The 57,671-nt window shown below is 33.0% G+C and carries 48 protein-coding genes (1 of these 48 cut by a window edge); 14 read left to right on the top strand and 34 right to left on the bottom strand.

The features are described 5' to 3' along the window. Both FUA24_RS10285 and FUA24_RS10280 read right to left on the bottom strand, forming a co-directional pair. A protein-coding gene (locus FUA24_RS10285) for an ArnT family glycosyltransferase (RefSeq protein ID WP_148542027.1) crosses the window boundary here: on the bottom strand, positions 1–1,277 show its 5' portion. 121 nt of this gene lie to the left of the window's left edge; 1,277 of the gene's 1,398 nt are visible here — the first part of the coding sequence; its start codon is at positions 1,275–1,277; its stop codon lies beyond the left edge, outside the window. Next, positions 1,204–2,022, bottom strand: a complete 819-nt coding sequence (locus FUA24_RS10280; RefSeq protein ID WP_148542025.1) for a glycosyltransferase — start codon at positions 2,020–2,022, stop codon at positions 1,204–1,206. The genes FUA24_RS10285 and FUA24_RS10280 overlap by 74 nt, the downstream gene beginning before the upstream one ends. A 197-nt stretch (positions 2,023–2,219) precedes the next feature. Between FUA24_RS10280 and FUA24_RS10275 the strand changes: the two genes are divergently transcribed. The 4 genes from FUA24_RS10275 (at position 2,220) to FUA24_RS25140 (ending at position 6,652) form a co-directional block, all read left to right on the top strand. Continuing rightward, the gene (locus FUA24_RS10275) at positions 2,220–2,741 is read left to right on the top strand and encodes an RNA polymerase sigma factor (protein WP_148542023.1); all 522 of its coding nucleotides are present in this window, start codon (positions 2,220–2,222) and stop codon (positions 2,739–2,741) included. A 52-nt stretch (positions 2,742–2,793) separates the two neighbouring features. Beyond that, positions 2,794–3,696, top strand: a complete 903-nt coding sequence (locus tag FUA24_RS10270) for a FecR family protein (RefSeq protein WP_148542021.1) — start codon at positions 2,794–2,796, stop codon at positions 3,694–3,696. 49 nt (positions 3,697–3,745) lie between these two features. Then, complete coding sequence (locus FUA24_RS10265) at positions 3,746–6,307, top strand: FecR domain-containing protein (protein ID WP_148542019.1); 2,562 nt, start codon at positions 3,746–3,748, stop codon at positions 6,305–6,307. Positions 6,308–6,508: 201 nt separating this feature from the next. Further along, positions 6,509–6,652 (top strand): hypothetical protein, encoded by a 144-nt coding sequence (locus FUA24_RS25140; RefSeq protein ID WP_187388238.1) that lies wholly within the window; start codon positions 6,509–6,511, stop codon positions 6,650–6,652. Between the two features lie 310 nt (positions 6,653–6,962). On the opposite strand, the gene FUA24_RS10260 is transcribed toward FUA24_RS25140, so the two are convergent. From FUA24_RS10260 to mnmE, 13 genes are all read right to left on the bottom strand, one after another. After that, complete coding sequence (locus tag FUA24_RS10260) at positions 6,963–8,261, bottom strand: T9SS type A sorting domain-containing protein (protein ID WP_148542017.1); 1,299 nt, start codon at positions 8,259–8,261, stop codon at positions 6,963–6,965. Between the two features lie 97 nt (positions 8,262–8,358). Further along, the gene (locus FUA24_RS10255; RefSeq protein WP_148542015.1) at positions 8,359–9,942 is read right to left on the bottom strand and encodes a hypothetical protein; all 1,584 of its coding nucleotides are present in this window, start codon (positions 9,940–9,942) and stop codon (positions 8,359–8,361) included. 264 nt (positions 9,943–10,206) lie between these two features. Beyond that, positions 10,207–12,153: a PQQ-binding-like beta-propeller repeat protein gene (locus tag FUA24_RS10250; protein ID WP_148542013.1), complete on the bottom strand. Its 1,947-nt coding sequence runs from the start codon at positions 12,151–12,153 to the stop codon at positions 10,207–10,209. Positions 12,154–12,175: 22 nt separating this feature from the next. Beyond that, on the bottom strand, positions 12,176–12,904 hold the full coding sequence (locus tag FUA24_RS10245) for an SRPBCC family protein (RefSeq protein ID WP_148542011.1): 729 nt from the start codon (positions 12,902–12,904) through the stop codon (positions 12,176–12,178). A 22-nt stretch (positions 12,905–12,926) separates the two neighbouring features. Continuing rightward, complete coding sequence (locus tag FUA24_RS10240; protein ID WP_148542009.1) at positions 12,927–13,892, bottom strand: NAD-dependent epimerase/dehydratase family protein; 966 nt, start codon at positions 13,890–13,892, stop codon at positions 12,927–12,929. After that, positions 13,885–14,685 (bottom strand): SDR family NAD(P)-dependent oxidoreductase, encoded by an 801-nt coding sequence (locus FUA24_RS10235; RefSeq protein ID WP_148542007.1) that lies wholly within the window; start codon positions 14,683–14,685, stop codon positions 13,885–13,887. The genes FUA24_RS10240 and FUA24_RS10235 overlap by 8 nt, the downstream gene beginning before the upstream one ends. 252 nt (positions 14,686–14,937) lie before the next feature. Further along, positions 14,938–17,115, bottom strand: a complete 2,178-nt coding sequence (locus tag FUA24_RS10230) for a xanthine dehydrogenase family protein molybdopterin-binding subunit (RefSeq protein WP_148542004.1) — start codon at positions 17,113–17,115, stop codon at positions 14,938–14,940. Positions 17,116–17,125: 10 nt separating this feature from the next. Further along, positions 17,126–17,593, bottom strand: a complete 468-nt coding sequence (locus tag FUA24_RS10225) for a (2Fe-2S)-binding protein (protein ID WP_148542002.1) — start codon at positions 17,591–17,593, stop codon at positions 17,126–17,128. 21 nt (positions 17,594–17,614) lie between these two features. Continuing rightward, positions 17,615–18,706 carry a transglutaminase-like domain-containing protein gene (locus tag FUA24_RS10220; RefSeq protein ID WP_148542000.1) on the bottom strand — a complete coding sequence of 364 codons (1,092 nt, stop codon included), beginning with the start codon at positions 18,704–18,706 and terminating at the stop codon, positions 17,615–17,617. A 58-nt stretch (positions 18,707–18,764) separates the two neighbouring features. After that, the gene (locus FUA24_RS10215; protein ID WP_148541998.1) at positions 18,765–19,853 is read right to left on the bottom strand and encodes a helix-turn-helix domain-containing protein; all 1,089 of its coding nucleotides are present in this window, start codon (positions 19,851–19,853) and stop codon (positions 18,765–18,767) included. Positions 19,854–19,857: 4 nt separating this feature from the next. Then, a complete protein-coding gene (locus FUA24_RS10210) occupies positions 19,858–21,360 on the bottom strand; it encodes a serine hydrolase domain-containing protein (protein ID WP_148541996.1) in 1,503 nt (500 codons plus the stop codon). A gap of 66 nt (positions 21,361–21,426) precedes the next feature. Then, complete coding sequence (locus FUA24_RS10205) at positions 21,427–22,188, bottom strand: helix-turn-helix transcriptional regulator (RefSeq protein WP_148541994.1); 762 nt, start codon at positions 22,186–22,188, stop codon at positions 21,427–21,429. A 150-nt stretch (positions 22,189–22,338) separates the two neighbouring features. Continuing rightward, complete coding sequence (gene mnmE, locus FUA24_RS10200) at positions 22,339–23,733, bottom strand: tRNA uridine-5-carboxymethylaminomethyl(34) synthesis GTPase MnmE (protein ID WP_148541992.1); 1,395 nt, start codon at positions 23,731–23,733, stop codon at positions 22,339–22,341. A gap of 116 nt (positions 23,734–23,849) precedes the next feature. Here mnmE and FUA24_RS10195 point away from each other — a divergent pair, with 116 nt between their 5' ends. Continuing rightward, positions 23,850–25,037: an HYR domain-containing protein gene (locus FUA24_RS10195; protein WP_148541989.1), complete on the top strand. Its 1,188-nt coding sequence runs from the start codon at positions 23,850–23,852 to the stop codon at positions 25,035–25,037. A gap of 1 nt (position 25,038) precedes the next feature. Here FUA24_RS10195 and FUA24_RS10190 read toward each other — a convergent pair whose 3' ends face one another. From FUA24_RS10190 to FUA24_RS10160, 7 genes are all read right to left on the bottom strand, one after another. Continuing rightward, positions 25,039–25,872 carry a CvfB family protein gene (locus tag FUA24_RS10190; RefSeq protein ID WP_148541987.1) on the bottom strand — a complete coding sequence of 278 codons (834 nt, stop codon included), beginning with the start codon at positions 25,870–25,872 and terminating at the stop codon, positions 25,039–25,041. Positions 25,873–26,032: 160 nt separating this feature from the next. Next, positions 26,033–26,374, bottom strand: a complete 342-nt coding sequence (locus FUA24_RS10185) for a DUF2853 family protein (protein WP_148541985.1) — start codon at positions 26,372–26,374, stop codon at positions 26,033–26,035. 97 nt (positions 26,375–26,471) lie between these two features. Next, positions 26,472–28,226: a 2-succinyl-5-enolpyruvyl-6-hydroxy-3-cyclohexene-1-carboxylic-acid synthase gene (gene menD, locus FUA24_RS10180; protein ID WP_148541983.1), complete on the bottom strand. Its 1,755-nt coding sequence runs from the start codon at positions 28,224–28,226 to the stop codon at positions 26,472–26,474. Positions 28,227–28,302: 76 nt separating this feature from the next. Further along, on the bottom strand, positions 28,303–29,415 hold the full coding sequence (locus FUA24_RS10175) for a chorismate-binding protein (RefSeq protein ID WP_148541981.1): 1,113 nt from the start codon (positions 29,413–29,415) through the stop codon (positions 28,303–28,305). 11 nt (positions 29,416–29,426) lie between these two features. Then, the gene (locus FUA24_RS10170; RefSeq protein ID WP_148541980.1) at positions 29,427–29,852 is read right to left on the bottom strand and encodes a PaaI family thioesterase; all 426 of its coding nucleotides are present in this window, start codon (positions 29,850–29,852) and stop codon (positions 29,427–29,429) included. 114 nt (positions 29,853–29,966) lie between these two features. Beyond that, positions 29,967–32,942 carry a T9SS type A sorting domain-containing protein gene (locus FUA24_RS10165; protein WP_148541977.1) on the bottom strand — a complete coding sequence of 992 codons (2,976 nt, stop codon included), beginning with the start codon at positions 32,940–32,942 and terminating at the stop codon, positions 29,967–29,969. Positions 32,943–33,186: 244 nt separating this feature from the next. Further along, positions 33,187–34,398, bottom strand: a complete 1,212-nt coding sequence (locus FUA24_RS10160) for an alpha/beta hydrolase family protein (protein ID WP_148541975.1) — start codon at positions 34,396–34,398, stop codon at positions 33,187–33,189. 188 nt (positions 34,399–34,586) lie between these two features. Here FUA24_RS10160 and FUA24_RS10155 point away from each other — a divergent pair, with 188 nt between their 5' ends. Then, positions 34,587–35,441, top strand: a complete 855-nt coding sequence (locus FUA24_RS10155; protein ID WP_148541973.1) for an AraC family transcriptional regulator — start codon at positions 34,587–34,589, stop codon at positions 35,439–35,441. Between the two features lie 53 nt (positions 35,442–35,494). Here FUA24_RS10155 and FUA24_RS10150 read toward each other — a convergent pair whose 3' ends face one another. Next, positions 35,495–36,442 (bottom strand): NAD(P)H-dependent flavin oxidoreductase, encoded by a 948-nt coding sequence (locus tag FUA24_RS10150; RefSeq protein ID WP_148541971.1) that lies wholly within the window; start codon positions 36,440–36,442, stop codon positions 35,495–35,497. Between the two features lie 154 nt (positions 36,443–36,596). On the opposite strand from FUA24_RS10150, the gene FUA24_RS10145 reads away from it, so the two are divergent. Continuing rightward, entirely contained in the window at positions 36,597–37,094 is a 498-nt protein-coding gene (locus FUA24_RS10145; RefSeq protein ID WP_148541969.1) for a nicotinate-nucleotide adenylyltransferase, read from the top strand. Here FUA24_RS10145 and FUA24_RS10140 read toward each other — a convergent pair. Both FUA24_RS10140 and FUA24_RS10135 read right to left on the bottom strand, forming a co-directional pair. After that, positions 37,091–38,308 carry a class I SAM-dependent rRNA methyltransferase gene (locus FUA24_RS10140; protein ID WP_148542167.1) on the bottom strand — a complete coding sequence of 406 codons (1,218 nt, stop codon included), beginning with the start codon at positions 38,306–38,308 and terminating at the stop codon, positions 37,091–37,093. The two genes, FUA24_RS10145 and FUA24_RS10140, sit on opposite strands and share 4 nt — an antisense overlap. Before the next feature lie 45 nt (positions 38,309–38,353). Then, positions 38,354–41,650, bottom strand: a complete 3,297-nt coding sequence (locus tag FUA24_RS10135) for a VIT domain-containing protein (RefSeq protein WP_148541967.1) — start codon at positions 41,648–41,650, stop codon at positions 38,354–38,356. A gap of 384 nt (positions 41,651–42,034) precedes the next feature. On the opposite strand from FUA24_RS10135, the gene FUA24_RS25135 reads away from it, so the two are divergent. From FUA24_RS25135 to FUA24_RS10125, 3 genes are all read left to right on the top strand, one after another. Then, on the top strand, positions 42,035–42,199 hold the full coding sequence (locus FUA24_RS25135; RefSeq protein WP_187388237.1) for a hypothetical protein: 165 nt from the start codon (positions 42,035–42,037) through the stop codon (positions 42,197–42,199). Between the two features lie 289 nt (positions 42,200–42,488). Then, a complete protein-coding gene (locus FUA24_RS10130) occupies positions 42,489–43,622 on the top strand; it encodes an HlyD family secretion protein (RefSeq protein WP_148541965.1) in 1,134 nt (377 codons plus the stop codon). A 59-nt stretch (positions 43,623–43,681) separates the two neighbouring features. Further along, positions 43,682–45,832 (top strand): peptidase domain-containing ABC transporter, encoded by a 2,151-nt coding sequence (locus FUA24_RS10125; RefSeq protein WP_148541963.1) that lies wholly within the window; start codon positions 43,682–43,684, stop codon positions 45,830–45,832. A gap of 102 nt (positions 45,833–45,934) precedes the next feature. On the opposite strand, the gene FUA24_RS10120 is transcribed toward FUA24_RS10125, so the two are convergent. The 6 genes from FUA24_RS10120 to FUA24_RS10095 are packed head-to-tail and all read right to left on the bottom strand — an operon-like array spanning position 45,935 to position 51,496. Beyond that, positions 45,935–47,011, bottom strand: coding sequence for an AMP-binding protein (locus FUA24_RS10120; RefSeq protein ID WP_148541960.1), 1,077 nt, complete (start codon positions 47,009–47,011; stop codon positions 45,935–45,937). A 28-nt stretch (positions 47,012–47,039) separates the two neighbouring features. Then, on the bottom strand, positions 47,040–47,984 hold the full coding sequence (locus FUA24_RS10115) for a CPBP family intramembrane glutamic endopeptidase (protein WP_148541959.1): 945 nt from the start codon (positions 47,982–47,984) through the stop codon (positions 47,040–47,042). A gap of 2 nt (positions 47,985–47,986) precedes the next feature. Beyond that, on the bottom strand, positions 47,987–49,033 hold the full coding sequence (locus FUA24_RS10110; protein ID WP_148541956.1) for an o-succinylbenzoate synthase: 1,047 nt from the start codon (positions 49,031–49,033) through the stop codon (positions 47,987–47,989). Then, positions 49,034–49,711: a metal-dependent hydrolase gene (locus FUA24_RS10105; protein ID WP_148541953.1), complete on the bottom strand. Its 678-nt coding sequence runs from the start codon at positions 49,709–49,711 to the stop codon at positions 49,034–49,036. Between the two features lie 34 nt (positions 49,712–49,745). Next, complete coding sequence (gene menA, locus FUA24_RS10100; protein ID WP_148541951.1) at positions 49,746–50,669, bottom strand: 1,4-dihydroxy-2-naphthoate octaprenyltransferase; 924 nt, start codon at positions 50,667–50,669, stop codon at positions 49,746–49,748. Then, a complete protein-coding gene (locus tag FUA24_RS10095; RefSeq protein ID WP_148541949.1) occupies positions 50,657–51,496 on the bottom strand; it encodes a 1,4-dihydroxy-2-naphthoyl-CoA synthase in 840 nt (279 codons plus the stop codon). The genes menA and FUA24_RS10095 overlap by 13 nt, the downstream gene beginning before the upstream one ends. A gap of 259 nt (positions 51,497–51,755) precedes the next feature. Between FUA24_RS10095 and FUA24_RS10090 the strand changes: the two genes are divergently transcribed. Beyond that, positions 51,756–51,935: a hypothetical protein gene (locus tag FUA24_RS10090; RefSeq protein ID WP_148541947.1), complete on the top strand. Its 180-nt coding sequence runs from the start codon at positions 51,756–51,758 to the stop codon at positions 51,933–51,935. 12 nt (positions 51,936–51,947) lie between these two features. Here FUA24_RS10090 and FUA24_RS10085 read toward each other — a convergent pair whose 3' ends face one another. Beyond that, the gene (locus FUA24_RS10085) at positions 51,948–52,613 is read right to left on the bottom strand and encodes a uracil-DNA glycosylase (RefSeq protein WP_148541945.1); all 666 of its coding nucleotides are present in this window, start codon (positions 52,611–52,613) and stop codon (positions 51,948–51,950) included. Positions 52,614–52,618: 5 nt separating this feature from the next. Continuing rightward, complete coding sequence (gene holA / locus FUA24_RS10080; protein ID WP_148541943.1) at positions 52,619–53,623, bottom strand: DNA polymerase III subunit delta; 1,005 nt, start codon at positions 53,621–53,623, stop codon at positions 52,619–52,621. Between the two features lie 127 nt (positions 53,624–53,750). Here holA and FUA24_RS10075 point away from each other — a divergent pair, with 127 nt between their 5' ends. The 3 genes from FUA24_RS10075 to FUA24_RS10065 all read left to right on the top strand — a co-directional run bounded on the left by FUA24_RS10075 (position 53,751) and on the right by FUA24_RS10065 (position 56,127). Continuing rightward, entirely contained in the window at positions 53,751–54,197 is a 447-nt protein-coding gene (locus FUA24_RS10075) for a type I restriction enzyme HsdR N-terminal domain-containing protein (protein WP_148541941.1), read from the top strand. Further along, positions 54,194–55,183 carry a glycosyltransferase family 2 protein gene (locus FUA24_RS10070; RefSeq protein ID WP_148541939.1) on the top strand — a complete coding sequence of 330 codons (990 nt, stop codon included), beginning with the start codon at positions 54,194–54,196 and terminating at the stop codon, positions 55,181–55,183. Before FUA24_RS10075 ends, FUA24_RS10070 begins: the two co-directional genes overlap by 4 nt. A 107-nt stretch (positions 55,184–55,290) precedes the next feature. Continuing rightward, positions 55,291–56,127 carry an OmpA/MotB family protein gene (locus FUA24_RS10065; protein WP_148541937.1) on the top strand — a complete coding sequence of 279 codons (837 nt, stop codon included), beginning with the start codon at positions 55,291–55,293 and terminating at the stop codon, positions 56,125–56,127. Positions 56,128–56,414: 287 nt separating this feature from the next. Here FUA24_RS10065 and FUA24_RS10060 read toward each other — a convergent pair whose 3' ends face one another. Further along, entirely contained in the window at positions 56,415–57,416 is a 1,002-nt protein-coding gene (locus tag FUA24_RS10060) for an NAD(P)/FAD-dependent oxidoreductase (protein WP_148541935.1), read from the bottom strand. Positions 57,417–57,671 lie beyond the last annotated feature (255 nt).

Here is a 57,671-nt window from a genome sequence, read left to right as displayed (position 1 = left end):
TCCTTGTCCTCTATTTTTTTGATTAGTTCTTCATTTAGTATGCCTTTAACTTGACCATTACTGTAGAACTGACTAGAATAACTTTTTTCACCAAAATAATAAAGATTGCTATCTGTTTTATTAGTACTAAGAATTAAATATTTATCTGTATTACTATACGTTTCTAAATTTCTATTAAACAGACTCACAATAATGATAACAACTGCCAAAACTGGCAGTATACAACTAGATATTAGTACTGCTTTTTTAATTTTAATAGCCTCCCAATACTGTTTAATGAGTAACGCAACTGGAACCATAACAGGAAGTATATAAGTATGAATGAGACTTTTTGAAGAAGTGAAAAATACTGGCAACCAACACAGCCAAAGCATTAAGAACAAAATCCATTTATCTTTAATTACATTTCGTCTTGAAATCCACAGCCTTTTAATTAATATTTGAATCCAAGGAAATGCAAACCCCAATAGGAATACCCATACCATACCAAAAGGCTGAGATTTAGGGAACCCATATTTATCACCTTTCCAACTAGAATCAAAAAACCTTTTAAAATGTTCTCCAATAACAAAATATTCTAAAAACCCTTCTGTTCTTTGTTCTGCCATAATATACCATGGTACCGCTATAACTAAACTTAAAATAGTTCCTATAAACCAAGGAATTCGCTTAAATACAAGTTTGTATTCTTTAAAATAAATAGTCCAAATGAAAATTGGCGGTATTGTAAGAATTAAAACAATTGGTCCTTTAGCCAAAAGTCCTAGGCCGATAAACGCAAAAATTAAATACCCCCACAACCTAGAACTACTTTCTGTAACAGCTTTCCAGAAACTTAAAAAGATCATTGTAATGCAAAAGGCTAACGTAGTATCTGTAGATACCACACCAGCATGTAGCAAAAATTCTGGAGTGGTCATTAAAATAAACCCTAACAAATAAAATGCAAACTTACTTTTTACAAAGTATTTCATTAGTAAGACCAAGAGTAAACTTAACAATAGAGATGGTAACCTTACTGCAAATTCATTAACCCCAAAAAGTTTCATGCTCAAGGCAGATAGCCAAGTAGATAAAGGTGGTTTTGCCCAAAAAGGTGTATTGTAATCTATTTGTGGGGTTACCCAATTATTGGTTTCGACCATCATTCTAGATATTTCAGCATATCTAGCTTCGGTCTTATCCATTAAGGGTAAATAAGCATTAAGGAAACCTCTTAGAAAAAATAGAAAGATAACGGCTATTAGAAGAAAGTTGTTTCTGTTTATTTTTATCATTATATCTTTTATTTATTCGGTATATGTCTAAACACAGCTTAAAAAAGTAATTCAATTTAACTTTAGAACCATCTGTATCTAACCATGATTTAAGAGGCACTTCTTTTGAGCGTTGTATTAAGATTTCCTTAGAATAGGCTTCTCTTATTCTAAGAAACAACTCGATATCAAAAAGCCACTTCGAAATAAATTTATCCTCAAATACTTCGTATGCCAATTTTTTAGTAAAAACTTTACAGCCACACTGGGTATCGTATACAGGAAACTTAAGAATATTGGAGGTAATGGTTGCTAGTAATCTACCAGTATAATGTCTAAAAGACTTTCGCTGAATTCGGGTATCTATTTTAAGTATTCTTGAGCCAAAGGCTAAAAAATTATCCTTCTTTACTTTTTTAGCAATTTTTAAACACTCTTTAAGTTTAACAGATAAATCGGCATCTATATAGGCTATTTTATTAAACTCTAAGTCTAAGGTTTTACAATGTAACACCGCTTCTCTAATAGCCTCTGCCTTTCCTTTGTTTGACTCTAAATTATAGATTATAACATTATCTGAAAAACAGGTTTTGATTTCGGTTAGAACTTCTAGCGTATTATCTGTAGACCCATCATTAGAGAATACAATAATACATTCCTCATTGTTCCTCAAAAACTCAATAAAGGCATCTTTATGAATTCTTTGAGATTCGTTAAAACACGGAATTATTATTACCAACCTATTCTGCCTATTATAACCTAACATTAAAATTTACAATTGAAATCTATTAAAAATTATCATACTCGAATAGATTTTTAAATGTTCTATTCGTTAAACCGTCAATTATTAAAGCAAGATTGTATACTTCCTTTTAAGTTAATACATTTAAAACGAAGTATACCCTATTTTTTTATGTTTTTTTTAAAACTTGATTATTTTTGACCTAATTATCCAGTAAATACATGACGGAAAAAGAACCTTCTATCTGCGAAGAAAAAATATTTAATGAGTTATTTCGAAAACATTATGAGCCCACTACAAAGTACATTTATTATAAATGCGGCGATTTAAAACAAGCAGAAGATATTGTTCAAAATGTATTTATAAAAATTTGGAGGCTTTGTGCTTCCATAATTTACTCAAAAGTAAAATCATACATATATACCGCATGTAATAATGCTTTTCTAAACGAAGTTGCACATAAAAAAATAGTACTAAAGCATCAAAAATCAACCAAGGAAAGTATAAATTATGAAAGCCCTGATTTTCTGATAGAAATTGAGGAGTTCAGAGTTGAACTGAAACAAGCCATAAACAATCTTAATGCTAAACAAAGAGAAGTTTTTCTGTTAAGTAGAGTTGAGAACAAAACTTACAGGGAAATTGCTGAGATAACTGGACTCACTGTAAAAGGAATAGAACGACGAATGAGTTTAGCTTTAAAGGAATTACATGAGAAACTTGGAAAACATTTTAAATTTTAAGTAGGGTGAAGTTCTTTTTAAATGTCATAGTAATAGAAACTCCTTTTAAATAATGGAAAAGAGCCATAATAATGATACCTTTTTGGGACGCTGGATTTCTGGAGAGCTTTCGAAGGAAGAACTTTCGAAATTCAAAGAAACAAAGGCCTACAAACAATTTGAATTTATAAATAAAGAATCACAATTGTTAAGTGGCCCCGAAATTGATGTGGAAGCGGCGTTACTAGAAGTTAAAAGAAGCACAAAATTAAAACAAAAGCGTTCAAAAGCAATTCGCCTATGGCAGACTGTTGGTATAGCTGCAGTTTTAGTCATTTCGGTTGGCCTTTATTTAAATTCATCAAAAACTTATTCTAATGAGGTTGGGAGTATACAAACAATTGTTTTAGATGATGGCTCTGTTATAGAGTTAAATGCTAATTCCAGCGTTTCTCACAAGCGTTTCTTTTGGTTAAATAACAAACTGGTAAAATTAAAGGGAGAAGCCCTTTTTAAAGTTCAAAAAGGTAATGGCTTTATTGTAGAAGCATCCAATAATATCGTAAAAGTTTTGGGTACCGAGTTTAATATAAAAGACAGAATTAATTTTGAATTAACCTGTTACGAAGGACAAGTTGAACTTTCAAATAAAGATGAAGCTTTTTCTGCTAAAACACTAACAAAAGGAATGCAAGTAAACATCCTAAACAATGTTTTAACGGAAACTACTTTACAAGAGAACTCTCCTTCATGGCTTTCAAGAGTATCAAAATTTAATGCGCAACCTTTATACTTAGTCTTAGAAGAATTATCTCAATATTTCAACATTAGTTTCAATACTAAGAACATTGATACCGACAGACTCTACTCTGGAAGTTTTAAGCATCATGATTTAGATCTAGCTTTAAAATCCACCTTAGTTCCAATGGGTATAAAGTATCAAAAAGAACAAGACACTTACATACTTTCAGATTAATATTACTATCGTTATATTAGGGTCCTACCTCAAAACGTTATTGGTATTTATGAAGAGACTTGTTTTTCTTATTATTCTGTTTGTTTATGCATTAGGGAACACTCAAGAGAAACGTAGTTTTAGTTTTAATAATACAAGTTTAAATACCATTATTAAAGAACTAGAAAAACATTATGCTGTAAGTTTTTCGTATGCAGTAGATCTTATAAAGGATAAAAACGTAACATGCAATACCAAAAAAATTGAATTGGATGCGTTACTTGTAATTCTTGAATCCGAAACAGCCCTTCGTTTTGAGAAAATATCGGAAAATCAAATAATTATCTCACCAAAAGAAAATCAAAGTATTATTTGTGGTTATATTTTAGACAAAGACAATAATAAACCTATACCCAATGCATTAATACAATCCTCAACTGGCAAAGAGGTTCTATCAAATTCTGAAGGGTTCTTTACAATCAGCGGCGAAGAGCAGGAGACATACGAAGTAAGCAGCATTGGTTATGCTACTCAAAAAGTAATAGGTAAAAAAACATGTCCTAACATTTATCTTGTCATTAAAAATGAACAATTAGATGAAGTTATCATTTCGGGGTACGTAACCACGGGAATGGATAGGCAGAAAGATGGGGCCATACAAGTTAATAGTAATTCATTAGGCATACTTCCAGGGCTTGTAAACCCCGATTTGCTCCAAAGCATACAATTAATTCCAGGGATAAATAGTCCAGATGAATCCACATCTGGCATTCAAATTAGAGGGGGTTCTCCAGACCAAAATCTTATTTTATTTGATGATATAAAACTATTTAACACGGGCTTTTTTTATGGTATGTTCTCTACGTTTAACCCATACGCCACAAAAAAGGCTACCATTTTTAAATCAGGGTCTGGTGCAGCCTATGGAGACCGTATTTCTGGGGTAATTGATATCTCTACGGGAGAAGACATTCCACAGAAAACTGAAAGTGGTTTTGGATTGGATGGCATTAGTATTGATGGATATATAAGAGCTCCTCTATCTAAGAAACTTGGAGCACAACTATTTATTAGAAGATCGTACAACGATATACTAAACACACCAACTTCTGATAGTTACGCTGAAAAAGTGTTTAGGAATTTTGGAGTTGTTAGAAATAGCTTGGGACAAATGATTACTGTACCAAGTGATGATGAATTTTCAATTGATACGAGTACTTTCGATTTCTCATTTCACGATATAAACACAAAATTAATTTATACACCCAATGAAAAAAACAAATTTATTTTTAGTGGCATTCTTACTAGAAACGATTTAGACTTTTCCTTTCATAATGATGGTACTATAAAAATAGACGATTTGGCAACAGTAAATAGTGGACTAAGTATAAAATGGAATCATAAGAGTTCAGAACACAGTTATGAGGATATTACATTTTATATATCTGGGTACCGATCTGAATATTTAAATGAAGAAATTGTAGATGCTACTTTAGATGAAACCAATATCAGAAATAATTTTATTACAGAAACTGGTCTTAACCTAAACGCGTTTAGACATATAGGAAAGGGACAAAACTTGGCATTTGGATATCAGATTTCAAATAGTCATGTAGATATAGAGATTGCCCAATTAGAAGAATTAGATGAGGACGACAATATAAATCTTAGAGACAAGAACCATAATCTTAAAAACGCAATGTATTTTGATTACAAGTTTAACTCAAAAAATACAAGTTTAATTAGTTTAGGCTTACGCGCAGTTAACTATCGAGTTTTGAGAGATATCTATCTAGAGCCTAGAATAAACTTAGAATATAAAATAAATAAAGCCGTGAGAATAAAAAGCAGCTTAGAAAGGCGCTACCAGCCTATTTCTCAGATTGTTGAATTTAATCAAGGTGAATTAAGGTTAGAAAACAGTATTTGGCAATTGTCTAATAGGAAAAATAGTCCAATACTAAAAAGTGATCAAGTATCTGCTGGCTTACTTTTTGATAAAAATAACTGGACTATTGATTTTGATGCTTACTACAAAAGAATATCTGGACTAACATCTGCTACCAATGGTTTTAGCACCCCTACGTTAAAACTTGATGAGGGAAAGAGTAATATTAAAGGAATAGATGTTTTAGTTAAGAAACGAATTAATAATTACAGAGTTTGGGCTGGATATACGTATAACGATGTTCAGTTTAATTTCCCTAAAATTCAACCAGAAAATTTCCCTGGAAATAATGATATAACGCACAATTTTAGAATTTCAAATACATTGCGATTAAATACTTGTGAAATATCACTGGGATGGCAATACAGAACTGGTGCCCCTTATACTCCTATTGTAAATTTTGACCCTGAAACTTCTGCAGTTACCTATGGAAAATTAAATAGTGAACGCTTAAAAGATTATCATAAACTAGACGCATCTGTAATTTATAATTTTAAGATTAAAAAGAATAAAAATTGGAAAACGCAATTAGGAATATCGGCTTTAAATATCTATAATAGAAAAACACCACTATCGTACACCTACATATCCGAAAACGAAGATGGCGTTTTAAAATTAGAACAGGTTATTCAGCGCTTCTCATTAGGTTTTACACCGAATATTTCTTTTAGACTGTTTTTTTAATTATGATCATTTATAAGAGTTTATGAAAATAGGTTTATCTTTAGTTTAATGTTTATACTAAGATAACATCTAGTATCTCCTTAGTAATTAAAAAAGTAAAATGCAAGATTGTATTGCTATAGCAGAGAAGAATGGCTTTTTTGTTATGAGGCAAAGAAAATGCCAATTTTGTGGAGCAATTACAACTAGGGGAATTCACCAATGTATAGAGATTTTCAAGATATTGACTTTACTCAAGTTGAAAATCAGTTGTACCGGTTTCTTATTGTAGATGCCCATACATTACAACTCCCTGAAATTCATGCAGATGGAATAGTCATTTTCATCTTTCAAGACTGCATTTAATTTTTGAATATAATGTAAAATGGACATATAAGCTATCACCTAAGCTTAGCGCACGTCTAAATAATATAAAACAGCAAATCAAGGAGAATACCTCGTGCCTCTTCTGTACAAAAAAGAGGCAGTATTACAACCACTGATATATTCACTAAACCAACTAATGCCTCAGAATGTAAAGATTGGGTTCATAAATGAGCTAAAAGCGTCTATGAAGCTTGGCGTAATTATCATGACGTAGTGGATAAAATTGCCAAAAAATTTTTATACTAGTTTTACATCATTAATTACTCGTTATTACTTTGAATAGTCGTTTTTATTGAATGATTAGTTTTTTTATACCAATTCCAAAACCAGTTTTTACTTCCGTAAAATAAATGCCTGGTGTTAGTGTTGTTATATCTATAGTTTCGTCTTTACTGCTGAAAACAGATGTACCCAAACTATTATAAATAGTAACAGAGTATAATTCCATTCTATTTTCCATGTGGATATTAACCTTCGTTTTTGCCGGGTTTGGATAAAGTCTAAAATCAGTCCAAATGTCATCTTCTAAACCTAAAGCTCCACAATTTTCACTATAAACTGCTCCCGGTCCTTTGGCATTGGCCCAATAGGTCTCCATATAACTTTTATTATCAACTTCTATACAGGACAAACTACTATTGCTATTGGCATTAAACGAGGATAGGTTGTCGTTGTTACCATTTTTAATATTTAATTCAGATAAGTTATTGTTATGGCATAGAACTTCGACCAGCGATGAGTTGGCGCTTAAATTAAGATGCGTTATGTCATTTATAAAACATTTTAGATTAGTTAACTGCGTATTTTGGCTCAAATCTAAACTGCTTAATTCATTATTTTCACAGAACAATTCTTCCAGTGATGTAGCATTATTAACATTTAAGCTAGTCATACTATTAGAATAACAGTGCAAAAGCGTTAAAGCAGTATTTTCACTTAAGTCTAAATTTGTTATAGTATTGTTATAACATCTTAAACGAGTTAAAAGCGTATTATTGGTTACATCCAAACTAGTTAAATTATTATTATAGCACCATAACTGGCTAAGTGCTAAATTCTTGCTTACATCTAATCCGGATAAGTCATTATTATCACAAGTAACAATGGTTAGTGCTGTATTATTAGTTAAATCTAAGCTGTTTAAATTATTGTAGTGACACCACAACTGGTTTAGCCCCAAATTATTACTGATGTCTAAGCTTGTTAGGTTATTGTTGTTACAATACAATCTACTTAATGATGTATTTGTGCTAACATCTAAACTATTTAAACTGTTAGAATAGCACCTTACTGTTGTTAAGGCTGTATTATTGCTTAAATCCAGACTATTTAAATTGTTGGAATGACAGTATAAATGAGTTAAGGAAACAAAATCTTCTATTCCAGTTAAGTCAGATATGTTTTTATCGCCAATATTAAGGGTAGTAAGCGTGTTAATGTTGGCTGTAGGAACATAATCATCCAACGCACCGGAATCATAGCCCAAATCTATTAAAGCTTGTTCAAAGTTATCATCAGGGACGTAGGTGTTTTGTGCATTGCACAGATTAATAAAAACAAGGGTAAGAGCGAGTGTAATTTTTTTCATAACAATTCTTTTTTTAGTGTTTATTGTAGTTTTTTAATATTTAGATAAAATCTTTGGTATTGCAATACGAACTGCAATACCAAAGCTTGTTTTCTCTTTATTCAAATTCAAAAGCACCAATATCGATACCAGCTCCGTTAACAGTTCTATCCTGAATCCCATTAGGATGCTTAAATTGCTTATCTACAGGGGGTAGGAAATCCGGTATGGCCATTCCGTTATCAATAGCTTCAGATTCATATAGCGGATGGTATTGCTTCCTGGCATCTGTTGTATTAAGTGCAAATTCAACATCGGGAATTTGCATACTTGTAATCATATCAAAATCCATAGGACCACATGGGTTTTGATTGTCTCCCGTTTTATACCATGCTAATACAGATTGAGAAATGACATTGTTCGAAAAATGGGATACGCTACCATTGTATCTAAAAAGACTTATTTCTGAATCTGCGGCTCCACCAGAGTTTTCGTAGTAGAAAATATTATTAAATGCATATAGTTTTTCATTGCAAGTATTGAGGTCGCAAAACATCTTTCGCCATGAATTGCTTTTATTGCCTTTAAGAACAAATGTATTGTTGTAACAGTAAACCGTTCCTTGTCTTAAATCATCACTGGGGTTGCCATTGTCCCCATCGCCTCCATAGTGTAAAATACTTGCCGCACCTTGTACATGCCCTTCAATAACATTACCAATAACGTAAGTTGTTCTAAATGAAGGTAAAGTGTTTATAAAACCATAACCATTTTGAGATTCTACCAAGTCCATTTGACGGGCAGCTGGCCCCACAAAACGATTATACATAATCCTGTCTCCAGCAGAACGGCTTTTGTAATTACCACCTAAAGCCCCTTCCCTTATAGGACCAAACTGGTTTCCTACTGAAGTTAGACCATCAACCTCTATGTAAATATTATGATAACGGTCTTTACCCCTTGCACCATTATTTTTTATGATATTATCGTAAAGCATAATATTCCTGGTCATTTCCATCTCTCCGTTTGTAACCGCAAATATCCCGTTGCCATTATATTCTATAATGTTATTGGCAATCTTGATATCTTCTCCCATCTGAATTCTTATGCCGGCAGAACCTTCACTATATGGAACTAATTCACCTGATACCATATCATAGAATCTTTGGCTGTCATCACTTAAGTATTGATGGGCTCCTACAATCCTTAAATTTTTAATTTCAATATGCTTTGGCCAAGTACCATAACGGTCATCAGTGCTTTTAGAAATAACGACAACTCCCAAGGAAGCCACGACATTCTTTATTCTCGTTGGTCTTACTCTGGCATTAGTGCCGTCTAGTGTTGGTAGATTACCTTCGGCATCTGGTACGCCACAGATAGTAATGGGTAAATCCTCTAAACCACTCTGAGTTAAAAGAATGCGCTCGTAGTAAGGTTCTTCTCTAGCGTAAATAGCAACGACATCTCCAGGTTGTAGATTTTCAAAGGGAACATCAATTAGATTTTCAAATGCTTTATTCGGTCCCACCTCATATTTTTTTGAACCTGGTGCTGGCTCGCAAGATGTCGAATAATTAAAGTCTGGTATTGGAAGACTTGTGAGTTCAGGGTCAGAAAAAAAACTTTCATTGTCATTGGAACAATTCCATAAAAAAGGAACTAGAAAAAAATAAAGAATATAGGTTTTCTTTGTTTTCATAATAAGTAGGTTTTAAATTAAATTTATGATTTGGGTTTATAATTTGAATTTCTATATGAGGTAACTTGTTTGTTAAGTGTTAGTTGTCATAAGGAATAGAAAGACCCGTCATATATTTATGACAGGTCTATATTCCTGGCTATTAATCACCAATTGTCACTAAACAAACTACATTTTTTGAAATTATATACATTCTAAATTCTTGTTGGGTTTTAAATATTTTGAAAGTTGTTCTTTTTTCAGTTGGGCTGGTTAGTATTTCATTTATTCATGAAATGTTTTGATAAGAATATTCTTTTTTCCAAAAAAATATATTTGTTGTTCAATTTGGTCAACAACATACCCGGTGTACCTATAATCTAGGACTTCAATAATGTCACTTTTTCCAGAGTCTATGTCTAATCTCATTATTTCGGTTTCGTTATCTCGAGGTACAACAAGCAATAAAACACTATTGTGTTTGCGGCCTTTTTTAATTCTTCTTAAAATGGAAAGCATATTTAAATCCATGTTTGCGTCATTAAGCTTTACTAGCGCATTTAACCCATTTTGATAAGAAAGATAAATCCCATAAATCCGTGAAGAAACATTTGTAATAATACCCATATCTTGAGAAACTAGGACACTATTAAAAGTACTCGACAGTTGATTCCCAACAAAGCCTATTGCAGAGGTATAGGAACTAAATGCTCTTTTGGTCCAGTAAAGGGAACCTGAAAACACATTACTATTGTCAAGAAAAGGATATTCCCTTTTGTATAATAAATCTCCTGAGGGACTTAAAAAGTAAAATTTATTAGAGTCATATAGCAAATATCCATTTTCTCTAATTTTTAAATTCGGTATTTTTCGCTTAAAACTTAGACTATCAAATTGTATAGGTTTTTTTGATGAATATTTTTCAAAGACATAAAATTTTTGGTCGCTATAAACTGGGAACACGTTATTAATTGTATCATCCCAAACCCTAAAATGGTGTTCACTTAGTTTTAAATTCCGACTTATAAATCCATGTGTGTTTAATACAATATCCTCCTCCCAAATTTTCGCACCATCTTCATTTAATAGTTTATTCGCTTTAGATGGTGTTATATAAAGTACATCTGCCTCACTTTCCAATAGATAAATAGGGTTTTCAAGTACGCTGTTTGTAATTCTTATTTTTTTCTTCCAAGCCTTTTTACCCATTTCGTCTATCCTTACCAAATAATTATTTTGAACAACAAGATACCCCTGTTCTACTGGAACGATTCTTTTTATAAGTGGCAATGCTTCCGATTTATCCCATTTTTTAGTGCCACTTTTAATATCAATAAGGTTAAAACCCTTAGATGTAATAACAACCATTTCGTCTGCCATTTGAGCAGTATCTGAAATGTTACCCAAAATTAGAATAGGTGTATTCCAAAGAGCTTCAAGTGTCATGGTATTTAAGGCGGTAATCGAATTTTCTTCGGTTAATCTTTTTACTCCAATTCTATTTGAAAAAAGAAAAATTATATTTTTGGATTTGTTCAGGGCTATTGAAGTAATATTTTCTCTTTCTAACAACAATTCACCACTTTCACTATCAATTTTAATTAACTGTTTGTTTTTAAGCCAATAGATATTTTTTTGAGCATCCAACAAAATAATTTCATTATCAAAGAATACGCGTTTTAGTTTTTTAAACAATTTAGTATTAGCGGCTTTCAATTCCCATAACATTTCACCGGTCTCATAACTATATAAAGAAATTACCAGGTCTTTATTTTTAATGCCATCCACTAAGACACATTTTTTTTGAGGAAGAATTAAGGTATTGTTAACAGCCTTGTAGCCTTCTTTCTTAGAACTAAAAAGAACTTTCCCTGTAATGATATTAACCACGGTCTTTAACGCACCTTTACTATTTAAAGTATTGGATAAGGCCTTTGATTTTATAAAAGGATTCTCGGTAAAAATACAGAGCGGCGTATAAGGTATTTCTTCATATTCAGAAAGGTCAATGTCTTTTAAATCTTCGTTTTTCCAAGAAACTTTTTTAGATAAAGGATCTATACCAAGTAGGGTGTTTCTAGTTTTAACAACTAAAGTTCCAGTGTAACCATTTACAACTTGCCCCTCAATATTACTCTCTAGTTCAATTTTATTTTGAGAAAAAGTAAAAGAGGAATAACAAGTAAGTAAAAGTAGTACTCTTATAGATATATTTTTGAATAGAAGCTCCACGGCAATTTCAATATTTTATTAATTAAATAGCCTTTTTTAAAAGAGGTATTTCATTATCATTCAAAAGCAAGGTATACCGTTTTGATTCAAGCTGGCCTTTTAATTTGATAAATGAATTCACCAGTTTCCTTTTTACGATAGGATCCTTAATAAACCTGGGAATGGAAGAGTTAGACAAAGATACGGCTGAAAAAGTTACCTCAACTTCACCATTGCTCTTGGGTTGCAATTGCCAACGCCCCCAATTGTGTTTTTCCCTGTTATAGCCCTTTTTTATGGCTATATAATTTGGTTCGGAACATATGGATATATTTATTGTTCCTTTCTCCTTATATATGGTATACCTTGAGACTAGCTCCTGCTGAGGAAAGGGATAAGGAATATCAAAGATGGTGTAAGAAACCCAAGTAGAATCTCCAGATTCTAAGAGTTTATTTTGTCTCACACCTTCATTCCAATTTTCTATCTTAGTTGGGTTTTTAATAAATTCTATAAACCTACTGTTAGATACAGATATCGTAAAGTTTGCTGATAACTCCCTTGTGTTTAGGGTATCATTAACTTTAAGAGTTCTATAACTTAGGGTAATGCCTTTTTTTTGCTTTGCAATTTCCCATTGTCCTTTTTCGGCTATTTTCTCAAACTCTTCTAATTGGGTAATGGAATCTAAAACCGTATTTTGTGTGAATGCTTTACGACACAAAATTATTATCATTAAAAGTATCATAACCGTTGATTTAATTGATGTCATAATTAATGTGCTTTATAGTTTCTTAGGAGGTTTTTTCAAAATAGTTTACCGCGTCTATAATGGCTTTATCAATAGGTTGATACTTAATATTTAAAGCTTTGATAGACTTCTCATTCGTAAAATAATTATTAACCATGAGCGCTTTCATATTCACCGAACTTAAATTCGTTTTAAAATTAAATTTCCTTAAAACATCTCCAATACCTCCTAAAATGTTGAGGATGAATTTTGGAATTTTTACCATTACTGGTTTCTGATTGGTTATTCTGTTGACCTTTCGAAAAAAATCTTTATAGGTTAAATTTTCATTCGCCAAAAGATATTTTTCGCCATAGTTTGCACTTTTAATACATTTAAGAATCCCTTGTGATACATCTTTAACATGTACAAAGTTTTTCCCCCCTGGAGGGTAGAACAATACCTTTTTGCCCAAGCACATCAATATAATTTTACCAGAACTAGGTTTACTGTCATTGGCACCAAGCATAAACGTTGGGTTTACAATTATGGTTTCTATTTGATGTTCTTCTCTTAACATAAATTCTTCTGCTAGTAATTTACTTTTAGCATAAAAAGAGTTTTTGTAGAGATGGGATATGCGCTTTAGTTCATTACCTGGTTCTTTTTGGGAACCATAGCCCATGGTATTTGCCGTACTTACAAAAATGAAGCGTTTTACCCCACATTGTATTGCTGCTTGGAATAGCTTTCTAGTAGCGTTGTAATTAATTTTCCAGTATTCATACGGGTCTGGGATACTTTGATCTGTTAGGGCAGCTATATGAATAACACAGTCAATATTTCTTAAAGCTGATGTGAAATCCATAAACAATTTGCCTTCAACCAAACTCAGATTCTCATGAGCATTCCCAAAAAATCTGTGCTTATCTCTTACAAGACCTTTTACCTTGTAACCTTCATTAAGTAAATCTTCGCAAAGATTCGTTCCCAAAAGTCCGTTTATACCAGTTACAAAAATTTTATCCAACAGTTAATTCTCTTTTTATTATTCTTGTCATCATCGAAACTTTAAATCTTGTAGGTAAAACAATGGAAATGACCCAACTTAAAGGGTTTAACATTATAACTTTCTTACCTCTAAACATCTTTTTAAGACTTAATTGCGCTACCTTTTTAGGGTCTAACAATGTTAGTCTTCCTAGAAGACCTTGTTTTTCAATTCTTGCGGTTATCTCTTCGTTAGTTTTCATTGCTCCAGGGTTAATAACACTAACTGAAATATTGGTATCTCTCAGTTCTTCCGATAATCCTAATGAAAAGGAATGGACGAAGGATTTGGAGGCAGGATAGACCGTTTTGTATCCAACAGGAGAAAATGCTGCTATGCTGGACACATTCAAAATATATCCTTTTCTCTGTTTCATTAAGTTTGGTAGTAATCTGTGAGTGATTAATGAGGTAGCTTTAACATTAACCTGAATTATGGTATCAATGTAATTTGTAGATACTTCGCTGAATTTTCTTGTCCCACCTGTACCAGCATTGTTAATCAGAATGAAAATTGAGAAATTTTTGTTCAGCCACATGCACAATTTCTCAACGTTTGAATCGGATTGAAAATTTGTTTCATAACATTCAGTCTTAATTTTATATTGATGAGATAACTGATTAGCAAGATGGATTAAGTTTTGACCAGGTAAGCTAACCAGAATAATATTTATACCTTGTTTTGCCAATGTATAGGCGAACGCTCTACCTAATCCTTGACTTGCACCTGTGATTAATGCATATTGTTCTTTAGTTCCTTTTATCTGCTCCATGTTCCTTATCAAATTTTGAAATTATTTGATCCAAAACTAACCAAGAATGGAGATTCAATTGTTCGATATTATAAACTCGAACTTGTATTTAACACTTGATTATCAATATATTGAAAGTTTAATGTGATTATTGTAAAGTTGACCCCATAGAATCCAATAAAAGTGTTTTATTTAAGAAAAAACAATAAAAAGGAGGGTATTTAACTTTAGGATGCTGCATGATGATTTATACAAAACTTCTTATTACAGAAATTAAAACGTATTAGTAAACGGGAGCTTTCTAATTCTTTTTCCAGTTGCTGCGAAAATGGCATTAGAAACCGCAGGATAAGTAACAGGTCCTGCAATCTCGCCAACTCCCCAAGGTTCCGTTTCATCGCTTTTACAAATGCAAACATCAATTTCTGGTACTTCATTAATCCTTAGGACTTGATTATCATGAAAATTACTTCTTTGCACTACACCAGCTTTATACTCGGTACCTCCATAAAAAAATGCAGATAATGCCCAGATAACGCCACCTTCCATCTGCTTGGTAACAAAATCGGGATTAATAACAAGACCACATTCCAAAGCTATGTAGATCTTCTCTACTTTAATTGAATTATTATTAGTTGAAACCTCCGCTACAGCTGCAGCATAACCATTACCATGCATATAAGGGTACACAGCAATACCTTGTGCCCAACCATCAGGCATTTTTTTACCCCATTTTGCTTTGCGAGCCACAGTAATTAATGCATTGCGAATACGGTTAATGTTACACTTATAATTATGGTTCAATGTAACCATTTCACCTTTTTTGAGCAGGCTCAGTCTAAATTCCAGAGGGTCCTTTTTAAGGGCAATAGCAACTTCGTCAATAAAGCTTTCGGTAGAAAACCCTTCAGCGTTAGCCATAACAGAGCGCCATGCGCTCATTTGAGTAAACCCCTTTACCCCAAAATGTTCGGCATGGCGGTTTGGAATATCATATATCATCCAACCTAGAACACCTCCCCAATTGTCTACAACTCCTCTTAGATGCCAACTAGTAATTTTGCCATCTTTAATCCCAACAGAATGTTTATTTATTTCAAGAGGATTGAGATAATCAAATTTTATATCATCTTCTCTTGTATACATAAGCTTAATTAAATCACCATCACATGCTTTAGACACTAATAAAGCTTCAAGACTGTGTTCCGCAAAATATCTCAACCCAAATCCACCTCCCGAGGGATGGCAATGAAGTTTTATATTCTTTGGTTTAAGACCAATTTTTTTTTCAATGTTAGTAATAATTCTATCAGCAGATTGCGTGCCAGTCCATAATTCACATGAAGTGCCAGAGTATTTGGCTATAGCATTTAAAGGTTCCATACAGGCATGATGTTGATAAGGGAATTCATAGGTGTGAGTAATAATTTGGTCAGCCTTTTCTAAGGCATTCAAATTACCCTTGGCAAGTACAGTATATCCTTTTTCATCACCCTCAATAATGTCATAAGCATCGTTTAGAAAGGTTTTATGTTCTATTAGACTTTTTTCTCCATCTTTCCATGTTGCTTTTAACAGTTTTCTTCCCTCTATGGCCGCCCAAGTTGAGTTTGCTATAACGGCAATGCCATCTCTAATATGGGAATTATTATCTAAAACCATCCCCTTAATAGTTACAACTTTTTCAACTCCAGGTACTTCAAGTACATGAGTTGAATCATAATCTATTAATGTGCCTCCAAAAACAGGAGCTCTCTCTATAGAGGCATATTTCATGCCTTCCAGTTTTACATCAATAGCATAGGGGTGTTTACCTTGAATGATGTCTGGTGTGGTTTTATTGCTAAACGACTTTCCTATATATTTAAAATCTTTTGCTTTTTTAAGTGGGGGTGCTAAATCAGTATTCTCAGGAAATTGCACCTGGTCTACAAGTTCACCAAATTCAAATTCATCATCACTTCCTATCCTAAGGACCTTATGGTTCTTTGTGTAACAAATATCTTTAGAAACACTCCAAATATTAGCGGCGGTTTCAATAAACAGATTACGGGCAAATGCGCCAACATTTCGCATAGAATACCATTCCTTAATGGTACTTACGCTACCTCCAGTAGAATTACCCATGTCTGGAATCGGGTCAGAATAAACAATATGAACTTTTTTCCAATCAGCATCAAGTTCATCGGCCACAATACCTACTAAACCAGATGCAATACCCTGACCCATTTCATGTTTTATAACATTTATAAAAATTTCACCATCCTTTCGAATTTGGATGTACTCACCAAAGTAATGTCCATAAGAACCTGAAAATCTATTTTTGGTTTTTGGGATATTATAGCGTGACAGTTTAACGTTTTCTTCACATGAATTCATTAGACCAATGCCAATGGTTAAACCGCCACCAGCGATTCCAGTTAATTGAATAAAGCGTCTTCTACTTAGCATTTTAATTCCTTTATTTTGATTGATTCATTTTTGAAGCTTTTAAAATGGCTTTAACTATACGAGGGTAAGTACCACACCTACAAATGTTTCCAGCCATATGAGATATAATAGCTTCTTTGGAGGGAGAGGGGTTGTCATTCAAGAAGGCTTGGGCACTCATTATCTGTCCAGATTGGCAATAACCACATTGGGGAACTTCTTCCTCCAACCATGCCTGTTGTAAAGCAGTAAAGCCATTTAAGGTCAAACCTTCTATGGTAAGAATCTCTTTGTTTTCAACTGTGGATATGGTTGTTATACAAGAGCGAGTAGGTTTTCCGTCTAAATGTATAGTGCATGCTCCGCAAAACCCGGAGCCACACCCATATTTAGTGCCTGTTAAATCCATAATATCCCGAATTACCCATAATAAGGGCATATTGGGCACAGCGTCTATGGTATATTCTTTTCCGTTTATTTTAATATTATAGGAATTCATAATCATAAATTATTTGAGCCTTTATTTGGGGTAAAAAGCTTTTAAGTTATTGGTATACAAACATTGTCCAACACCCCATTTCTTTTGAAAGTATTTAGGTTTTTTTGACTTAAGAGGTACAAGCATAAGGCTATTATGCTCGATGTTTGCCTTTTTGTATTGAACTCTGTAATCAAAAAAGTATAGATAGGGATATACCCATTCTAAATAATCCTTAGTTTGGGTAAGCGTAGTTTCATAACCAAATTTAATTTTTAAAGGAGCTTTATTCAGAGCCTCTTGAAATTCAACGGCATTAAGAGGAATGTTGAATAAAAAAGGAATGGCATTGAACTGTCCATCAGCAAAAACCCATTTATTTAATTCAGGCAGAAATACTTCAGCTACAGCGTGCCCAGCACTTGTAAGTAAAGTTTCGCATTCCTTTCGTTTTAATCCAAGTACTCTAGACTTGTATCCCAATGCTTGCATTATTTCAGAAATGACTATCGAATATTCAACACATCTAAAATGTTTTCCCTCTCTTGCCTCACTTAAAATGGTTAGGGCATTAGGCTTACTGGGCATGTTCCCTCCATCATGATTCCATTGGTTATGCACCCAAGAAGTAACTAGGTTTAATTTTTCAATATCACTTTTGGCACCAGCTATAATACTTTTAAGCTTATAAGTGTCTTTCAATATCAACAAATACTTTTCATCTATTGGAGGCAATTGAAAGTCAGGTATCCTAATGCTAGATTTGTTTAAAAATGTTAACTGTTGCTTAGGTGTTTTTTTAGGTAATCCTATGACCTTAAGAACCTTAGAATTTAATTCTTTTTTGGAGGTTATATTTAAATATATGGTATCGTAAGGGTAAAGATTAAATGATAACGAATCTATATCTGTAAAAACTAGAATTTTTGCCCCTACGGAATCTGTCTTAATATGTGAAATATTTCTTGACGCAGTCTTTGATATTAAGTAATCTCCAAATTTATAATCATTATAGGAAATCCAGTATTTATTCGAAATTGTCTCAAGTCTATTTTGAATATTTACATTTTTCTGCTCAAATACCAAATTGGTCAAAATTAGAGACAAAGCGAACCAAATTATAATAGTTTTCATAAAAGAGTGTTTTTTATTTAACTAAATTATGGCTTGAGTCTTGTAGAACTGTACTTAGTTATAAAGTGGAACCTCTTTTTTTAAATTCTGTAGGTGTTATTCCTGTAATTTTTTTAAAAGTTGTATTAAAAGACGTTTTAGAGTTGAACCCCGACTCAAAGGCAATGGCCAACATAGAAAACTTGTTAAAATCTGCTTCGGTAAGTAGTCTTTTTGCAGTGTTTACTCTATACTCATTAATAAACCGAAAGAAGTTTTCATTAAAGCCTGTATTAATAACATACGATAATTGGTGCGGTGTAAGCTCTAATTGTTCAGATAGGCCAGCTAAATTAATTTCATTATCTAAATAAGGCTTTTTTTCATTCATAAAACTATGAACTTTAGCTTTTAATTCTACCAACTTTTCTTCGGAAACCACCTTTTTCTTTTGAATGATTTGCTGTTTACCATTACTTAATGCTAAGACCTGAAGACGATGCTCAGTTTTTAATGGATATATTTCTTTTTGGTTAAGTAAATAGTAACCAATGAAGAAAATAGTTCCTAAAGTAAGAAGACCTAAGTATAAGTTTAAAGGTGCCCCATAAAATAACGCACTTAAAATACTACTTAAAACTGCTATAGTCAGCATGAAAATTATAATATACTCTAACCATTGTAAATTAATATCTTCGGTATTGGATGCGGAAGCCTCTGTAAGTTTTTTATGTTTTCTTATTTTAAAGAGAGATTTTGTTATAAAAAATAGTGCATGTAGCAGTAGTAACCATAAAGAAATTGGCGTAAGATTATAGCCATTTTGTTCCTGCATTATCAATGTTAGTCCATATAAAATAGGTGTTCCAATTAAAAATGGGAACCATTTTTCTAAATTATAATTTGGGTTTGTAAAAAATGTAATGCTAATGAAGAGAGAAAGTGGTGAGAAAAACTGAAGAAACATGACTATTTTTATAACCACCGGGTTAATGTTACTCCATCCAGCAATTTGAGCTACTTCCTCAAACCAGAATAAAGACCATAACAAAAGCGTTATACCAAACCATGAGTTAGCTTTTCTGTTTACTTTACATAAATTTGTTATAGAAAGAAATGCAAGTAATACCAAGGAACTAAAAATAAGTATTTGTATTAAATTGGTCATTAACTTAAAGTTGTTTTAGAAAAACATAACCGTTATAAACCGCAGCCATTGTACCACCGTCATTTGAAATAAAAAGTACATCTCTTCCGCGACCATCTCTAAATTCTACTCTTATAGATTCATCATTTGAAGAAGGGGAAGCTATAGCCTTACTAATTCCAAGATTAACTGTTATACCAGCTTTGTCAGCTGTAATTACCAAATTACCCGCGAGTTTGTTGATATATGTGCCAGCATAATTTTGGAAACTATGCATTAGAGTCCAATTACGATGAGAACGTAACTCCCTATCTCTCTTAAAGGCTTTTTGAATTTTATTTATTCTTTGTCTAAGTTTTTTTATCTGCTCAGTATAATCAATGTCTATCTTATATGGTTTGGTAAGCAAATCATATATTAGAGAAGCTATAAGGTTGGATACGTTGTCTCCAAAATGGCTCTCATTTGTTAAAATGACCATACCAATATTTTCTTTCGGTAAAAATGATAGATGTGCAAAGTACCCATCAAACCCACCAAAATGGTAAAACACTTTTTTATCTTTAAACTGTCCCTTATTCCAACCTAATCCATAACCTTCTGAGGTAAAAATATCTTTTTTTTCCTTCTTTTTGTCATAAGTAAAAAGCGTCTTCGAAAACAAGGTATCACTAAAGACCTTTTTATCATTAACCGATCCCATCCTCATATAAAGCATTAAAAACTTCTGCATGTCCACAATAGATGAAATTACTCCACCAGCGGCTTGAAACGTTTCATCATTCTTTTTTGTTAAAGCTTCTCTAGGAGTACCATTCTCATTTATAGAAACATAAGGCAATGCAGGTGACCAATCCATTTTTATTGCAGTGGAAATATTGGCTGAAGTATGATTCATACCTAATGGATTGAATAGCTCTTTTTCAAGCAATTTTTTCCAAGATAAACCAAGTTCTTCATGTAAAATAATGTCAAATATATTGTAACCCAAGTTATCATACCTATATCTTTTGTCATTATACAAAGGCTTAGTTTTCTTTTTTAACAGATAAATCATTGTGCTATAATCATAATCTCCAATAGCTGAAAACTTCCATGTTAATAAATCATTTCTAATACCACTCCTATGCGATAACAGTTCTCTAATAGTAACATTTTCGAAGATAGATGTATCCTTAAAGTCTTTTATTGGATGATAATTAGTTATTGATGTATCCAAATTAATAATACCATCAGTCTCCAATTTTGCAGCAAGTAAACCAACAAAAGATTTGGTTACAGAAGCTATATAGTAAGGTGTGTTTACAGTAGCTTTCGTTTGCTTTCTAAGATTGGAATATCCGTACGCCTTAGTGAAGAATGGTTTTTCATCCTTGACAACCGAAATAGAAAGCCCCGGAATTTCTTTAAAATCTTTAAGGATAGTCGTAATCAAACTATCAATTTGTTTTACTTGTATATCCTGTCCGGTTAATGTGTTTACAGTAAGGACAGCAAAGATTAATGTTCTAGATAAAGTACGTTTCATAATAGAGTGCCGTTTTTAAATTCAAAGTTTTAAAAATTGCACCTTAATTTATAGAACGTATGAAACCTATTTTGTGAGAGACTTAAACTGTTTAGGGGTAAGGCCAGTAATATTCTTAAATTTTCTGTTTAAATGACTTTGATCTGAGTAGCCATTTTCATAGGCTACATGAGCAAGTTTAGCTTCTTCGTTAAGTATGGAAGCCATGGCTCCGTTAGTCTTTAATACATTTATATATGATTTTATCGACTGTCCATAATATGCATTAAACACTCTAGCCATGTAAACAGGATGAATATTAAACTCTTTGGCTAACGCGGTACTTGTTAAAGATTCATTATAAGAAGTGTCAAGTATAAACTTAAGCTCATTTAACCATTCAGGAGGGGTTTTAAAATTTATTTGCGATTTTTTATCTCGAAAGTAATTTGCAAAATCTTCTATTCCTTTCAATTGGTCTTCTTCATTTTTAGATTGCAAAATCTTTTTAAGAAAAAAATAATTATCAACAGATTGAATCCATCCCCAATCTTTAAAAACATCTTGGGCAGAGTAATTTAATTCGCTTTCATTATTTAGGTAAATGCAAATTATCGAACAGGAATTTGCATAAACATCCCGGTGTATAGTTTTCGCAGGTTTAATAATTACATTGGCAATTCCTCCAAGAGTATCAATATTGTTAACTGTTTCATTGATATTACCCTCCAGAACAAAACTAATAGCAGTCCTATCATGAAAATGGTCAGGAAAATAAGTGTCATTACCATAGGTTGCCTTGGTAATTGTTACAATATTATTCTCGTAAATTGAAGATTTCTTGACCATTTATTTTGCCTTAAGATTTAACCATTAAAAAAGCACTATAGTCCCATACTAATGGTGAATTCCATTTTAAAGTTAAGGAAAATTCATTACTTACAGGACAATGACAAACATATCCAACTTTTTCATACAAACAAATAAAGTAAATGAAGGTTACTTCCCAATACAAAAATTAGCAAAAATATTACCAAGTAAGTCATCATTTGATATCTCACCTGTTATCTCACCAAAATAATAAAGTGCCTGACGGATATCTATAGCCAACAAATCTCCAGATAATCCATTATCTAGGCCTTCTTTTACTTTAGACACTTCTTCTAAGGCTTTTAGTAAAGAATCGTAATGTCTTGTATTGGTAACAATGGTGTCATTATTTTTTAAAGCTCCTGTATTTACAAAACTTAACAAATTATCCTTTAGTTCCTCTACACCTCTACCACTTTTAGCTGATAATAATTTTATCTCAGGGATTTTATTTTGGATAGTAGATACTTGAGGCTCTTCAATTTTATCAACTTTATTGGCAAGTACAATTAAAGGCTTTTGAGGGTACTTGTTCTTTATTTTTTCAATTTCTGTCTTTACCTTCTCAACGGATTCTTTATTAAAAACAGAGTCCGCATCAAACAGATAAATTACTACTTGAGCCTGTTCAATTTTTTCGAATGTACGTTGTATACCAATGCTTTCAACCACATCTTTAGTTTCACGTATACCTGCTGTATCTATAAATCTAAATCCTATACCTCCAATTGAAATTTCGTCTTCAATGGTATCTCTTGTCGTTCCTGCAATGTCAGATACAATGGCACGTTCTTCGTTCAACAATGCATTTAACAATGTAGATTTACCAACATTAGGTTCACCAACAATAGCCACAGGAATACCATTTTTGATCACATTTCCAACAGCAAAAGAATCTATAAGACGCTTTAGCACCATCATGATTCTATCAATTAACGCTTTAAACTGGGTTCTATCCGCAAACTCAACATCCTCCTCTGCAAAATCTAGTTCAAGCTCAATCAATGACGCAAAGTTTAGTAGTTCTTCCCTTAATTTTGCTATTTCTGAAGAAAAGCCTCCTCGCATTTGCTGCATAGCTATTTGATGTGAAGCTTCATTATCACTAGCAATTAAATCTGCTACAGCCTCTGCTTGACTTAAATCTAATTTCCCATTTAAAAACGCCCTAAGTGTAAACTCTCCTGCCGTAGCCATTCTACAGCCTTTTCTAAGAAAAAGTTGAATAATTTCCTGCTGAATGTAATTAGAACCATGACATGATATCTCAATGACATTCTCTCCTGTATACGAATTAGGATCTTTAAATATAGATACTAAAACTTCATCTAATGTTCTGTTGTCATCAACAATATGTCCCAAATGAATGGTATGCGTAGCCTGTTCTGAGAGTCGTTTACCAGAAACAGATTTAAACTGTTGTTCTGCTATTGTTATAGCGTCTTTACCAGATAAACGAATAATTGCAATGGCTCCTGCTCCAGAAGGCGTTGCTAAAGCTACAATAGTATCGGTATGAATCATGCTGCAAAAATAAACAATTTAGGCAGTAGCATACATTTGTTTCAGCTAAATAACCATTTGTAGCACCATTTAAAACTATTATGAAAGTTATTTGTTTTAAACTTTAAAACTACAAAATGAACTTATTTAAAAACGCAATTACGTTTTGTCTTATCTCCACTATTGTTTTTACGAACTGTAGCAGTAGTGATGGTGATGAAAAAGAAGACCCAATAGTAGATACCACAATGCCTACAATTAGTTGTACTGCTGATATTAATGTTTCTGTTGATGTATTCTCTACGGGAACTGAAGTTACCTATACTGAACCAGTAGGATCAGATAATTTACCAGGAGCTGTAACCAATCAAATAACTGGTATTGCTTCTGGTGGAGTTTTTCCAATTGGAACAACTACCAACACTTTTGAAGTTAGGGATGCCGCAGGGAATAAAACCTCTTGTAGTTTTAACGTTATAGTTACGCAAGATGGCCCATCGCAATCAATGCCGTATTTTGTTGAAACTAACCCAACTCCAAATGGAAAAAAATGGACTAAAGTTGAAGAATTATCCGATGAGTTTGATGACACAGCATTAGATGGTACTAAATGGCATAACAACCCCGCAACAGATCCTTTTGGCTGGTATGGAAGAGAGCCTGCACTATTTGACCCTGAAAATGTTTCAGTAAGTGATGGAAATCTCCGTGTAACGGTATTAGAGTACGATACACCAAAAACAGCCAATGGGAAGAGTTGGACTCATGGTGGAGCCATTTTAAGATCAAAAGCTATGGCTAGTCCTGGATGGTACTATGAATGCCGTATGAAGGCTAATAGTACGGTTATGTCTTCTACATTCTGGATTGCATTTCCATTTAATTGTAACACCGGACCAACAAGAAAGCTTGAATTGGACATACAGGAATGTGTTGGAAGGGTGCACAGCGGAACTGATTCTTGGGCTAGTAAATGGGACAATATTTATCATTCTAATGCTCGACAAAATCGCACATGCGCATCCTCCGAGACCACAACTTCACCTAAAAAAATCGATTTAGATGAAAAAAATCACTCAAGATATTTTGTGTATGGCTGTTGGTGGAAATCACCGACTGAGATACTCTTTTACCTAGATGGAAAACATGTATATACCATAAATAATCCTCCAAGCACATTTGACATTCAAGGCCATATAACTATGGCTATAGAAACTTATGATTGGAACCCTATTGATGCCAATAATATTCTAAAAACTGGGTCGGTAGAAGAACGAACTACAAAATACGACTGGGTAAGAACTTGGAAATTAGAAGATGAGTAAATTATGATTTAACTAGATAAACACCGTCAGGTTTTAATTCAATCTGGCGTTGTTTATATAGTGTTCCAATTGCTTTTTTAAAACTCTTTTTACTCATTTGCAACTGATCTTTAATAGCTTCAGGGTCCGACTTATCTGTTAAATTTATATAGCCACTATTATCTTCTAAAGCTTCAAGGATACGTTTAGCATTGGGTTCAATATTCCTATATCCTATTTGGCCTAAGGCAATGTCTAATTTATTTCCTGGGCGAATTTTTTTAACAATACCTTTAAGCTTATCGCCTACACTAATATCTTGAAAGATATGGGCTTTATAAATTAATCCTGTGTGCGCTTTATTTACTATAACATTCCAACCAATATCAGATGGGTGGGAAACAATTAAATCTACCTCATCAAACTGATTAACAGTAAGCGCTTTATTATCTAAAAAACGATTGGTTTTACTAGACGCAACTAAACGCTCCGACTTTTCATCTAAATAACAATACACTAGATACCAGCCACCTGGTTTCATTTTAAAAGCTTGTTCTTTAAACGGACAAAACAATTCTTTAACCAATCCCCAGTCTAAAAAAGCTCCAAAGTCGTTTACTTGGCTGCAACGTAACAACGCAAAATCACCTAAAGTAATGTATGGAATATCTGTACTTGCAACTAATCTTTCCTCATTATCCAAATACACAAAAACATCAATCTTATCCCAAATCTTAAATTCATTTGGCACATATCTATTTGGTAATAAGACTTCGTTATTTTCCGAATCAACCAAATAAGCGCCGTGATCTGTTTCTCGTAGTATTTCTAATGTATTTATCTGTCCTAATTTCATGTGGCAAAGGTAGCAATATAAAAGAAAGAAATTGTGATTTGTAGTAATGATTGATGCTTGTAATTAATTACGCCTTTAAACCTCTTAAACCAATTAGATTAATAATAAAAAAGCGCCACTAAAAGTGACGCCAAATATATGTTGCGTTTGGAATAAGATATTAAGCGTAAATAGCCTCTTTACCAAAGTGTTTAGTTAATAAATAATAAACTACCGCTCTGTATTTATTTCTATTAGATTTACCATATGTCTCTAAAACAGAATCTATAGCCCCATCTAAATCGTCTCCTTCACTTAAACCTAATTTTTTAATTAAGAAGTTGTTTTTAACTGTTGCTAACTCAGACTCGTCCGACCCAGAAACTGTAGAAGCATCTGCATTGTAAATAGATGGTCCACAACCAATAGTTACTTTTGTTAATAAATCCATGTCTGCATCAACCCCACACTTCTCCTTTAAATCTGCTGCATACTTTGCAATAAGTTCGTCACGTTTACTCATGATAAATTTAATGTTTAATTGTTAGTAAAATACTTAATTGATAACTTTTCTAAAGATACTATTTTTTAGACACAGCACATGTTAAGAGGTCACATTTTTACTTTATATATTTAAAATAGTTTAAAAGTATTTCGTCGTTTAAATTTTTAGGAGTAAAAATCTCAAGTAATTTTGGTTGCGATGAAGACGTATAAAAGGTTTCTAGCGAATGCTTTAATTCATCCTCATTAAGAGCTTTAGAATAGTCAAAACCATACATATTGCAAAGGTGTTCTGCTGTTAAGTTATGTTTTGTTTCAAAGTATGCATCGAAATTATCGGTGTTTTTATGACCAGGTAATATTCTAAAAATTCCTCCGCCTTGGTTATTAATAACAATAATCCTAAAATTATTGGGTATATGAGTGTTCCAAAGCCCATTACTATCATAAAGGAAGCTTAAATCTCCTGTAATTAACGTTGTCTGTTTTTTAGATGCTGATGCAAATCCTATTGCTGTTGATGTACTACCATCTATGCCACTTGTGCCTCTATTGCAATATACCTCTAAAGTCTTATTAAGGTTGAACAGCTGTACATAACGTACGGTAGAACTGTTGCTTAATTGTAATACGGTATTATCGGGAATGGTCTTTAAAACCTGACTAAAGGCGCTAAAATCAGAAAACTCAATACGTTCAAGATACTCTGAATGCTTAGCTCTTCTATGTTGTTTTACACGTTCCCAAATAGGTTGATACGAGCTTTCTACAGTTGAAACTTCATTTAAGAACTTAGAAAAGAAATAGTTCGGTGAAGTCTCAATAAATTTACTCAAACAAAAGAAAGTGTCGTTAGCTTTTTTTGTGTCTATATGCCAATGCTCTTTTGGCTTATATGTTCTTAAAAAAGCCTTTATTTTTTTTGAAACTATTAATCCTCCAAAAGTTAATAGTATTTCTGGTTGTAAATCTTTAAACTCCTCAGTATTTAAGGGAGCTATAATTTTATCAATACTAGGAAAAAATGAGTCATGATGAATATTAGACGTGGTTTCAGTAAACACCAAAACACTTTTATCTTTTGCTAAAATAGCTAACCACTCCTGCTCTATTTGATTTGGCTGATTTACGCCCACTAAAACAAGTTTTCGCTTGGCATTGTTCCATTTAGATATACAGTCTTGCATGATACTCTCATCAACATCCAAATGTTCTGCAGGTGGCTCTACAACCTCTGGTTTAACCGAAAGTTCTTCAACCATATCATATAAAGGTTCATTAAAAGGCACATTTATATGTACAGGCCCCTTCTTAGCTATAGAGATGTTGATGGCTTTATTGATTTCAATTTCATTGAATTCTTGAATGGACTGTTTTAATCCTAATAGCGTCTCTAGCTTATTTTCCAAACTTTTAAAAATAGGCAACTCTTCCTTTTCTTCAAGAGTATCTTCTTCCAAATCTTGTTTTAAATTTGCCGAGTACAGTATGTGATTTTCAAACACATTTGGCTGATTAATGGTTTGTCCGTCACCAACACCAATTAAATGTTTTGGTCTGTCAGCAGATATAACAAGCAAAGGAATATCGCTATAAAACGCTTCTGCTACCGCTGGATAATAATTTAGCAACGCACTACCAGAAGTACAAACTACTGCTGTTGGTTCTTGTAACTTTTGGGCAATTCCTAAGGCGAAAAAAGCTGCACAACGTTCATCTACAACGCTATAACATTTAAAATTATCGTTATTAGAAAAACCAATAGTTAATGGTGCATTTCTGCTTCCCGGAGAGATAACAATATGTTTAACACCTTTAGCTCTACAAAGTTCAATAACTGTTTGAGCTAAGGGGATTTTTGGGTATATCATATACTTATAAAGAATGTAAGTGCTAAAGTACTACTACAAACTCCAATTCACAAATAACATACTTTAAATTATAGCATTATAAAATGCTTTTCATTACTAAAGATTTTGCTACGGTTTCTTCCCATTCTTTTTCCGGATTAGAACTTTCGGTTATTCCTCCTCCTATGTAAATATTGGCCTTATCATTTACAAGCTGCATACAACGTAAATTCACATATAACTGCGTGCTTTTTCTAGTTATGGCATATGCTCTATTTTCAATATTACGTCTTCCTGATCTAGGTGATGTAATAGCATCTAAATTTAGTTCTCCTAAGAATCCGGTATAAAATGACCTATTGTAATCTTCCTCTTTTAAAATGAAATCCTTAGCTGCTTTCTTAGGTAGACCACAAACTGCTGGAGTTGGATGGATGGCATAAATAACATCCTTTAAATTTGCTGTTGGTTTTAATTGGGCAGAAATCATAGTCTTTAAATGCAATAGATTACCCGCTTTAACAGTAGTGGTATCAGATACCTTTATACTTTCTGCAGATGGTTTTAGACTGTCTACTACAAAATCCGTAACATATTGCTGCTCCTGAATTTCCTTATCCTGCCAAACCACATCCAAAGTATTCTTGTATACTTGTGTTCCAGCAAGTGCCATAATTGAAAAACGATTCCCCTCTATTTTAACTAAAGTTTCGGGAGTAGCTCCAAGCCATAATCCTACTTCTGGGTGATACCAACAGTAAACAAATGCCGAAGCGTATTTGCCTAACAATCGCTTAAAAATAGAAATTGGATCCTTATTTTCAAGGGTAACGGATTCCTTTCTAGATAATACTACTTTTTTAAATAATCCCTCTTTTATTGCGTTAATGCCCTTCTTTACCAAGAACATATGCCTTTGCTTTTCGGTAGCACTAGCCTCTGTCTGCTTTTGAGGATCTGCTTTTATTGTATCTAGAATTGGGTTTTCTATAGACATCACTTCAGCATCAGCTAACCTAATAAGGATGCTCTTTTCTGTATTGTCAAAAGGAGAAAACACAAAGCCTTGCTCCTTAAATTCCGAAGTAAAAATTAACTCATCCGACTTTTGTAATATAGCTTTAACCTCGCTTTTATTAGGTTTTCTATAAACTACAAATGGAAGTTTTAGGTTATGATGTTCTTGTACGCGTTTAAAAAAGTCCTCCAACGGTAATAATTTTATTTATTTTTTGGAAGTGAAATGGTCGTAAGTTTACACAATGAGATTAAATTATCATCTTCATCGGTAATCTTAATATCTATAAGTTGCGTAGTTCGCCCTTTATGAATAAACGTTGCTTTTGCGTATACAAAACCAGATCTTACACTTTTAAGGTGATTTGCTGAAATTTCAATCCCTCTTACAAACATCTTCTCAGTATCTATAAAAATATGTGACGCAAAACTGCCAACGGTTTCAGCTAAGGCAGCTGTTGCACCTCCATGTAATACACCGTCTGGTTGATGTACTCTTGGTGTTACAGGCATTCTGGCAATTAAAAAATCTTCGCCATAATCCACCATTTTAATATCTAATGTCTCCATTAGTGTATTCTTAGTTGCTTTATTGGCTTGTTCCAAAATGGCTTCTTTAGATAATGGCATAAAAATACGTTTTGAATTTGTTTGTAAAAATACAAAAAGCCAATGTTATTTATTGAAAAAGGCTAGACCTAAAAAGATCTAACCTTAACCAAATTAAAACTATCTAAAAAACTACTAATCTTTAAAAAACTTAACTGTTTGGTGTTCACCGGTTTCATTTCGACATGAAAAAATATAAATACCAGAAGATGCCAAAAATTTTGAGGTACTTAGTTCAATTGTTCTTGAATCTTCTTTTACAACAATATTGTCGTTATAAATTACTTTACCCAAAGCGTCAAACACCCTTATATTATTGGAACCCATCATGATTTCAGGAAATCTTAAATATAAGGTTTCATTTACGGGGTTAGGAAACAACTGTACTCTATGAAATTCATTTTTATCATCTGATTCTATAAGAATTTGATGCTCGGAGTTTTTCTTTCCCTTTTGTTTTGAGCTATTAGCTGTTGGATACCCATACAAAATGATTTCCCTCACAGCTGCATAAGGACTATCTAACATTCCCAACCGGAGATGCTGAGTTTCAACGTCGGTTTCATGCAATTTCCAAACATTAAAAGCATCACAAGGCTCTACGAATAGTGTTACCCAATTGCCGCTATCATCATATTCTACATTAAAATTTTCAGTCCCCTGATAATCGAACATATAAATTTTTGAAATATGGTACTCCTCCCCAAAATCTATGGAAGCATAATAAGGAGCATTGGCATTTGTGAAAAATGGTTTCCAAGGGTCACTTGCAGGAACGTCGTTATTTAATGGGTTCATTGATTGCTCATCAAAAAGATTTGTTGGCGGAAATACACTGCCACCAGATACTAAATCTGTAACCATACTTGACGTAACGATAATTTGTTCTTCTGAAGGTTCAGGTTCAGGCTCTGGTTCGGGTTCGGGTTCAGCACCACCAATGGTCATAATCGGATATCCCTCCAGTACCATTTCATTAACCTGAGCATATGGACTAGAAGGCATAACAAAACGTAAATATCTAGTAACAACTTCTGTTGAATGGGTTTTCCAAACATTGTAAGCATCACAAGGTTCTACAAAAAGTTGTGTCCAAGTTCCATTGTCCTTATACTCTACTATAAAGTCATAAGTTGAATTTATGTCGTGCATATGAACTTTAGATATGTGATGATCTTGGCCCAAGTCTACCATAGCATAATAGGGAGCATTATCCCCATTAAAATAGGGTTTCCATGCATCTCCTGTAGGGTGCTCATTGCCTTGCACATCAACCGTTTGTTGATCAAAAAGTTTTGTTGGAGGAAAAACACTTCCTCCAGTAACCTGATCTGTAACCATAGACGCATTAACCACAATTTGTTGCGATGCTTTAATTAAAGGATATCCATAGATTAAAATTTCATTAACAGAGGCAAATACATCATCATACATAGAAAAACGCAGATATCGAGTTGCTACATCAGTTTCATGAGTTTTCCACACATTAAAGGCATCGCAGGGTTCAACAAATAACGAATTCCATACTGTACCATCATAGTATTCTACTGTAAAATTGTGGGTTGAATGCATGTCATGTAAAACAAGTTTTGTTATCTGATGTTCATCGCCTAAATCCACCATGGCATGATAAGAGCTTTCATTCATGGTATAATCGGGCTTCCAAGAAAGACTTGTAGCGTGTTCGTTTGCTCCTGGGTCTAAACTTTGTTCGTCAAATAAAAGTAAAGGCACATTTACACTTCCGCCTTGAACAGAGTCTATAACCATTTCTGGAGTGATGATTAACTGTCTTGGGGTGGTAGCTGGGTCATCATACTCAAAAAATTCAGGACCACTAGGAGCTCCCATATTTAAGTATTCCGATGGAGTACCTGGAGCTAAAGTATAATCGTTTGTACTAGGATCTGTAAACTGAATTTGAGCTACAGTAGTTAAAGTATTATTTATTAAGGTGTCGTTATCAACACCTGTTTGATCCAAATAAAAAGAAATATTAGTATCGTATTTATTATTTTCTGCGGTGAAATAATTTAATTCATTCATATTCCTGATGATCTGATTTCCACTGGTTGAACGAAAATAATTTGCTTTAATATCAATTGGTGTTAATGTATCTCCCAGTATTCTATTATCTATGAAAATACCTTGAGTAGATTCGATATAATTATTTGTAAAAAAGCAATCGCCTTTACCCATTATAATGGCTCCCCAAACAGGCGCACCAATCATAATGTTATTATAAGCATTAACTACAGTATTGGCACCTATTTGTAAATTGTTCATATGGTAGATGGCACCTTCTGAACCAGGATTTAACATGGTATTATTGTAAACCTCTACATCTTCTACCATATTGGCAATTTGAATAGACTCACGTTGGGTATCTCTAATAATATTATTATAAATACGAACATGTTTAAATTCCATTCCAGGTGTTTTTGTTTCACCTAGATACATGCCTTCTGAAACCCCTTCAATAAAACAATCATGAATTATTAAGTTGTTAAAAACAGGATAAGGTGTTGGCGGGTTACCATCGTAATCCTTTTTGGCTACAATTCCAAAAAAGCCGTCATGGCTAATTTTTATAAACTCAGCCTCACAATCTGAGCTAAGTTCAATAAAAGCAAGTCCAGATTGCACCGCTGCTAACTCAAAACCATACTTATATCCGGGGTGACCCGCGCCACTAACTTTGATGTATTTACAATTTTCAAAGGTAAGAGCGCCCCAAGTATTAGAGATGGTATCATTAATTTTTACTTGCCCTTCTTTATTAATAACCACAATTGGGTTTAAAGAATCGCCTTCAATGTTTTGAAATCTCAGAGGAAAAGTTCTAGATGACTTTACAAAAATTGTATCCCCTCCAATCGGAGTTCTACCTAAAGTTTGAGGATTAACATGATATTCTGAAGTTTCATCTAAAATTGTGTTTTGATTTTGCGCTATTATTTCAAAACCAAAAAACAAAGTAAAAAACGAAAAGAACATCCATTTTACATTTACACGAAAAAAATCTACATGAGAAAAATTCTGTAATAAGGAACTACTTAGGGAGAAAAGCTTTCTTAATGCAATTACAAAAACTGCGTGCGGAGGGTTCATAATTTTTACGGATTGGATTAATTAATAATTTTTGTCAAAAAATTTCAATTAAATACTATTAATCCCCCTTGTAAAGTTAGGTCTTTATGTAGTAGTATTAAATAAGTAGATGTACGTAATTATCAACTTTATTAGTAAGTTATTAACAATAATAAATTAAATCATTGTAAGTTAAAATTACATTTTGTATCGCTTACATCTACATTTTGAGTACATATAATTTAGCTTAGGACCTAAGCATTTATTACTCTGAAATTAATGTAGTAAACCATTGCCTAAGCTTTTGGGTTGAGGCACGATTATCTAAAAACATATCACAAGCATGTGCATTTAAACCAGAGGATTCATAAATAACAGTGGCATTAACTTCTTTTAATAAATTCTTAAGTTTAGTTTTATCATTATCTGTTTGAAATACACTAATAGCTCCCAACCTATTTAAACGTGCTTTAGCATCAACTTCAGTAGCACCTCCCCAACCATCGCCGTCAAAATGTTGACAACAGTGCATTCCTTTCCATAAACTAGCTATAGTATCATTTCTTAAACCAATAAAACCACAAGCTATAGCGCCTCTAGAAAAACCCGTAATTATTATATTATCCTTATCTCCATTAAACTTTGCTATAACCTCTTGTACCATTTTTATGGTATAGTCTGCCGTATCATCTGGATGTCCCCAACCATTTTCGGCTATTGCATTAGTTTTATAATCTACAAAGGGCATACTAATCCAAATAGCCTCTTTACCCTTACTCATACCATACCCTATAACGCAATCTTCAGGTCTTCCAGTGGAATAACAATTCCTGACGTAGAACACATTTCCGGGAAACTCTACAATTACAGGATATTTTTTTAACCTATTTGCTTTCCAATTTTCTGGTAAGTACAATACACTATAAAAATCTTTAAGGGAATCCTTATCTAATTTGTATTGCACTCTTTGTCCTGCCTTGGGTAGCCCTATTTTCATTTCAGGAACATCCAATCTATGTTCTGGTCTTTTCCATTCTTTAATGATGTTTGAAGCCTTTAAATCCAGAAGCTCTACTTTAACAGAATTAGCCTTATCAAACATAACTTGGACTTCATAAATGTAATTTGGGTTTATTTTAGATGTACCGTCGGGAAATAACTCTCTTAAATTACAGCTTAACCTTTTTAATTCACCAGGATGTATTGTTAAAGTATCTGCTACAGAATTCCAACCTTTATTTGAATTTACCCATAGAAGTGTTTTTAAAGACGCTGCTCCCGTATTTTTTAGGGTTGCTGTTATGTTTTGATACCTATTTAGCTTCTGGCCCAACTTAGATATTGGAACACCAATCCATTTGTAGCGCTCTTTTGGGGTTTTACCTAAATCTGAAAGTTCTAAGACCTTATTCTCATTATATTTTACATTCACACCTCTAGAATGTTCCAAAATACTTTCTGCTGAAACATCAGTCAACAAATCCAAATTTTGAGATTTGCAACTCAAGAAACCAACAATACAAAAAGTAGTAAGTACCCAATTAAAAGTGTTCATTAAAACCAAAACCTATTTAATCCAAAGATAAAAGTAATCCAATATTTAGCAAGTTTGGAAAAGTGATTATAGTGTTAACTCTATACATTTGTAATGTAAATACTTAAGAAATGAATACGAAAAACAAGGTGTTTTATACAGAAAGATTAAACCTAATTATTGAGTATATAAACAATAATTTGGATGGTAACATTAGTATTAAAACACTTGCCGAGATCTCAAATTTTTCACCCTATCATTTTCATCGTATTACACGGGCGCTATTAGGCGAGCCCATTGGTGCATATATTTCTAGAACGCGTGTAGAAACTGCAGCAAAAATGATAAGATATTCAAATTTGGACTTAGAAAGCATTGCTTATAGTGTAGGTTATGAAACGCCTTCATCACTTTCAAAAAAATTTAAGTCCCATTTTGGTATTTCTCCTTCTGCCTATAGAAAAAACAAAAGTTATACTTTAAAAATTAAAAAAATGACAGATGTAAATTTAAATATTAAAAAACCCAAAATAATAGACATTGAAGACAAACAGTGCCTGTATTATAGAATGTATGGCGCCTACCAAACTCTAGACTATCCAGGAGCTTGGGAAAAACTATGGGGACAGGTTAAAGCACAATCTTTATTTACAAAAGGCATTGAAATGCTTGGTTTACCTCATGATGACCCCCAAGTTACCGAAGAAGATAAAATTAGATATGACGCCTGTTTGGTTATCCATAAAGATGCTAAGGCAACTGGCGATATAGGCGTTAAAACTCTTAAAGGCGGAAAGTTCGCCATATTCTTATACCAAGGTTCATACAAGTATTTTCAAGACGTTTATAACTATATGTTTAACGACTGGTTACTAGAAAGCGATTTTGAATTAAGAGATGAACCTATTAGAGAGCGGTATATAAGTAATCCTGATAGGGTTGCTGAAGATAAACTTAAAACGGAGTTTTATATCCCTATAAAATAGTTCTAAAACATAATTCTGCTTAAGAAGAAACACTTAGGCAGAATTATTACAGCTTATTTTACAAGTCTTTGGACTATGTCTTTGGTAGGTAAGATTGCGTTTGTATACTCTATACTTGGTCCCGCAACCCAAACCGTTTTATAAGTGGCTTTGGTAGCCGCATTCTTTGTAGCATTCATACCTATTGAAAAGCGAATCATCTTTACCCATTTTTTGAGCTTTCTGTTTTTATTTAAGAGATTCTCTATCCAAGTAGCTTTAGTGCCTATCTTTTTCACATAAGGTGTATTTATCACAGTACATGGTGTACCAGAAATACGTTCAGTCATTACTATGTCCTTAGCACCATAATCTACACAAGCTTGTTTGTACTCCTCTGTAACGTTGGCTTCAATAGATGCTATAAACGGACTTCCTACAGAAACACCAGCAGCACCATAACCCAGCATTGTATCTACATCTTCTTTACAGCCTACACCTCCAGCTGAAATAATTGGAATGTTGCAGTTAGCCACTAATTCTTTAATAAGAGCTTCTGGAGTCATATTCCCCCTATGACCGCCCGCTTCATTATTTACGGCTATAATCGCATCAGCGCCTAAACCTTCTACTTTCTTAGCAAACTTTAAGTCAACAACATCACAAAACACTTTTATACCCGATTTGTGGGCTTGTTTTATAGTTTCTTCGGGGCTTCCTAAAGAGGTGATGATAAAATCACAGCCTTCTTCGCAAATAACTTCTAACTGTCCCTTGTATTTTACGTTGGATTTATTGACGATTAAGTTAAAGCCAAACGAGCCGCCATCTACCTTTTCCTTTTTCAATGTTCTAATGGCTTCTCTTAGCTCATCTAATGTTCTGTAGTTTAGTGCAGGGATACAACCTGCAATACCACTTTTCATTGCTTCGGTAACCATAGCCACATTAGACACCAAAAACATTGGTGCTTGTATTATGGGATATTTAATGCGTAATACATCTGTTATTGTTGTTGACATGGTTTCTGGTTTTTAACAAATATAATAAATATTATGCATGCATAACAAATTAGGAATTGAAAAGGCTAAATAATTGACTCACATGACTTTTATCATTTTAATACTATGCATGCATAGTTAATTTTGTGCCTGTTAGTTATAAAATTAAGATATCATGAAAACATTATTTGCAAGTTTATTGACTTTATGTGCCACTTACTTTGTCTCATCTCAGACTATTGAACTTCCCAATACTCTAATCACCGTAAATTACGATTATGCCTCAATTGAAGATGACAACCAAGCAGTATCGGTTAAAAAATTAAAAGATAAAGTGGCTAACTTTGATTGTACATTAATTGCCGATTTATTTGATGACAAGAATGATGTTTACAGCGTTACTTTTTCGGCGAAAGACGGAAAGATAATTGCTTCTTTTAATAAGGATGGTAAAATTGTGAGTACTATAGAAAAGTTCAATAATGTTAGATTGCCCCTAGAAGTTATGCAATCTATTTGCAGTAAATATCCAAACTGGGGTATTATTGAGGATGTGTATTTGCTTAAATACAATTCGGTAAAAGGTGTTGCTACAGAAGAGTACAAAGTAAAGATTAAAAATGAAGAAAAGGTGCTTACAATTAGAACTAATGAAAAGGGGGATTTCATCTAATTTATGAACCTATAATAGACGCATTTTAAATAGGCGCCCTCAGGGAACGAAATTGGGTGATCTATATCATGAGTTGTGGTTAAAACCGTTTTAAATTTTCTAGGTTGCCCATTGAGTACCTGAGTATTAATGTCGAAAAAAGATTGTGCTAATACTCTTGAAGAGCAAGAGGCTAAGACTAAAAGTCCTTTTTTAGCGGTTAGTTTAGCTCCTAGTTCTGCCAATTGTGCATACTTCTTTTTGGCCAATTCTATTTCGGATTGTTGTTTTGCAAAACTGGGTGGGTCAATAACCACAACATCAAAAGTTTTGTTTGTTTTTATCAGCTTATTTAATTCTTGAAACGCATCACCTGCTATGGTAAAATGTTCCCCAGTGTAGCTATTTAACTTTCCGTTTTGAACTGCTATTTCTAGAGCTTGTTTGCTAATATCTAAGCTGGTAACTTCTGTTGCTCCATTAAATAAGGCATGAACGGAAAATCCACCAGCATAAGAAAACACATCCAGCACCGTTTTACCCTTGCTAAATGCGCCTACTTGCCTCCTATTATCTCTATGATCTAAAAAATAACCTGTTTTATGACCTTTAATTACATTGGCCGAAAAGTTTACCTTATGTTCCACGAACTTAACTACTTCATTTTCTAAAGTACCATAAACCACCTCGCCATCACTCAAGTTACAGTTTTTAGATTGCTGCAAGCCCCTACTTAATCTAATAACTATAGTTTTAGCATTAGAGACCTTTTGTAAACTTTCTAAAATAGTCTCTAAATACGGAAGCCATATTTCGGAATACAGTTTTACGACCAATACTGAAGCGTATACATCGGCTATTAATCCAGGAAATCCATCATTTTCTCCAAAGACTAATCGGTAACTATTTGTATTTGTTTGTAATAAAGGCAGTCTTTTTTCATAGGCGTCTTTAATCCGTGCTAAAAAGAACGATGCATTAATCTCTTCTGGAGAAAAATGAATCATTTTTATTCTTATAGGTGAATTTTTATCATACAACCCCAATCCAATAACCTTATTTTTCGATTTACTGAAAACGATAGCCAAGTCTCCTGTTTGGGCGTCATTATTTATTTTAATAACGCTATTAGAAAACACCCATGGATGTTTTTTAAGAACAGATTGCTCTCCTTTGACTGTTAATTTTACAGCTAATCGTTTTGGTTGATATGAACTTTGAGTTTGTTTAAGCAGCACCTTCTAAAATTTGAAGCTGCAAGGTACAAACAAAACAGCATTCTATATTACCAATTTTGCCACTATTATGTTTTCATTCTTTTTTGATAACCTAACCACTTTGATTTCTTTAGACTCATTAGGTTTGCCATAGTTTTTAAACATGGTTACTTTCATAAAGGTTGGTGTATTAAGTTTTTGATATCTATCTGCATAATAATTCACTTTTATATAATATACTCCTTTTTCTGCATGTTTTAAGGTAAACTCTTCTGGACCAAATCCTTGGGTCATATCTTTAGAGATTTTCCCTCCCATTTTGGTTGTTGTATGGCTGTAAAAACACTCTTCTAAATTGGGGTCTATAACATGTAAATCGATATCTGTATCGTTATGATTCCAATCTATTACAACTCTAATATCAAATGATTTTTTTCTTGATTCTGTAGCCTCAGAATTAGGAACTTTTGCCTTGCTTATTTCATTCTCTGATATCTGTTTTATACCGTCAAATACACGCCTTTGTTTACCTTTATATATTGCTCCTGATATTATACTATCTAATAATTCATTAGACTTTGTTCTTAAACCAATTTCTTGGTATGCCAACGCCAAATCTCTATAAGATTGCGAATCTTCAGATCTTAATTGCAATACTTGCGCGTATATAAAACTCGCCAATTCATATGCGCCACGTTCTTCTAAGGTATAAGCTAACACTCTTAAGTGTTCGTAATTATCAAAATCTATTTCGGCCACATTGGTTAGTATGGTCATTGCAATTTCTTTATTTCCATTTTCTAAAAAGAAATTAGATACATCAATAAAATAGGTCGTATTGTCTAAAAACTTTTCTCTTTGTGTTAAATACACCCGGTAAGCCTCACTCAAATCATTTTTACCGTTTAATTCCTTTAGATACACCTCATTAACCTTAATTTCTTTAACTTCTAATCTTCCCTTGTACTTTTTAATTCTTTCTCGATTATTTGATGACATGCTATCATTAGAGCTATTGGCATTGCTTCTAAAATTCCCCATTCTTGTATTAATTACAATTACGCCATTTGATGCCCTTGAACCATAAATTGATGCTTCTGCAACATCTTTAATTACATTGATGCTTTGAATTTCGGCTGGCGTAATAAAATCATCAATATTTCCTTCAACTGGTATTCCATCTATAACGTACAAAGGTTGATTAGAATTAGATAACGAAGATGCTCCTCTAATAGTTATGTTAGGACTTGCTCCCGGTACTCCATTGTTACTTGAAACATTTAAGCCTGCCACCTTTCCTCTTAGGGCGTCTGGAACTGTGGCGTAATTGGAAATGTCTTCTGAAGTTATTACCGAGACAGCTCCGGTAACATTAGTTCGTCTTACTGATCCATACCCAACAACGACAACTTCCTCAAGTTCTGAAGCGTCTTCCTCCATTTTTATATTTACTGTACTAGAGTTACCAATAGTGGTCTCTAAGGGATGCATTCCTATAAAACTGAAAACCAAATCCGCGCCTTCGGATGCATTTATTGAATAATTTCCATCAAAATCTGTTGTGGTGCCAATAGATGTCCCTTTTACCATTACATTAACACCTGGTAGTGGTGAGCCGTTGGTATCAGTAACAGTTCCTGAAATATTGCCAGTACCTGTAAATTGCGTTAAATTTTGATTGTCTTCATCTGTTTCTATAGCATCTGAAACAGTAGCTATTTTTTTTCCTTTTTGTTCTTTTAAGATTTTGAAATACGCCTCTCTTAACTCTATTGGTGGTACAATCTCATACTTAACGTAATCCCAAACGGTTTCAAGAACTATTAGAGATGTGTGATTGCTAACCACATTATATGCCTTGCTATGCTTAATTATAGCTTCCTTATTGGCTTCACTATCTTTTTGAAGTTCATTTAGTTTGCTTTGCGCCCAAAACCTCTTTACCAAAGGATTTTTATAATCAGCTTTAAGTATGACTTCTTTTCTAAGGCTAACATTATTTCCATAACCAAACTTTAAAACCAGGGTATCATTTTTAAGAAAATGTCTGCCTGTAATACTAAAATCTTCAGATACTATTTTTGAAACACTTGGATAAACTTCTAAATTCTTATTAGATGATTCATAACCCAAATAGTTTAAGGATGCATACTTTACTTTGTTTAGGGCTTCGTTAGGTGCTAAATTTTTAATGTTGATATATACACCGTTGGAAAGGCTAGAAATAGTATTCAATTCCTGATGATTTGCCTTGATAATACTGTTAATTACAACTAATGGCACATTATGATTTGTAACTATTGTACTCAAGTTTTTCATACCATCAGAAAACAGTAATATTTCATCAGTCATGGTATGTTCCAGTAATCCTGTAAAAGAGGTACCACCATCGTAAATTGAGTTTTCAAGAGTTTCTCTTAGTGTTTTCCAGTTTCCATCCTTTATTTTAAAATCTTCCTTATTTTTTATGGTGTTACTAAACTTTATTAATTGAATATTTACATTACCTAAATGCTTTAGATAAGCATCTAGAAAAAGGAGTTCTTTGTCCAAATCTCTAGATTTCATGGAAAGCGAGATATCCCATAAAAGTGTTATTTTTTTCGCTTTTTTCCTTTCCCTTGGCGTTATATCTAATGTTTGATGCGCATAGAAGTAATCATTAAACACTATGGTGCTATGTACACCATGAACCTGAGGAATTTTTATGGTTAGCAATTCTTTTGGTTGGTAGTTTTGTTTTTCAACTTTAGCAAAGTAACCATTACTAATTTCTGAAAACGCAAAGTTTTCTATTTTACTTTGGCTAACCTCAGGCTTTTGTGTTTGACCAATAACATTCATTTCCAACTTAAAATCGTCCAGAACATTATTAAAGCTTAATGGCAATTGGAAGTGATACTGACCTTGACTTAAAACAAGTTCTTGCTCATAGGCCAATACAACTCTTTTATGACCATTTGCGGGTATTGGGTATATTCTCGCTTTATAATTGTTTCCTGTTCCCTTTTCAAGTAAAACAGGGTCTACACCTCGTCTAACAACCGCTTCAAAGGCAACTCTTCCCAACTCTTTCTCTACAACAACTGCTTCTCTGAGTTTACCATTTATCTCCAAGGCTAATCTAGATACACTTTGCCCTTCACCCAAAGGAAAAGCCAATTCTCCTTCCAGAATAGTGTTAGACGGATTATAAAATAACATGTCGTAAGTAGTGGTAGCAATATTGCCTATTACAACCGTTTTGATATCTAAAGAAGTAATGCCTAAACGTTCTTCACCGACTTTAATAGTTGGTATATTTTGGGAAAATCCCCAATTAAAAAGAAGAAGAAATAGAATGGAAGATAACAATCTCATAATAGCTGATTTTAAAGTTTAGCATAAAACTAAAACCAGCTATTATGAAATAAAATCTATATTGAGTGAAGTGCCTTTTTGAATGAGTCAACTATTTCTTTACAGCAACTCTAAGGTCTTTTTTCTATGAATTTTTCCAGATAATGTCTCCGCAAATTTTGGTAGGTAAAAAATAGCTTTGGGAATCTCGTACTAATCTAAAACACTGAAAATAGCGTTGTCTATTGAGTCTATTGCTTCATCTAAAATAATTCACCTAGCCTATTAATACATTAAAAAAATATTGTTTTGTAATATTTTTTGTATATATTGTCATCGTAAAGTTTTTACAAAAAAACACAGTATAATCTGGAGCGTGTAAGCGTCCCACAAAAATTAAATTTTATGAATTTACAAAAATTAAATGTTCAAGAAATGCAAACTGAGGAATTAATGGAAACATCCGGTAGTGGTGATGGGCTTTGGGATCTTTATTGGAAAATAATGAAAGATCCTGATAGTTGGAAATGGACTGAACTGATTGAATTTCGTTTTGTTGGAATTCTTTAACATTGGTTTAAAGGCACACGTACTTCTTAAACATTAGAATAAAGCTTTAAATGTCTGATTTTTTTGGTAATTAAATTTACTAGAAGTCAGACGTTTATAGTTTACATAATGAGTGTAGACTATCTTTTCATCCTTTTTTCCTAATACAACCTGGTACCTCAGTTGTATGTTTAAAAGCAAGTTTCACCGAACCAAACACAGTAATTAAATATACCATCAAATTGTTAAAAATTAAAAACTTAAAATTTATTACTTGTTATTTTTGTCATCTTTTTTGCATTAGAAACCCATGAAATTTAGTTCAGACCCAATATACAACCTCGAAAACCTTATTGCTAAAAATACAACCAAAAGCATTTCTATTTATTTACTGGTAGTGATAACCCTAATTGGTGTTTTAGCATGTTTACCAATTATTAAAGTAGATATTAGTAACCAAAGTCGTGGTGTTATACGTACCAAACAAGACAATAGCCCATTAAGCAGTATTGTTAGTGGTAAATTAACCCAAATTCATTTAAAGAATAACCAACAGGTTAACAAGGGCGACACCTTATTAATTATTACCACTGATTACATACAAGCGCAGAAAACACTTAATGATTCTTTGCTAAAACAGGCAGAAATAGAGTTTGTCTGTTATACAAATTTAATCAATAACAAACCCAAATTGATAAAGGACAAAGTCATACTTGATGACTATAAACTCTATTTGTTGGAGAAACAGGAGTTAGTAAGTAAAGTACAACAGGCAAAAATCAACTTTAATCGTTACGAACAACTATTCAAAAAACAAATTGTGGCCCAATCAGAATATGAAATCTATTTGTACAGTTTAAAATTCACCAAGGAAGCGCTTAAAAGCTTTATTAAACAACAACATACACAATGGCAATCTAAAAAACGTGAAGTAGAAACTCAAATAAAAAATCTTAAAAGCAAAAGAGAACAATTTATATCAGAGAGCAACAACTACGTGCTTACTGCTCCTATTTCTGGAACATTAGAAAATGTGCTAGGTTTGCAAATAGGTTCATTTGTTAACGCTTCTCAAATTATTGCAACAATTTCTCCTAACAGTAATCTAATTGTTGAAAACACAGTTTCTCCATCGGATATTGGTTTGTTAAAAATTGGTCAGGATGTAAAATTTCAGATTGACGCTTTTAACTATAATCAATGGGGAATGCTTAAGGGAAAAGTAATAGACATTGATAAAAACATAACCATAAAAGACAATTCCGCATTTTTTAAAGTACGCTCCAGCTTAAACTCTAAACAATTAACACTTAAAAATGGTTACGCAACCAATATTTCAAAAGGGATGACATTAACCACACGCTATTTTATAACACGTAGAAGTTTATATGAACTACTATTTGATAAGGTAGATGATTGGTTTAACCCAAAAATCCTCGATTAGTAGGCTGTATTAAAGTTCTAAAATTAAAAATCGATACTCGTTACTCTAAAATTTATAAAATGCGCAGTATAAAAATAAAACAACAGGATATTAAAGATTGTGGAGCTGCATGTTTAGCATCTATAGGTAACCATTTTGGTATTAATTTACCTATTGCTAGAATACGGCAGTTTGCTAATACCGATAAACGAGGCACAAATGTTTTAGGAATTATTGAAGCTGCAGAAAAAATGGGTTTTATAGCCAAAGGAGTAAAAGGTAATTTAGACTCAATACCAAAAATACCTTTACCCGCTATTGCACATGTGGTTGTTGGTAAACAATTGCAACATTTTGTAGTTATTTATAAAATAACTACAAAAGGGGTTCAAGTTATGGACCCTGGAAATGGAAAACTCATTACCTATTGTTATGAGGATTTCAAAAAAATATGGACAGGAGTTTTAGTGTTATTTGCTAAGAATGATAATTTCAAAAACACTAACGAAAAGACCAGTGCCTTTAGGCGCTTTTGGGATTTAATACAACCTCATAAAACCGTTTTAACACAAGCACTTTTTGGAGCTATAGTTTTTACAATACTTGGTCTCGCCATGTCTATATATGTTCAAAAAATTACAGATTATGTATTGGTTGGTGCAAACCGAAAGTTATTAAACCTTTTAAGCATTGCTATGGTTGGTGTCATTCTACTACAGACTTATATTGGTAGTAAAAAAAGTGTTTTTGTCCTTAAAACAGGTCAATTGATAGATGCCAAACTAATTTTGGGGTATTACAAGCATTTGCTCCAATTACCGCAACGCTTTTTTGATACCATGCAAATAGGTGAAATTACTTCAAGAATAAATGACGCAGTAAAAATTCGTGCTTTTATAAACAACGTAGTCATAGATATGTTGGTAAATATCTTTATAGTAGTGTTCGCATTTATTTTAATGTTTACTTACTATTGGAAATTGGCAATAGTAATTTTATTGGTTATTCCTTTTTATATATTGGTATATTATTTAATGAATCGGTTTAACAAAAAAGTTGAACGCAAACTCATGGAAAATACAGCAGAACTACAAACACAGTTAGTGGAAAGTATTACGCATGTAAGAACTGTTAAAGAGTTTGGTATTGAAGAGTTTTCGAACATTAAAACAGAAAACCGGTTTGTAAAACTATTATTTACAACTTATAAATCTGGACTAAATGATATCTTCTCTGGTACTTCAACACAGTTTTTGGCATCAATTTTTACAGTAATTCTACTTTGGATAGGTTCTGGCTATGTATTGGAAAATGAGATTACAACAGGAGAATTATTTTCATTTTATGCCCTTATTGGATATTTTACATCTCCTGTTACCTCTTTAGTTGGTATGAATAAAACTATTCAAAATGCATTGATTGCGGCCGACAGGTTATTCGAAATTATGGATTTAGAGCGTGAGGAAACGGAGAATAAAATCAATCTTATCAAGGAACATCTTGGTGATATTGTTTTTGAAAATGTATCGTTTAGATATGGTTCAAGAACAGAGGTGTTTAACAATTTTAATGCTACGATTAAAAAAGGGCAAACTACAGCAATTGTTGGAGAAAGTGGAAGTGGAAAAACTACACTTATAAATTTACTCCAAAATCTATATCCTATTAGAGAAGGTAATATATATATTGGAGATTTCGATTTAAAGCATATCCATTACAAAAGTTTAAGACAACTTATTGGAGTTATACCGCAACAGCTTAATTTATTTTCTGGTACAATAATAGAAAATATTGCATTAGGGCAAAATTTTCCTGATATGCAGCGTATTATCGAATTATCCAATAAACTGGATATCACAAAATTTGTAGAAAAATTACCAAATGGCTTTGAAACTCAAATAGGAGAAAATGGAACAATGTTATCAGGAGGTCAAAAACAACGTATTGCCATAGCAAGAGCCTTATATAAAAATCCCGAAATATTATTAATGGATGAAGCCACCTCTGCTCTCGATACTCATGCTGAAACTATTGTAAAACAAGTTATTGAAGATTTTAAATTAAATGGTAAAACAGTTATTGTAATTGCACATAGATTAAGCACTATAGCAAATGCAGATACTATTTTGGTTATGGACAATGGAACAATTGTAGAGCAAGGCAATCATAATAATCTTATATCCCAGAAAGGTAAGTATTCCGAACTTTGGAATAAACAAAGCTTAGTTTGAATCCCATTATCGTTATAGTTTAATGACCTTGAGTCAGGATGTCAAAAATATGATTTTAAATTTTTTTACATTTTAGGAATAAAAAGCCCACAAAACACGCTTTTATTCTTTTATTTTCAATAATTCTAGTGTTTTCTTTCTATGAATTTTTCCAGATAATGTTTCCGCAAATTTTGGCAGGTAAAAAATAGTTTTGGGAATCTCGTACTTATCTAAAACATTGAAAATAGTGGTATCTAATGAGTCTTTTTCTCCCTCTACCAAAAGCACGAGTTTATCTCCTAATTCATCATCAGGTAATGCCGTTACGAAAAACTCCCCATTTATCTTACTTTGTAGCTTTTCTTCAATTTTTTCTGGAAATAACTTAACGCCTCCAGAATTAATAACATTATCAAAGCGTCCTAACCAATCAAAACTTGTATCGGATACTATTTCCACTATATCGTTAGTTACAACTTTTTCGTTTGTTAAGCTAGGAGCTTCTATGACCAAACAATCTCTATCATCTTTAGAAACAGTAACTCCTGGTAAGGTTTCAAAATACTTTTCAGAAGCACTCCCAGAAAAATTATTGAGCTTCCTAACGGCAATATGAGAGACAGTCTCGGTCATACCAAAGGTTTCATAAACGTTAGTTTTCTTATCTTGAATAAGAGCTTTAATAGGTTCAGAAACACGACCTCCCCCAACAATTGCTGTCTTTAAGTGCTTTAAATACTTGGCAAAGTTTTTAAGCTGCATTGGCGTAAATGCACAGAAATCATAGTCTTTCCTTAAATCAATTCTGGGTTGTACAGAAGGCTTTACCATATCTAATTCTAAGCCTAAAATAATAGCTCTTACAATCATCATTTTACCAGCAATAAAATTAGAAGGCAAACAGTTTAAAACTTTTTTTCCTGGTGTAAGATCAAAAAAATCGCCTGTTGCAATAGCCGAATTTACCATGGCTTGCTTTTTAATTTTGATTTTTTTCGGCTTTCCTGTAGAACCAGAGGTTTGCACCTCTACATAATCTTCTTTATCTAACCAATCTAATAAGAATACGCCTAATTCTCTCTGGTAAGGCTCTCCTTCTTTGGTAAAACTATAGGCAACTTCCATTAATCCCTCATAGGTGTAATGGTAATTGTTTAATTTAAATCTGTTGTGGACATTTCTAAAAGTAGGTGTCATGTTGTTGTGTTGTGTTTTATATTAATTGTTAGGTTGTTCCAATCTCATCGATAACTTGATAATCTTCATTCTTAGGTGGTTTAACTTTTCCAAATAACTTCTCTTTCCAGTTTTTCCATTTGTATACCTTGGCAAAAATAAAAATGAGAATCGGAAAAATCACAAAAACGGGTACAATAATTTCGAATACTGTAGATTCTGAAGGATCTGCGATACTTTTTAAAATAGAAGGGGTTTGAAAGGCGGTCCAATTAGCAGTCACCAAGAGTACGGTAAATAAATTATTTGCAGCATGAAAACCAAGTGCTAATTCCATACCATCATCCATTAAAGTTATGATACCCAAAAATAATCCTGTACCTATGTAATAAACCAATAATACATAACCTAATTTCTCAACTTCAGGATTCGCTATATGCATAACTCCGAAAATAACCGAAGTAAGTATTAGTGGTAACCATCTGTTCTTAAAAAATGCACCTATACCCTGCATTAAATATCCTCTGAATAGGTATTCTTCAAAACTTGTCTGAAAGGGTATTAAAATAATGGCAATAGCTGCTAAATATAAAAAGGGTTCTAGCTTAAAATTAAAAAGATAGTCTTCAGGATTACTTGAATAATCTAAAAGCACCATTCCCGATGAAATGATTCCCCAAAAAAAGAACGAAAAAAACACACGTTTCCAATCTACCTTCTTTCTGGATGTCGTTAACGACGTAAGGCTTTGTTTATGAATAAATTTCACCCATAAGAATAACAAAATAAGACCAATGGCAAAGGGTACTAAAGTTTCAATTAAAAATCTATTCTCTCCTTTATTTTCTATTTCCGTTTGAATAACACTTTCAACATCTATGTCCAAAACTATTATTGCCAAAAAATTTAATCCCATTAAACTTAAAAAAAGACCTGGAATAATAAAATACTTCCAAAAACCTAATTCCCCCTTAAATGCCTGCTCTATATACATATTTATTCAGTTAAAAGTTCTAAATTCCAATTTAATTTATTATTGTATTGCAATGTACCATTTTTTACTTGTAATGGGCTATCAAAGTTATTAGTAAACAAACTTCCAGTACCTAAACCTTGAGGTAAATTACTTTGTTTATTATAGGTATATTGTGCTATGGCGTTTAAGCCAATGTTACTTTCTAAAGCACTTGTAATCCACCAACCTGCACCATTTTGTTCGGCTATTTGAATCCATTCATCACTCCCTTTAAATCCACCAACAAGGCTTGGTTTTAAAATAATGAATTGCGGACGTATGGTCTGTATTAATTCTTCTTTTTTTGTTACAGGGTAAACGCCTATTAATTCTTCGTCTAGCGCAATTGGCAATGGTGTAATGTCACAAAGCTTTGCCATATCTTCTATTTGTCCCTGTTTTATGGGTTGCTCTATAGAATGTAAATCAAAATCGGATAACTGTTTAAGTTTCTCCAAGGCATTTTCTTTAGAAAAAGCACCATTAGCATCAACGCGAAGTTCTATATCTTTTGATGAAAAAGAATCTCTAATAGATTTTAACAGGTTACATTCCGTTTGAAAATCTATAGCTCCTATTTTCATCTTAATACAGGTAAACCCGGCTTCAATCTTTTCTTCAATTTGCTGTTTCATGAAACTTTCAGAGCCCATCCAAATGAGTCCATTTATGGGTATGTTAGCTTCGCTTTCAGAAAATCTAGATGGAAAAAGGTTAAATTTATCTTCAGAATTCAAAGATTGAAACGCTATTTCCAAACCAAATTGAATACTAGGAAACTCCTGCAATTGAGGTAATAAGTTCTCTAAACCTATGTTTATGTTATTACAAACCCAATTTAATTTTTCCTCGTAATCGGGTCTGTCATCTGAAGATAAGCCTCTAAATAGTCCACATTCCCCTATTCCCTCTTTTATGCCATCGTTTAAAAAAAGGAACCATGTTTCTTTGGTCTTTAATACACCACGAGATGTTCCGCTGGCTTGCTTAAAATTTAGAATGTATTTTTTATAGGTAGCTTTAATCATTTATAGTTCTATAAACTCGCCAATATCTAACAGCATAAGATCTTTACCTTTTTCAAAGAATTGTCTTTTTGCTGTATCATGGTCTATTTCAATATATCCAAAAGTATCGTAGTGGTAGCCTAAAACTTTATCGCACTCAATGAAATCACTAGCCATAATAGCGTCTTCAACACCCATAGTAAAATTATCTCCAACGGGTAAAATAGCTAAATCTAATTTTGTTCGCATTGGTATTAGTTTCATATCATAGGTCAATGCTGTGTCTCCGGCTATATAAATATTTTTATGTTCGCCTTCAATTACAAAACCTCCTGGTTGCCCGCCATAACTACCATCGGGAAACGACGATGTATGAATTGCATTAACATATTTAACAGTTCCAAAATCGAAATGCCACTTACCTCCATGATTCATTGGGTGTCCCTCAAAACCTAGATTCCCAAAATGGGTAACAATTTCGTAATTAGATACAATTTTTGCTCCTGTGCGTTTTGCAATAGCTTCTACATCCAGAATATGATCTTGATGTGCATGTGTTACTAAAATATAATCGGCTTTTAAATCTTCAATATTAATACTTGAAGCCTTTGGGTTTGCAGTGATAAAAGGATCTACAATAATATTGATACCGTTAACCTCAATAGCTAAACTGGCATGACCTAAATATGTAATTTTCATTTTTTTTTAAGTTTAATTTTAAATATGGAATTTACTAAAATGGCAACAAATGTCCAATACCTAAAAGCACTGCTAATAACACTGTAGTTAATGCCAATTTTTTTAATTCGGGATCTAAAAGTCTAGGCTCTTTATTTTTACTTACCCTAATAAGATGTAGTACTAAGGGAACATAAGCCACAACAAATATTAAATTGTAAGGCGATGTATAGTACAAAACACCAAATAAAGCTGAAAGTATAATTGCCAACACCACTAGGGTATAATGGTATTTTTTAATCCGGTTTTTACCTAACTTAACTGCAAGTGTTCTTTTTTCGGCTTTTTCATCGGACTCAATATCCCTCATGTTATTTAAATTAAGTACTCCAGCACTTAACAACCCTATTGTACATGCGGGCAAAAACGTAACATGATCTAAAGTTTTTGCATATAACACATAACAGCCGCAAACACTTATTAAACCAAAAAAAATGAAGACATAAATATCTCCTAAACCCCTATAACCATAGGCATTTCCACCTACCGTATATTTAATTGCAGAAACAATACTTAAAATCCCCAATACGAAAAACGTTAAGGTTAATAAAAAGTGACGTACTCCAAAAGACAAAAAGATTAATGAAAATGCCAACCCTATAGAAATAAGTACATTAATTTTTATGGCATTAAACATTTCATCTGGTGTTAACTTTCCAGATTGAATAGCCCTTTCAGGTCCAATTCTGTCTTCGTTATCAGTGCCCTTAACACCATCTCCATAGTCGTTAGCTAGGTTAGATAAAATTTGTAGACTTAATGTTGTTAATATAGCCAATACAAAAATACCCCACTTAAAATGACCATTGTATTCTGCTAAACACGAGGCTACAATAATCCCAGAAATTGAAAGAGGTAAGGTGCGCAAGCGCATTGAGGAAATCCAAACGGATAATTTCTTCATATTTAAGGAATCCATTTTTTATCAAAATTGGGCGCTCTCTTTTCCAAGAACGCATCACGTCCTTCTTTAGCCTCATCTGTCATATAAGCTAATCTTGTAGCCTCACCTGCAAATACTTGCTGGCCAACCATTCCATCATCCGTAAGGTTCATAGCAAACTTTAGCATTTTTATAGACGTTGGAGATTTTGCTAATATTTCTTGCGCCCATTGGTATGCGGTATCTTCGAGCTCATTATGGGGTATTACAGCATTTACCATACCCATTTCAAAAGCTTCTTGTGCAGAGTAATTTCTTCCTAAAAAGAATATTTCTCTTGCTTTCTTTTGTCCTACCATTTTTGCTAAATACGCAGAGCCATACCCACCATCAAAACTAGTAACATCGGCATCTGTTTGCTTAAAAATAGCGTGTTCTTTACTTGCCAAAGTTAAATCGCAAACCACATGTAAACTGTGACCTCCGCCAACAGCCCAACCAGGAACAACAGCAATAACTGCTTTTGGCATAAAACGAATAAGACGTTGAACTTCTAAAATATTTAATCTATGATAGCCATCTTCACCTACATAGCCTTGATGACCTCTAGCTTTCTGATCTCCTCCACTACAAAAGGAATAGACACCATCTTTTGTTGAGGGGCCTTCTGCAGATAGCAACACAGCGCCTATATTAACATCTTCATTAGCATCGTAAAAGGCATCATATAACTCACTTGTAGTCTTAGGTCTAAATGCGTTTCTTACATTTGGTCTATTAAATGCAATACGGGCAACGCCATTACATTTTTTATATGTAATATCTTCATACTCCTTAGCTACAACCCAATTAGCTTTTTCCATATTCTATAATTTTCTCAAAAATAAATTTATTTCAATAAATAGCTTACTAATAAATGAATAATTTTATAGTTAAAATCTTGCCATATTAAACAAATTATTAAGCAAAAATTAAGTATGTATTAAAAATGGACTTTTCTTATATAAAGTGGTAGGTACGTAGTCCTTTTTACCGTATTTTTGTAATAAGCAAAAGTATTTATTTGTATTTTGTCGGATAAATTTGTATTTTGTCGAAAATTAAATCCCTGAACATAATTTTATGTTAACAACTATTACTGTTATTATTTCCACTCTCGTTATAGTGAACTTTGTGCTATTAAAAGTAAGTGTAAATAAAATTGAAAAAACTAAAAATACCGACAAGACCATTGTGGTATTGAACCCAGAATTAGCCAATACGTCTAAGTCTGAAACTAACTTAGCTCCAACAGGAAGCTAAGTTATTACTGTTTTACCAACGTATTGGAGATGCGTCCAGATTTCCAAGAATAGTATTGGCTTTGCTAAAATGCTTGTTGCCAAACCAATACCCTCTGTTAGCGCTTAAAGGAGACGGATGACCAGAAGTTAATATGTGATGCTTTGATTTATCAATTAACTTTGCCTTTTGCTTAGCAAAACCACCCCATAATAAAAATATAACATCAGATGTATTTGAACTTACAGTTTTAATAACTGCATCTGTAAACGTTTCCCATCCTTTCTTTTGATGACTTCCTGCATTATGTGCTCTTACGGTTAATGTTGCATTTAGTAGTAAAACACCTTGTTTAGACCATTTTGTTAAATCGCCACTCTTGGGGTACGCTATATTTAAATCCGATTCAATTTCTTTAAAAATATTAATCAGTGATGGTGGATGTTGTACACCCTCTGCCACCGAAAAACATAGTCCGTTAGCTTGTCCTGGACCGTGATAAGGATCTTGTCCAATAATAACTACTTTTACATCGTTAAAATGGCAATGGTTAAAAGCATTGAATATTTCTTTACCGGGAGGATAACATGTTTGTGTTTTGTATTCGTTTTTTACGAAGTTTACCAATTCAGTAAAATAGGGTTTATTGAATTCCTCATTTAAATAGGGCTTCCAACTTTCGTGAATATCTACGTTCATTATACTTAATTTAAGATACCTGCAACCAACTCCTTTAACAAATCTCCTTGCGGAACAGCATTTGCTCCAACGCCTTTACTTTTAACATCAAAAGTTCGTAATGAAGCCACTACTGTACTTACTTTTCGCATAGGATAATTTCTTGCTGCGGTTACGTATTCATTAACAAAATAAGGGTTGATTTTTAAAGCCGATGCCACGTTTCTAGGGGATTTATCGCTTAACCCATGGAAATGTAGCAATTGGGAAAAGAAATTAAACAATAATGAAACGGTAACCACCATAGGATTGTCCTTTGGGTTCTCCGCAAAATAGTTTACTATTCTATAGGCTTTAATTGCATTGCGTTCTCCTATAGCTTTGCGTAATTCAAAATTGTTAAAATCTTTACTTATTCCTATATTTTCTTCAATATGTTCTGGTGAAATCTGAGTGCCTTGAGGTAAAATGATTTGAAGTTTTTCTAGTTCATTATTAATTTTACTCAAGTCGGTTCCTAAAAACTCTACAAGCATTTGAGCCGCTTTAGGGGAAATTTGATACCCTTTAGGAGATAGTACGCGCCTAATCCAATCGGCTACCTGATTTTCGTAAAGCTTCTTGCTTTCATATACTACACCCGTTTTTTTAAGCGTCTTGTAAAGCGCTTTCCGCTTGTCTATTTTTTTATATTTATAGTTTACAACAAGAACAGTTGTAGGCTGGGGATTTTCGGCATAAGCAGCCAATTTTTCAATAGTTCTGGATAAATCCTGAGCCTCTTTTACAATTACAACCTGATACTCGGCCATCATAGGAAATCGTTTAGCGTTCCCTACAATATCCTCAATACTAACGTCCCTTCCATAAAGTACCATTTGGTTAAATCCGCGTTCCTCCTCACTCAACACCGAACTCTCTATATAGTCGGAAATCTTATCTATATAATAAGGTTCTTCACCCATTAAGAAGTAAATGGGTTTTAGTTTTTTGTTTTTAATGTCTGTTACTAGTAGCTTGACTTCGTCCAAAAGCGCAATTGTTTATTCAGTGATGTCAGTTCGAGTTGAGGCTTTTACCGCAAGTATCGAGAACTTCTCGATAATAATTTCTACCGAAAATCACTCGAAGTGACATTAATAGTTCTAAATTTGTGTAGTGCAAAAACTTAATTTCCCTACATATTCGTTTCGTTTCAAAAGTAACGAAAATAAAATTTCTATTTTCGATTGTATTCGCAAAAAGTTTATAGTGTTACAGCCCGAAGAATGGGTTAGACAACACTGTATACATTATTTAATTTCGGAGAAAGGCTATCCAAAATCATTAATTAATGTTGAAAAAGAGTTGTTTGTAAATGGTTTAAAAAAAAGATATGATATCGTTATTTTTAATCCGGACGGCAGTATTCATCTTATTGTAGAATGTAAAGCTCCGGCGATTACAATTAGCCAAAATACTTTTGATCAAATTGCACAGTACAACTTAACTTTAAAAGCTAGTTTTTTAATGGTAACCAACGGATTAAATCATTATTATTGTCAAATGGACTTTGAAAACGAACGTTATAATTTTTTAAAGGATATTCCGCATTACACAAAATGAAAATTGCCGTTGTTATATTAAATTGGAATGGGCAACAATTGTTAGAGCAGTTTTTACCCTCGGTTACTAAACATTCATCTGAAGCCACTATTTATGTAGCGGATAACGCGTCTACTGATGCTTCAGTTGATTTTATTGAATCTAACTTTCCAGAAGTCAAAATTATCCAAAACAAAGACAATGGTGGCTATGCTAAGGGCTATAATGATGCTATTCCTTTTGTAGAGGAAGATATTTTGTGTCTTTTAAATAGTGATATTGAAGTCACAGAAGGTTGGTTAAAGCCTATCGTACAAACTTTTGAACAAGAGCCTAACACGGGCATAATTCAACCCAAACTATTAGACTACAAACAAAAGACGTATTTTGAATACGCTGGAGCTGCTGGTGGTTTTATTGATAAATATGGGTACCCTTACTGTAGAGGCCGTATATTTAATACTATTGAAAAAGATAACGGACAATACAACGATACCGCAGATATCTTTTGGGCCTCGGGCGCCTGTTTCTTTATTAGAACAGGTATTTTTAAAGAGTTAAAAGGGTTTGATGCTAGTTTCTTTGCGCATATGGAGGAAATAGATTTATGCTGGCGTGCAAAAAACTTAGGACATAACATCAAATATGTAGGTGATTCTACTGTTTATCATGTTGGCGGAGCTACCTTAAACAATACAAATCCGAGAAAAACCTATTTAAATTTCAGAAATAGTTTATTTACACTCACAAAAAACGCTTCTGGCACTATATTTGATAAGATTTTCGTCAGATTGTTATTAGATGGTATCGCTGGTGTAAAGTTTTTGTTTGAATTTAAACCCAAGCACACGCTTGCAATTATAAAGGCGCATTTCAGTTTTTATAAAAATTTAAGCAAATTATTACAAATAAGAAACTTAAATAAAAAAAGAGTGAATTATTACCAAAGGACGTCCATTGTAGTTGATTATTTCGTAAATAAAAAGACTAATTATAACAGTTTGTAAATAGTAAGCAAAAGTTTTGTTAACTATCTTAAAATAAGTATCATTTTAACTATTTTTGTGTATCAACTAAATATATTAATCCTTATATAAATTTCATTAACCTTATCATGAAAAAACTTTTATTATTAAGCTTATCTTCTTTATTAGTTTTAAGCTCCTGTGTTTCTAAAAAAGAATTTACCGCGTTACAAGAAAAACAAAAAGAAACTCAAGATTTACTAAACTCAGCTACAGTGAAATTAAACTCTTGTTTAGCTGATAAAGCTTCTGCTTCTGCTAGGGCTAAAGCTTTAGAAGAGCAAATAGCTGATTTACGTAAAAGTAATGAGAACTTACAGGTTTTATCTGCGTCTAGTGCAAGTAGTGTAGAAAAAACACTTGAGAGTATTAAAGAAAAAGAATTAAAAATAAACAGACTACAAGACGCGCTTACTAAAAAGGACAGTGTTACTTTAGCACTAGTTACTAGCTTAAAGCGTGAAGTTGGAATTAACGACCCAGACATTGAAGTTAATGTAGAAAAGGGTGTGGTGTTCATTTCTATTGCTGATAAATTATTATTTAAAAGCGGAAGCTACAACGTAACTTCTAAAGCTAAAGATGTTTTAGCTAAGGTTGCTAAGGTAATTAATAGCAAGCCAGAATTTGAAGCTATGATTGAAGGACATACAGATAACGTATCTTATAGAAAAGAGCCTTTATTAGATAACTGGGACTTAAGTGTTAAGCGTTCTACATCTATCATTAGAGTATTATTAGAATTAGGTGTTAACCCTAAACAACTTATTGCCGCTGGTAGAGCAGAATTTGTGCCATTAGTAGATAATGATACTGCAGAAAACAGAGGTAAAAACAGACGTACAAGAGTTGTTGTATTACCTAAAATCGATCAGTTCTATGACATGATTGAAAAAGAAATGAAAACACTTTCTACTGAGAACTAGTAGTTTTCTCTAAATAAAACATTAAAAAGCCCAACGTATTACGTTGGGCTTTTTAATTTATGGTAGCTATTATGTTTTGTGTTTAGAACACAACTAACATAACCAATTGAAAACTTAATAGTTTAAAGCTAACATCTGCAAGTGAACCTACATAATGTAAAGCGAAGTATCTGTTTGCTATAATTCAAAACATTAAACGTTCTTATAAAATGTAAAATACAACTGGTCATTTGGAATGACATTGCAATATATTTTTTAAATTGATTCATAAGCATGTATTAAAATTTCTAAAAATTCTCAAAAGACAACTCCATATTAACCACTGCCCCTACCTTATTTCCTGCGGCTACAGCATTAGCTACAGAACGTAATCTTGAACAGTTATCACCACAGGCAAATACACCTTCAATAGTAGTTTTTTGCATCATATCTACTTCTAAATAGCCCATATCATTAATTGCACATCCAAGCGATTCAGGAATACTAGAATGTTGTTTAAAAGGAATTGCTGCATAGGTGGCCTCAAAATGTTCCTTAGAATTATCAGCAAAAACTACGTTTTTAATGTAACCATTAAGATGTTCTATTTCTACAATCTCTTTTTCTATAATCTTAATATTATTGTCTCTCATCTTTTTTATTTGCTCACTGTTAAAGTTGGCCTTTCCCGATGTTAAAATGGTAACATCAGAAGTTAAGTTTTTTACCATTGGAGCCAAGTGGTAGGCATGCTCTCCATTGGCCAAAATACCAGTCTTTTTATGTCTTATTTCATAACCGTGACAGTACGGACAATGTACTACAGAAATACCCCAACAATCTGAGAACCCTTTAATATTTGGCATTAAATCCTTAATACCAGTAGCAAAGACTACTTTTTTTGCTAAAAATTCCTTTCCAGATTGCGTTTGAATTTTAAACCCCGATGCATCTTTTTCTCCTGCAATTGCTAACTCTTCTAAAAAATGAACTGTTTCATATTCCAAAACCTGACGTTTTGCCGCTTCAGATATTTCTTTGGGAGTTTTACCGTCTTGGGTAATAAAATTATGTGAGTGTGGTGTTTGTCTGTTACATGGCAAACCACTATCCAATATAAGGACTTTACGTAAAGAACGTCCAAGCGCCATGGCCGCGGAAAGTCCAGAATAACTACCTCCTATTATAATTACATCAAAATTTGTCATACTTAGGTTAATTTTACGTTGTTTCAGTTGAATACATAATAAGGTAGAAACCATTGCCGCGGTTGCTAAACCTAATTGCTTTATTGCTTCTCTGCGCTTCATACCTATTTTTATTATTGCAACTCTGTTGCATTAATAATTTTCAAATATAGAAACAATATTCATATTACGCATACTTGTGTAAAGTATTTTTGGGATGTAGTTTCTGAAAAAAGGTTGTGATTATTTTAAAAAATTAAATGGGAAACTATGAAGTCAAGGCTCTTAAAAGATTACATAAAAGTAATAAATTTTTTAATTTAGTTTTTTAGTTCTATGGATGAATTTACATAAAATTAGTTTGTTATCATGTTTGAT

This window comes from Seonamhaeicola marinus, from assembly GCF_008085455.1.
Note: the sequence above shows the minus strand (reverse complement) of the source record. Positions and strands in the feature narration are given on the sequence as shown.

Coding starts and splice junctions, on each gene's coding strand:
- FUA24_RS10280 (WP_148542025.1), bottom strand. CDS start 2,022: ATGTTAGGTTATAATAGGCAGAATAGGTTGGTAATAATAATTCCGTGT.
- FUA24_RS10275 (WP_148542023.1), top strand. CDS start 2,220: ATGACGGAAAAAGAACCTTCTATCTGCGAAGAAAAAATATTTAATGAG.
- FUA24_RS10270 (WP_148542021.1), top strand. CDS start 2,794: ATGGAAAAGAGCCATAATAATGATACCTTTTTGGGACGCTGGATTTCT.
- FUA24_RS10265 (WP_148542019.1), top strand. CDS start 3,746: ATGAAGAGACTTGTTTTTCTTATTATTCTGTTTGTTTATGCATTAGGG.
- FUA24_RS25140 (WP_187388238.1), top strand. CDS start 6,509: ATGTATAGAGATTTTCAAGATATTGACTTTACTCAAGTTGAAAATCAG.
- FUA24_RS10260 (WP_148542017.1), bottom strand. CDS start 8,261: ATGAAAAAAATTACACTCGCTCTTACCCTTGTTTTTATTAATCTGTGC.
- FUA24_RS10255 (WP_148542015.1), bottom strand. CDS start 9,942: ATGAAAACAAAGAAAACCTATATTCTTTATTTTTTTCTAGTTCCTTTT.
- FUA24_RS10245 (WP_148542011.1), bottom strand. CDS start 12,904: ATGACATCAATTAAATCAACGGTTATGATACTTTTAATGATAATAATT.
- FUA24_RS10235 (WP_148542007.1), bottom strand. CDS start 14,685: ATGGAGCAGATAAAAGGAACTAAAGAACAATATGCATTAATCACAGGT.
- FUA24_RS10230 (WP_148542004.1), bottom strand. CDS start 17,115: ATGCTAAGTAGAAGACGCTTTATTCAATTAACTGGAATCGCTGGTGGC.
- FUA24_RS10225 (WP_148542002.1), bottom strand. CDS start 17,593: ATGAATTCCTATAATATTAAAATAAACGGAAAAGAATATACCATAGAC.
- FUA24_RS10220 (WP_148542000.1), bottom strand. CDS start 18,706: ATGAAAACTATTATAATTTGGTTCGCTTTGTCTCTAATTTTGACCAAT.
- FUA24_RS10215 (WP_148541998.1), bottom strand. CDS start 19,853: ATGACCAATTTAATACAAATACTTATTTTTAGTTCCTTGGTATTACTT.
- FUA24_RS10210 (WP_148541996.1), bottom strand. CDS start 21,360: ATGAAACGTACTTTATCTAGAACATTAATCTTTGCTGTCCTTACTGTA.
- FUA24_RS10205 (WP_148541994.1), bottom strand. CDS start 22,188: ATGGTCAAGAAATCTTCAATTTACGAGAATAATATTGTAACAATTACC.
- mnmE (WP_148541992.1), bottom strand. CDS start 23,733: ATGATTCATACCGATACTATTGTAGCTTTAGCAACGCCTTCTGGAGCA.
- FUA24_RS10195 (WP_148541989.1), top strand. CDS start 23,850: ATGAACTTATTTAAAAACGCAATTACGTTTTGTCTTATCTCCACTATT.
- FUA24_RS10190 (WP_148541987.1), bottom strand. CDS start 25,872: ATGAAATTAGGACAGATAAATACATTAGAAATACTACGAGAAACAGAT.
- FUA24_RS10185 (WP_148541985.1), bottom strand. CDS start 26,374: ATGAGTAAACGTGACGAACTTATTGCAAAGTATGCAGCAGATTTAAAG.
- menD (WP_148541983.1), bottom strand. CDS start 28,226: ATGATATACCCAAAAATCCCCTTAGCTCAAACAGTTATTGAACTTTGT.
- FUA24_RS10170 (WP_148541980.1), bottom strand. CDS start 29,852: ATGCCATTATCTAAAGAAGCCATTTTGGAACAAGCCAATAAAGCAACT.
- FUA24_RS10165 (WP_148541977.1), bottom strand. CDS start 32,942: ATGAACCCTCCGCACGCAGTTTTTGTAATTGCATTAAGAAAGCTTTTC.
- FUA24_RS10155 (WP_148541973.1), top strand. CDS start 34,587: ATGAATACGAAAAACAAGGTGTTTTATACAGAAAGATTAAACCTAATT.
- FUA24_RS10150 (WP_148541971.1), bottom strand. CDS start 36,442: ATGTCAACAACAATAACAGATGTATTACGCATTAAATATCCCATAATA.
- FUA24_RS10145 (WP_148541969.1), top strand. CDS start 36,597: ATGAAAACATTATTTGCAAGTTTATTGACTTTATGTGCCACTTACTTT.
- FUA24_RS10135 (WP_148541967.1), bottom strand. CDS start 41,650: ATGAGATTGTTATCTTCCATTCTATTTCTTCTTCTTTTTAATTGGGGA.
- FUA24_RS25135 (WP_187388237.1), top strand. CDS start 42,035: ATGAATTTACAAAAATTAAATGTTCAAGAAATGCAAACTGAGGAATTA.
- FUA24_RS10130 (WP_148541965.1), top strand. CDS start 42,489: ATGAAATTTAGTTCAGACCCAATATACAACCTCGAAAACCTTATTGCT.
- FUA24_RS10125 (WP_148541963.1), top strand. CDS start 43,682: ATGCGCAGTATAAAAATAAAACAACAGGATATTAAAGATTGTGGAGCT.
- FUA24_RS10120 (WP_148541960.1), bottom strand. CDS start 47,011: ATGACACCTACTTTTAGAAATGTCCACAACAGATTTAAATTAAACAAT.
- FUA24_RS10115 (WP_148541959.1), bottom strand. CDS start 47,984: ATGTATATAGAGCAGGCATTTAAGGGGGAATTAGGTTTTTGGAAGTAT.
- FUA24_RS10110 (WP_148541956.1), bottom strand. CDS start 49,033: ATGATTAAAGCTACCTATAAAAAATACATTCTAAATTTTAAGCAAGCC.
- FUA24_RS10105 (WP_148541953.1), bottom strand. CDS start 49,711: ATGAAAATTACATATTTAGGTCATGCCAGTTTAGCTATTGAGGTTAAC.
- menA (WP_148541951.1), bottom strand. CDS start 50,669: ATGGATTCCTTAAATATGAAGAAATTATCCGTTTGGATTTCCTCAATG.
- FUA24_RS10095 (WP_148541949.1), bottom strand. CDS start 51,496: ATGGAAAAAGCTAATTGGGTTGTAGCTAAGGAGTATGAAGATATTACA.
- FUA24_RS10090 (WP_148541947.1), top strand. CDS start 51,756: ATGTTAACAACTATTACTGTTATTATTTCCACTCTCGTTATAGTGAAC.
- FUA24_RS10085 (WP_148541945.1), bottom strand. CDS start 52,613: ATGAACGTAGATATTCACGAAAGTTGGAAGCCCTATTTAAATGAGGAA.
- FUA24_RS10070 (WP_148541939.1), top strand. CDS start 54,194: ATGAAAATTGCCGTTGTTATATTAAATTGGAATGGGCAACAATTGTTA.
- FUA24_RS10065 (WP_148541937.1), top strand. CDS start 55,291: ATGAAAAAACTTTTATTATTAAGCTTATCTTCTTTATTAGTTTTAAGC.
- FUA24_RS10060 (WP_148541935.1), bottom strand. CDS start 57,416: ATGAAGCGCAGAGAAGCAATAAAGCAATTAGGTTTAGCAACCGCGGCA.